The sequence below is a fragment of the Vibrio scophthalmi LMG 19158 genome (assembly GCF_000222585.1).
GTDB lineage: Bacteria > Pseudomonadota > Gammaproteobacteria > Enterobacterales > Vibrionaceae > Vibrio > Vibrio scophthalmi.
Window position 1 is genome coordinate 1 of record NZ_AFWE01000063.1, and the last position, 50,042, is coordinate 50,042.

The 50,042-nt window shown below is 45.7% G+C and carries 41 protein-coding genes and 3 pseudogenes; 26 read left to right on the forward strand and 18 right to left on the reverse strand.

The features are described from left to right. Positions 1-88 precede the first annotated feature (88 nt). Positions 89-1,618 (forward strand): IS66 family transposase, encoded by a 1,530-nt coding sequence (gene tnpC / locus RH88_RS04065; RefSeq protein ID WP_005593619.1) that lies wholly within the window; start codon positions 89-91, stop codon positions 1,616-1,618. 219 nt (positions 1,619-1,837) lie between these two features. Continuing rightward, a pseudogene (locus tag RH88_RS23820) lies at positions 1,838-1,975 on the forward strand (ISAs1 family transposase); the annotation flags it as partial. 92 nt (positions 1,976-2,067) lie between these two features. On the opposite strand, the gene wecA reads toward RH88_RS23820, so the two are convergent. The 4 genes from wecA to RH88_RS04090 all read right to left on the reverse strand — a co-directional run bounded on the left by wecA (position 2,068) and on the right by RH88_RS04090 (position 6,886). After that, the gene (gene wecA, locus RH88_RS04070; protein ID WP_005593620.1) at positions 2,068-3,126 is read right to left on the reverse strand and encodes a UDP-N-acetylglucosamine--undecaprenyl-phosphate N-acetylglucosaminephosphotransferase; all 1,059 of its coding nucleotides are present in this window, start codon (positions 3,124-3,126) and stop codon (positions 2,068-2,070) included. Between the two features lie 1,207 nt (positions 3,127-4,333). Then, entirely contained in the window at positions 4,334-4,801 is a 468-nt protein-coding gene (locus RH88_RS04080; RefSeq protein ID WP_005593622.1) for a hypothetical protein, read from the reverse strand. Positions 4,802-4,838: 37 nt separating this feature from the next. Beyond that, entirely contained in the window at positions 4,839-6,179 is a 1,341-nt protein-coding gene (pssA, locus tag RH88_RS04085; protein ID WP_005593624.1) for a CDP-diacylglycerol--serine O-phosphatidyltransferase, read from the reverse strand. A 251-nt stretch (positions 6,180-6,430) separates the two neighbouring features. Continuing rightward, entirely contained in the window at positions 6,431-6,886 is a 456-nt protein-coding gene (locus RH88_RS04090) for a GNAT family N-acetyltransferase (protein WP_005593626.1), read from the reverse strand. 73 nt (positions 6,887-6,959) lie between these two features. On the opposite strand from RH88_RS04090, the gene murB reads away from it, so the two are divergent. The 7 genes from murB to RH88_RS04125 all read left to right on the forward strand — a co-directional run bounded on the left by murB (position 6,960) and on the right by RH88_RS04125 (position 14,508). Continuing rightward, a complete protein-coding gene (gene murB, locus RH88_RS04095) occupies positions 6,960-8,006 on the forward strand; it encodes a UDP-N-acetylmuramate dehydrogenase (protein WP_040757838.1) in 1,047 nt (348 codons plus the stop codon). Further along, the gene (gene birA, locus RH88_RS04100; protein WP_005593628.1) at positions 8,003-8,959 is read left to right on the forward strand and encodes a bifunctional biotin--[acetyl-CoA-carboxylase] ligase/biotin operon repressor BirA; all 957 of its coding nucleotides are present in this window, start codon (positions 8,003-8,005) and stop codon (positions 8,957-8,959) included. Before murB ends, birA begins: the two co-directional genes overlap by 4 nt. An 85-nt stretch (positions 8,960-9,044) precedes the next feature. Beyond that, positions 9,045-9,407 (forward strand): DUF3135 domain-containing protein, encoded by a 363-nt coding sequence (locus tag RH88_RS04105; protein ID WP_005593629.1) that lies wholly within the window; start codon positions 9,045-9,047, stop codon positions 9,405-9,407. A gap of 92 nt (positions 9,408-9,499) precedes the next feature. Further along, positions 9,500-10,627 (forward strand): LPS O-antigen chain length determinant protein WzzB, encoded by a 1,128-nt coding sequence (locus RH88_RS04110; protein WP_005593630.1) that lies wholly within the window; start codon positions 9,500-9,502, stop codon positions 10,625-10,627. Positions 10,628-10,789: 162 nt separating this feature from the next. Next, a complete protein-coding gene (locus RH88_RS04115) occupies positions 10,790-11,080 on the forward strand; it encodes a co-chaperone GroES (protein WP_005593631.1) in 291 nt (96 codons plus the stop codon). A 53-nt stretch (positions 11,081-11,133) separates the two neighbouring features. Then, the gene (groL, locus tag RH88_RS04120; RefSeq protein WP_005593632.1) at positions 11,134-12,780 is read left to right on the forward strand and encodes a chaperonin GroEL; all 1,647 of its coding nucleotides are present in this window, start codon (positions 11,134-11,136) and stop codon (positions 12,778-12,780) included. Between the two features lie 330 nt (positions 12,781-13,110). After that, the gene (locus RH88_RS04125; RefSeq protein ID WP_241212157.1) at positions 13,111-14,508 is read left to right on the forward strand and encodes a sensor domain-containing diguanylate cyclase; all 1,398 of its coding nucleotides are present in this window, start codon (positions 13,111-13,113) and stop codon (positions 14,506-14,508) included. Positions 14,509-14,580: 72 nt separating this feature from the next. Here the strand turns inward: RH88_RS04125 and glpX are convergent, their stop codons facing one another. Next, positions 14,581-15,588: a class II fructose-bisphosphatase gene (glpX, locus tag RH88_RS04130; RefSeq protein WP_005593634.1), complete on the reverse strand. Its 1,008-nt coding sequence runs from the start codon at positions 15,586-15,588 to the stop codon at positions 14,581-14,583. A 313-nt stretch (positions 15,589-15,901) separates the two neighbouring features. On the opposite strand from glpX, the gene zapB reads away from it, so the two are divergent. Continuing rightward, positions 15,902-16,144 carry a cell division protein ZapB gene (zapB, locus tag RH88_RS04135; protein ID WP_005593637.1) on the forward strand — a complete coding sequence of 81 codons (243 nt, stop codon included), beginning with the start codon at positions 15,902-15,904 and terminating at the stop codon, positions 16,142-16,144. 122 nt (positions 16,145-16,266) lie between these two features. On the opposite strand, the gene metF is transcribed toward zapB, so the two are convergent. The 3 genes from metF to RH88_RS04150 form a co-directional block, all read right to left on the reverse strand. Further along, entirely contained in the window at positions 16,267-17,157 is an 891-nt protein-coding gene (gene metF / locus RH88_RS04140; protein WP_005593638.1) for a methylenetetrahydrofolate reductase, read from the reverse strand. 296 nt (positions 17,158-17,453) lie between these two features. Continuing rightward, positions 17,454-19,865, reverse strand: a complete 2,412-nt coding sequence (locus tag RH88_RS04145) for a bifunctional aspartate kinase/homoserine dehydrogenase II (protein ID WP_005593640.1) — start codon at positions 19,863-19,865, stop codon at positions 17,454-17,456. Then, on the reverse strand, positions 19,866-21,032 hold the full coding sequence (locus RH88_RS04150; RefSeq protein ID WP_005593641.1) for an O-succinylhomoserine (thiol)-lyase: 1,167 nt from the start codon (positions 21,030-21,032) through the stop codon (positions 19,866-19,868). A gap of 241 nt (positions 21,033-21,273) precedes the next feature. Between RH88_RS04150 and metJ the strand changes: the two genes are divergently transcribed. Beyond that, positions 21,274-21,591: a met regulon transcriptional regulator MetJ gene (gene metJ, locus RH88_RS04155; RefSeq protein ID WP_005593642.1), complete on the forward strand. Its 318-nt coding sequence runs from the start codon at positions 21,274-21,276 to the stop codon at positions 21,589-21,591. A gap of 461 nt (positions 21,592-22,052) precedes the next feature. On the opposite strand, the gene RH88_RS04160 is transcribed toward metJ, so the two are convergent. Continuing rightward, positions 22,053-23,327 (reverse strand): malic enzyme-like NAD(P)-binding protein, encoded by a 1,275-nt coding sequence (locus RH88_RS04160; protein ID WP_005593643.1) that lies wholly within the window; start codon positions 23,325-23,327, stop codon positions 22,053-22,055. A gap of 246 nt (positions 23,328-23,573) precedes the next feature. After that, positions 23,574-23,792 (reverse strand): 50S ribosomal protein L31, encoded by a 219-nt coding sequence (gene rpmE / locus RH88_RS04165; protein WP_005593644.1) that lies wholly within the window; start codon positions 23,790-23,792, stop codon positions 23,574-23,576. A 318-nt stretch (positions 23,793-24,110) separates the two neighbouring features. On the opposite strand from rpmE, the gene priA reads away from it, so the two are divergent. From priA to hslU, 6 genes and pseudogenes are all read left to right on the forward strand, one after another. Next, the gene (gene priA / locus RH88_RS04170; protein ID WP_005593645.1) at positions 24,111-26,312 is read left to right on the forward strand and encodes a primosomal protein N'; all 2,202 of its coding nucleotides are present in this window, start codon (positions 24,111-24,113) and stop codon (positions 26,310-26,312) included. A gap of 287 nt (positions 26,313-26,599) precedes the next feature. Next, positions 26,600-27,606, forward strand: a pseudogene (cytR, locus tag RH88_RS04175) (DNA-binding transcriptional regulator CytR). A gap of 225 nt (positions 27,607-27,831) precedes the next feature. Beyond that, a complete protein-coding gene (locus RH88_RS04180) occupies positions 27,832-28,368 on the forward strand; it encodes an SPOR domain-containing protein (protein WP_040757837.1) in 537 nt (178 codons plus the stop codon). Positions 28,369-28,561: 193 nt separating this feature from the next. After that, positions 28,562-29,104, forward strand: coding sequence for a transcription/translation regulatory transformer protein RfaH (gene rfaH / locus RH88_RS04185; RefSeq protein WP_005593647.1), 543 nt, complete (start codon positions 28,562-28,564; stop codon positions 29,102-29,104). 113 nt (positions 29,105-29,217) lie between these two features. Next, entirely contained in the window at positions 29,218-29,763 is a 546-nt protein-coding gene (gene hslV, locus RH88_RS04190) for an ATP-dependent protease subunit HslV (RefSeq protein WP_005593649.1), read from the forward strand. A gap of 38 nt (positions 29,764-29,801) precedes the next feature. Further along, positions 29,802-31,145 carry an HslU--HslV peptidase ATPase subunit gene (hslU, locus tag RH88_RS04195; protein WP_005593653.1) on the forward strand — a complete coding sequence of 448 codons (1,344 nt, stop codon included), beginning with the start codon at positions 29,802-29,804 and terminating at the stop codon, positions 31,143-31,145. A gap of 167 nt (positions 31,146-31,312) precedes the next feature. On the opposite strand, the gene frdD is transcribed toward hslU, so the two are convergent. The 4 genes from frdD to frdA are packed head-to-tail and all read right to left on the reverse strand — an operon-like array spanning position 31,313 to position 34,662. Continuing rightward, positions 31,313-31,690, reverse strand: coding sequence for a fumarate reductase subunit FrdD (gene frdD / locus RH88_RS04200; RefSeq protein WP_005593654.1), 378 nt, complete (start codon positions 31,688-31,690; stop codon positions 31,313-31,315). An 11-nt stretch (positions 31,691-31,701) separates the two neighbouring features. Then, positions 31,702-32,085, reverse strand: coding sequence for a fumarate reductase subunit FrdC (gene frdC / locus RH88_RS04205; RefSeq protein WP_005593655.1), 384 nt, complete (start codon positions 32,083-32,085; stop codon positions 31,702-31,704). A 1-nt stretch (position 32,086) separates the two neighbouring features. Continuing rightward, on the reverse strand, positions 32,087-32,845 hold the full coding sequence (locus RH88_RS04210) for a succinate dehydrogenase/fumarate reductase iron-sulfur subunit (RefSeq protein ID WP_005593656.1): 759 nt from the start codon (positions 32,843-32,845) through the stop codon (positions 32,087-32,089). Beyond that, the gene (gene frdA, locus RH88_RS04215) at positions 32,845-34,662 is read right to left on the reverse strand and encodes a fumarate reductase (quinol) flavoprotein subunit (RefSeq protein WP_005593657.1); all 1,818 of its coding nucleotides are present in this window, start codon (positions 34,660-34,662) and stop codon (positions 32,845-32,847) included. The genes RH88_RS04210 and frdA overlap by 1 nt, the downstream gene beginning before the upstream one ends. Before the next feature lie 483 nt (positions 34,663-35,145). Between frdA and epmA the strand changes: the two genes are divergently transcribed. From epmA to cysE, 5 genes are all read left to right on the forward strand, one after another. Further along, the gene (gene epmA, locus RH88_RS04220) at positions 35,146-36,111 is read left to right on the forward strand and encodes an elongation factor P--(R)-beta-lysine ligase (RefSeq protein ID WP_241212158.1); all 966 of its coding nucleotides are present in this window, start codon (positions 35,146-35,148) and stop codon (positions 36,109-36,111) included. Between the two features lie 165 nt (positions 36,112-36,276). Beyond that, positions 36,277-36,711: a rhodanese-like domain-containing protein gene (locus tag RH88_RS04225; RefSeq protein ID WP_005593663.1), complete on the forward strand. Its 435-nt coding sequence runs from the start codon at positions 36,277-36,279 to the stop codon at positions 36,709-36,711. A gap of 148 nt (positions 36,712-36,859) precedes the next feature. Beyond that, on the forward strand, positions 36,860-37,330 hold the full coding sequence (gene secB / locus RH88_RS04230; RefSeq protein WP_005593665.1) for a protein-export chaperone SecB: 471 nt from the start codon (positions 36,860-36,862) through the stop codon (positions 37,328-37,330). A 160-nt stretch (positions 37,331-37,490) separates the two neighbouring features. Beyond that, on the forward strand, positions 37,491-38,525 hold the full coding sequence (gene gpsA, locus RH88_RS04235) for an NAD(P)H-dependent glycerol-3-phosphate dehydrogenase (RefSeq protein ID WP_005593667.1): 1,035 nt from the start codon (positions 37,491-37,493) through the stop codon (positions 38,523-38,525). A 37-nt stretch (positions 38,526-38,562) separates the two neighbouring features. Beyond that, positions 38,563-39,384 carry a serine O-acetyltransferase gene (gene cysE, locus RH88_RS04240; RefSeq protein WP_005593669.1) on the forward strand — a complete coding sequence of 274 codons (822 nt, stop codon included), beginning with the start codon at positions 38,563-38,565 and terminating at the stop codon, positions 39,382-39,384. A 90-nt stretch (positions 39,385-39,474) separates the two neighbouring features. On the opposite strand, the gene RH88_RS04245 is transcribed toward cysE, so the two are convergent. From RH88_RS04245 to argE, 3 genes are all read right to left on the reverse strand, one after another. Continuing rightward, positions 39,475-40,014, reverse strand: a complete 540-nt coding sequence (locus tag RH88_RS04245; protein ID WP_005593671.1) for a PadR family transcriptional regulator — start codon at positions 40,012-40,014, stop codon at positions 39,475-39,477. A 443-nt stretch (positions 40,015-40,457) separates the two neighbouring features. Then, positions 40,458-43,091, reverse strand: a complete 2,634-nt coding sequence (ppc, locus tag RH88_RS04250; RefSeq protein ID WP_005593672.1) for a phosphoenolpyruvate carboxylase — start codon at positions 43,089-43,091, stop codon at positions 40,458-40,460. A gap of 317 nt (positions 43,092-43,408) precedes the next feature. After that, the gene (gene argE, locus RH88_RS04255; RefSeq protein ID WP_005593673.1) at positions 43,409-44,548 is read right to left on the reverse strand and encodes an acetylornithine deacetylase; all 1,140 of its coding nucleotides are present in this window, start codon (positions 44,546-44,548) and stop codon (positions 43,409-43,411) included. A 151-nt stretch (positions 44,549-44,699) separates the two neighbouring features. On the opposite strand from argE, the gene argC reads away from it, so the two are divergent. The 4 genes and pseudogenes from argC to argH form a co-directional block, all read left to right on the forward strand. Beyond that, a complete protein-coding gene (argC, locus tag RH88_RS04260; RefSeq protein ID WP_005593674.1) occupies positions 44,700-45,701 on the forward strand; it encodes an N-acetyl-gamma-glutamyl-phosphate reductase in 1,002 nt (333 codons plus the stop codon). Positions 45,702-45,719: 18 nt separating this feature from the next. Beyond that, a complete protein-coding gene (gene argB / locus RH88_RS04265; RefSeq protein ID WP_005593675.1) occupies positions 45,720-46,514 on the forward strand; it encodes an acetylglutamate kinase in 795 nt (264 codons plus the stop codon). Positions 46,515-46,568: 54 nt separating this feature from the next. Beyond that, positions 46,569-47,783 carry an argininosuccinate synthase gene (locus tag RH88_RS04270; protein ID WP_005593676.1) on the forward strand — a complete coding sequence of 405 codons (1,215 nt, stop codon included), beginning with the start codon at positions 46,569-46,571 and terminating at the stop codon, positions 47,781-47,783. 131 nt (positions 47,784-47,914) lie between these two features. Then, a pseudogene (gene argH / locus RH88_RS04275) lies at positions 47,915-49,282 on the forward strand (argininosuccinate lyase); the annotation flags it as partial. A gap of 457 nt (positions 49,283-49,739) precedes the next feature. Here the strand turns inward: argH and RH88_RS04280 are convergent. Further along, positions 49,740-49,988, reverse strand: a complete 249-nt coding sequence (locus RH88_RS04280) for a DUF3624 domain-containing protein (protein WP_005593681.1) — start codon at positions 49,986-49,988, stop codon at positions 49,740-49,742. Positions 49,989-50,042 lie beyond the last annotated feature (54 nt).

Consider the following 50,042-nt stretch of genomic DNA (forward strand, 5'->3'; position numbering starts at 1 on the left):
AAGCTAGGATACTGATCACCTCATTGGGCTTGAACGATCCTTTTTCACTGTCAGACTGGATGCAAATGATGAATTAAGAACCCTAACAATGGCTGAACTTCCTGATAATGTAGAACAACTCAAAGCGATGCTACTCAAGCTTCAGGAAGAGAACTGTGAACTGAAAAAAACAGTTGATACCCAAGCAGAAGAAGTGGTTGAGTTAGAGAATAAAATGCAGCTGCTCATTGAACAGCTCAACCTAAGTAAATCAAAGCGCTTCTCCGCCAAAAGTGAAAAAGAACCGAGAGGTACGTTTAACGAAGCAGAGCAGCAAAATGCCTTACCTAAAGCCTCTCCAAAGCATCACAAGAAAGGCCGAAAACCATTACCAGCAGAGCTGGATCGTGAAGTTCATCAGCACACACTCAATGCCCCTTACTGCGAATGCTGCAATGAACCTCTACATCAATGCGGTACTGAAGTCTCGGAAGAGCTAAAAATCATCCCTCAAAAGGTCAGCGTCGTGCGCCATGAGCGCACGAAATACGCCTGCCGTCAGTGTGAAAAGACACAAACCAGCAGCAAAATCGTCACCGCCCCTCGACCTGCCAACATGATCCCGAAAAGCATCGGCCGCCCTGAAGCATTCGCTGCGGTAGTCACGGCCAAATATGTTGACGCCTTGCCGCTGTATCGCCAGGTTGAAATCTTAAAGCGCTCAGATATCGAGTTAAGCCGAGGCACGCTTGCAAACTGGTGTGTTCAACTGGGCAGTAAAGTGACCGTTATCGTTGAAGCAATGAAAGCTCATTTACTGAATGAAAAACTCATCTGCGCGGATGAAACGACCGTTCAAGTGTTGCGAGAGCAAGAACGCTCAGCACAAAGCAAATCTTATATGTGGGTCTATCGTAGCGGCGAGTTCGCCAAACACCCCGTGGTCATTTACGACTATCAACCAAGTCGTGCAGGACAATGTGTTAAAGACTTCCTTGGTGACTACTCGGGTTACCTACTCACCGATGGTTATCAAGCTTATAACGGCCTCGATAATGTCAGCCAAGCGGGGTGCTTAGCACACGTAAGACGAAAATTTACGGATGCACAAAAAGCGCAACCGAAGAAGAAATCAGGCCGTATCGAGAAAGCCATCAGCTTTATCGCGAAGTTGTATGGCATTGAACAGGAAGCTAAAGGCTTGAGCGCTGTTGAGAGGCAACATCTACGACAACGAAAATCGAAACCCATCTTAGATAAGTTCCATGAGTGGTTGCTGGAAAGCCAAGGAAAAGTATTGCCGAAAAGTCAAATCGGCCTAGCCATTAATTATACGATTAACCAATGGCCTAAGTTGCTCACTTATCTAGAAGATGGTGACATAAGCATTGATAACAATGTGACAGAGCGAGATATCCGTCCATTTACAACAGGTCGGAAAAATTGGATGTTCTCAACGTCGGTTGAAGGTGCGACCGCGAGTGCTAACTTGTATAGCTTGGTGATGACGTGTCGTGCAAATAACATCAATCCATATTACTACTTCGTGCACTTATTCAAAGTGCTGCCGATGCGATCGCCACAAGATGATCTGACCGATCTTATGCCGTGGGCGCTGGAAATCGATGAGGCTGAATAAGGCCTCACTGCTTAATTAGACGCTTACGTTGAAAATGGTGAAAAAATGCATCATTCGAACTCAGGTTTTTGAGTGTTTTCCCAATAGTCTTTCGGTAAAAAAAAGATCCTTCATGACTCTCTTTTTGTAACTAAAACAATAATTTAGATGGGTTATTATCTCGGTGCTGAGACGAGATTGAGACAGTTTTACTTTGTGTTGTTCTTTCCCAATAGGTGAGCCTTTTCAAGGAGCAGACACGCATGTTTGAACTTGTTAAAGCAAGAAACAAGCTTTATGGGGGGTATTCAACGCAAACGAATGAAGTGTGCGATGGATGTAGACTACTTAAGCAAGGTTCTTGGAGCCCTTGAATGACAGGGATATTCATGCTATGTCCGTGAGTACCACGCAAGCTCAAACAGCTTCCCATTCATCGCTATTCAATAATAGCGGAAATAAAATAACAACTATTGGCTGCGCCACTTTCGTAATGCAGAAGTGATCTTCCAAATGTTACTCAAGACTGCAAGGTAAACAGTAAAACATCCCATGAAGGCATAAAACATAATATATTCCGGTACGCTTATCATTTCCGCATAAATGCCAATGCCTGCGTACAGTGACGCGATTGTACAAATGGCTATCAACGTTTGAGTTGAGCTTAAGCCTAAACGTTGGAAAATATGGTGCAAATGCTCGCGGTCTGGTTTAAATGGAGAGTCACCACGGCGTACTCGGCGGATCATAATTGCTGCCATGTCCATCAATGGTACCGCGATAAGCCATAGTGCGGTTACTGGTCTTAGTGGGGGATTGGTGCCATTTTGGCTCGAAAGAAGTAAGAACCAAATTACAGTAAAACCGATCAACATACTGCCGGCATCACCCATGAATATTTTTCGTTTGCGGCCAAATGCGCCTAAGTTAAGCAGAATGTAAGGCACGATGACGATGACGAGCACGATACAAAGGTAAGCAATATTAACTTGGCCATCGTAAGCCAACATTATCCCGAGCCCACCAAACGTCACAACCGATAACCCACCTAACAAGCCATCAATACCATCGACCATGTTAAACGCGTTGATGGCGCCTACCACGGCAAAAATGGTCACCACATACCCAAGCCATCCTAGGTTCACATCTCCACCGCCAAATACGTTGCCAATGGTATGCAGTTCAATATTGCCTAACGTCATCATTGCAACTGATAACCCTGCTTGCACAGCAAAGCGAAGCTTAAAACTGATATCAAATTTATCGTCTAGCGCACCCAAAAAGACCAAAATAAGAATGCATCCAGCATATAGGTGAACATTAGGGATTATGTTTTGATTGTTAAATAAAAAATACAGCAGGGATATGCAAATGGAGATACCTCCGACAAGGGGGATCGAACCATTATGGAATTTACGTTCGTTAGGTTTATCGACCAAACCAATTTTTTTCGCCATCTTACGCAGTAAAAATAGGGAGGTTAAAGAAAAAAAGAATAGAAACGCTAAGTCGATAAAGGGGATGAACACAATATTAAGCCTGTAATGACAGTATGTTTATGATGAGCAGCGCATATCTTAGAAGAAAGCTTGCCTTGAATAAAGAGCCATCAGATGTAAAGTAGAAAAATCTCAGAATTATGTAATTGAGTTATCTTATTTATATCTACCTTTTTTATCAATGCCTTGATTTTTCAATAAAGTATTGGGTTTGCTGCCAACCTAAGGATTCAAGCTTTGTTGAGTTTATCGCATAGCGTTGGTCATGTCCTTCTCGATCTTTGACAAACGTGATGAGAGAAGAATGCGGGGCGAATCTGGGCGCACAAACAATAAGGTTGCAATCGCAGCTTGCGGATCGTCATGAATACAAAGGGAAATAGCGTGTTTTGACGCATTGGGGTTAAGCTTTAGAACATCGAACGTGGGGGGCGGCTGCAATAACCAATAGCGTTCTGGGTTAGGAGAGGGCGAAACGTGTAGGGTTCGCGCAACAAAATCACGAGTTGTTCATCAGACAAAAGCGACAAGGCATCACCAGTGCGTAATGTAAACGTGTCGAGTTCAATCAACGATAGCGTCAATGGATGATAATCATAATGAACTTGCTTGAGTAAACGTGACTTTGAACGAGAAATAGGCAGATCCTTTATATTGTATTGAGTCGAGGTTTTAGGTTGTTTTTTCATGGCAGCGATAAAGGCTGAATATTTGTTTAATATCCGTCGCTAAAGCTGAAGTCGAAGCCCCTATCTATTTTCTACTGTCTTCGCCGTCAAAATAGACGGGGTGTTTGCAATAAACAGGCTAATTTTGCGATTTAATGGGAACCGTTGTTTTAGATGCTCTACTCGGGAGCGATTCTTAACTATAGGACCGAGACAAACGCTTGGTTTATACTCTAAGTTGTTCATGGTTCCTTTTTGGCCTATTTTTCATGCCCTAACTAGATAAGCTCTTTTGTGAGTGAGGCGCACTGCGGTGCAAACTGTCTCAAACGCTCCTCAATCGCCACGATGGTATCTCAGGGCAAAACGCCCATCTCTGCAAGTCTCTTATTTTTTTAGGGTTTTCGGGTTGAGTGAAAATTGCCCTAAGGCACTACAAGCTTTGGGCTTTTCGGCTTATGGTGTGGCAATGCATTCGTTATATTGCTCTCTCAATGTGAAACTCAAAAACCTGTGTCAGCCGCGGTTGGATTGTCACCACGCGGTGGTCCGTCACTCGCGAAAAAGCCCTACTGTAAAAACCGCTCAATAGAGCGCACTTTCCGTAAATGACTCAGTTGTTCAGATAGAAGAAGGGAGTGATCAGCATCGAGCCCCAAAAGGAGAACCGGAAAAGCTCGCATCATCTCACCAACCAATTGTTCGACACTGCCGTGATGTTGTAATCGCCACAGCATATATAGCCAAAAGATGCGCAGATTAGGTGCTTGATCCCATGCGTCCAAATAATCCCAATTGTATTGGGTGGCGGCCGCGTCGAGCATAGGCTTGAAGAAAGCGTGAAGTCTGTCCGATTGATATTGCTTTTGCGTGGCTTTCTTGACATGCCAGCGTCCGCTACGCAGATAAATGATCCCCGCAATCTCGGCAAGCACACGGGTATAATGCAGGGCATTGAAGGCATCTTCATTCGTGCCCGCATACTCGTTGATGCTGATCGGCGTATTAAATTGCGCGACCGCGAATAGGGGCAGCAATGCGCTGGCTTATTTGACTAACTTTGTCCTTAAAACCTTACAAAATCTGCTTCAGTACACGATCAACTTTGACTCGAGTGATCTTACGCATTAATTTTTGCACTACTACTGGGTAGTCTTCTAGTTTCTCTAATTGTTTGTAGGTACAAATCAATTGAGTATGTTGAAGAATATTCTCTACTTCATGTTCAAACTTTTCCGTCAGATGATGGAAGTCATCTTGTACCAAAATCGCGTTTTCTAGGTCGAGTTTCCATGCGCGAGGGTTAAGATTGTTACCCGTAAGCAACATGTAACGTTTGTCGACCCAAATACCTTTTAGGTGGAAGCTGTTGGCATCGTGCTTCCATAGATGAATCGATAGCTGACGGCTAGCAATATGTGCTTCATTTGCTTTAGCAAATTGACGTAGGTTACGTTCATACAGGTAGGGTAAGCCACCGATGGTTTTGAACTCTTGTTCCGGTGAAATATAGAAATCGTTCGCTGTTTTATCACCAACGATGATGGTCACTTTAACTCCACGTTTGATGGCTCTGCGAATCTGTTTCGCGATGCTGCGAGGGAAATTAAAGTAAGGCGTACAAATGAAGATTTCATCTTGAGCTAAAGCCAGTAGATTATTAATGCTCTGGTTAAGCTTGTTACGTTTTTTACCCACACCGACCAGCGGGGTTACCGCCACTTGCTCACTTGTTGGAGTTTGGTGTTCAAATTTGTAGGCTGCTTTGGCGAGAGATGCTCGCAGTTGGCGAATGCTGGTTTTAATCTCTTTGGTTTCAGGTTTCGCCGGACAAGCAAGATTGTAAACTGCTGGGTGGGCAATGATCTCTTGTTGTATAAATTGCACCATGCTGTTTGCCAGTTCCGGGTTGGTCATTACATGGTAGCGGTCAAAGCGGTAACGATCTTGGTAGTTAAGATAGATATTATTTAAACTGGCTCCACTGTAGATCACGGTATCGTCAACAATGAAACCTTTAAGGTGAAGTACACCAAATACTTCTTTGCCGCGAACCGGAACACCATAGACGGGCACTTTGTGTTCGTATTGTTCAGAAAAGGCTTGATACATACCCGCATTGGTTTGTGTCGCTGCTGCGCCAATCAAGCCGCGTTGTGCTCGGTGCCAATCGACACAGACATTGATGTCTAAGCCTGGGTTTCTTTGTTTAGCGTGATAAAGCTCGGTCAAGATTTCACGGCCAGCTTCATCGTCTTCAAGATACAATGCGACCAAGTAGATGCGTTTTGTCGCTTGGCGAATTTCCTGAATTAAACGTGTGCGAAAATCTACAGCAGAGTACAACACGTCGAAATCAGCGGGATTTTGCGCAAGAGTAGGTAGATGTTGCAAAGAATACCTGTTAGCGATCATATGGAATGATTAACCTCAAAAATGGCAACAAAAGCGTCAGCCAAAACTAAGCAGAAGACGGATATTAGCAAACCTCAGCCGCCTATTACCAGAAATGGCGCAAATTTCATAAAAAACAACTTAATCAAACCTGTTTAAAAATAGAGAATTCAGAAGCTTGTCACTGGGACCAATTCAAAGGTTGTCATGTAGTGTCATCACCTGTGATTACTTCCAGTGTGGTGAGTTTTTAATTGAGTTCTTTGCTCTATTTAAATGACGTCATTTGGGGATGTGGTTTTGGGGATGCGGTAGTGCATTGGAATCAACGCTTTTCCACTACTAATGTAGCGCGTAAATAACTGACTTAAACCATTGGGTAGCTGTTCCTCTCGCAGAGTTATAAATCCATGTTGTTGATAAAACTCTTCTAAATGTGGGTAAGCGAAGCAGAAGGTTCGGCTATTACAAACAGTTTGCTGGCAGTAGTTCAATAATTGATGGCCAAAACCGTGAGCACGCTGCTCTGGTATTACTAGCATTCCAGTGAGTAGCTGATATTGCTCGATAGGGCGAAAACGTACCACACAAACCAGTTGGTTGTTTTGATAACCGACGATGGTTGCTTCATTCTTTTTAGCTTTGCCAGACGGATAGTGGGCTTTATATAAACGCGAGACTAGTGGCAATTTTATCGGGTCAAGCATTTCGATTCGCAGATCGTGCATTCTCTATCCACTCATATCTATGTAGAATGGTGGCAGTGTAAATGACTTAACTTGCTTGATGCAATCAAATCCCATGCAAATACAAACTAATGCTAGCTTGCGCTCTTACCATACGTTTTCAATTGAGCAGTCTTGTGACGTGCTCGTCGAAGCATCATCGATTGAAGATATTCAACACTGTTATACTAGTCATCAATGGCAAGCGTTGCCTAAGTTGATGTTGGGTAAGGGCAGTAATATGCTATTTACCGAACCCTTTCAAGGCTTGGTGATATTGAATCGATTATTTGGAATAAGAGTAACCGAGAGTACTGAGTGCTGGCATCTGCATGTGGCAGGTGGTGAAGATTGGCCTAACTTCGTCAAGTGGAGTGTTGAGCAAGGTTATTTGGGATTAGAGAACCTTGCATTAATTCCAGGCTGTGTTGGCTCGGCTCCGATTCAAAACATTGGTGCTTATGGCCGGGAGCTTAAAGATGTATGTGAATATGTTGATGTACTTGATTTAGAGAGCTCTGAGGTCAAGCGTTTGAGTGCGCACGAGTGTCTCTTTGGTTATCGTGACTCGATTTTTAAACACGCTTTGTATGGAAAAGCGATTATTGTCGCGGTTGGTTTCAAGTTGGACAAAGATTGGACACCACAAATCGCCTATGGTCCGTTGAGTCAGTTCGAAGTAACCAGCGTTTCAGCGAAAGAAATATTTGAAACGGTTTGTCAGGTTCGAATGGATAAGCTGCCAGATCCAAGTGTCACGGGTAATGCCGGAAGTTTCTTTAAAAATCCGGTGATATCAAAACAACAGTATCAATGCTTGCTAGAAAAGTATCCTGCAATCGTTGCTTATGAAGTAGAAGATGGAATGAAACTCGCGGCGGGGTGGTTAATTGATCGCTGTGATTTAAAAGGTTTTACTCTTGGCGGTGCCCAAGTCCACGCTAATCAGGCACTCGTTCTGGTTAATAAAGGGAATGCCACTGCGCAAGATGTGATTAATTTGGCTGATCATGTACGTCAAACCGTGTGGAATAAATACGGCATCGAGCTTGAGCACGAGGTGCGTTTTATGGGGGCTACACATGAAACAAACTTACAGACATTGCGAGGTGGATTGAAGTGAAGGAGCACGCAGTTAAATTAGCCATTCTTGATATGTTGAGTGATGGGCATTTTCACTCTGGTGAAGAGCTCGGTGATCAGCTTGAGATCTCTCGCGCCGCAGTGAGCAAACATATCAAAGGTATTCAGGCTTGGGGAGTTGATATCTTTAGCGTTCAAGGCAAAGGCTACAAGCTGGCAGATTCAATGCAATTGTTGAATCAACAACAACTGCAAAACAGTGTGGATGTTCCGGTGGAACTGATTCCGGTAATTGGCTCTACGAACCAATATCTGATGGATAGAATTGGTTTACTGCAATCCGGTTCGGTTTGTATTGCGGAGTATCAAAGTCAAGGGCGCGGTCGCAGAGGTCGAGAATGGGTTTCGCCATTTGGTTGTAATCTTTATCTTTCGATGTATTGGCGTTTAGAGGCCGGTATGGCGGGGGCGATGGGGCTCAGTTTAGTGGTTGGTGTTGCCATTGTTGAAGCTTTAGAAAAGATCGGAATTGAAGGGATCAAACTGAAATGGCCCAACGATCTCTATTTTTACGACAAAAAATTAGCGGGAATTTTAGTTGAAATGTCAGGCCAAGCAGGGGCTGCTGCCCATCTTGTTATTGGTATGGGCATGAATCTAAAAATGGCCGCAAGCACACAAGGAATTACTCAACCCTGGTCGTGTTTGTCTGATGTTACAGAGTCGGCTATCGATCGTAATCAACTGGCTACGACGCTGATTAATACTCTTCAAACCGCCTTATCAGAATATGAGATACACGGAATGCAAGGATTTGTAGAGCGCTGGAATCGGCTTGATAATTACCTTGGCCGTGAGGTGCGTTTGATCATGGGAGCGCGAGAGGTGAGCGGTATTTCTTGTGGTATCAATGAGCAAGGTGCGGTACTCATTCGAACTAACAGTGGATTAGAAACCTATATTGGTGGTGAAATTTCGCTAAGAGGAATGTAGTCTCAAATGTGAGACAAGGAATCGTCACAAACCCAGTACTTATGAACTAGGCTCAATATAGTGAGTAAGTTGATGTGAGTGTGTTATGTATTCTTCGGCAAAAAGATCTGTCCAACAACTACCCTCGTTTGACGATTTGGTCAAACTGGTTCAAGAAGATGAAGCGGCTTTTGAACAACTTAAACGAGAAAAGTGCCAAGAGCTGATCGATTCCTCTTCTTTGGATATGCAGCCACGATTGCAAGCGCAGCAGAGCCACATTGATAGGCTAGTAGGGCATTGTAAGAACCCGCATCATGTAAATGTTGTACTGAGTCAAGAATTGCAAAAGCAGGTTGTGAAATTTCAAACAATACTGCAAGGCAATAGCGAGTATGAAGAAGCAAAGAATGCCGCTAATCAAGATATGCTAAATGTGATCTCAATCAGTAGACCCCCCCCGAATTAGAGATGTTCACTTTCCGAAAAGTAGCTTTGTAATTAGGGAAATGTGGTATCCTTTCGCAAATTTTTGAACCTAAATTTGGGAAAGGAATCATAGTGAGTAACACAGCTAAACCGCAACATCCCCAGCATTTAAATTATCCTCCAGTAAGCGCTAACTATCAAAGTGATGAGATTGACTTGCGTGAGCTGTTTAAAGCGTTATGGCAGGGTAAATTGATTATTGTAGTCACGACAATTGTTTTTGCCGTTGGTGCGATATTCTATGCTTTAAATTCGCAGCAGTGGTGGTCTTCAAAAGCAATTATTGCCGCTCCTCAAATTCAAGAATTCTCCGCATACCAAAAGCAAGTGAAACAGTACCAACCGATTTTTGATGTATATCAAGAGGACGGAACGGTTTTGGTGAGCCAGGAGTTAAACTCGCTTATATCGCCAAATTCTTTACTTCAGCAATATATTGATGCATTCAATTCAAACCAAAATAAACGTCAGTTCCTTGAAACTAGTATTGAATTTCAAATGTTTAAAAAGGCGAATTCAGAGGGAGAACAGAATGATAGCAAAGCTGAAGGAGCTCAATATCAAGCATGGTTTAGTAAGATAAGCGCTAAGAAAAAAGACTTATTTTATGATTTAAGCTTTCAATCCACGTCACAGTCAAGTAGTTATGCATTACTAAAACATTATTCAGAGCTGATAGGAGCTAAGACTCGAAAAGACGCTTTGAGTAATCTGCAAGCTATCGTTGAATCAAAGCGTAATGAACTCGCGCAACAGAAACGAATGTTAACTGACCAAGCGTTAAATCGTTTGAGTGTTGAAATTGAACGCACAAAATATGCGTTGGTGATTGCTAAGGCTGCAGGGGTTGATAAACCGGTTCAGACGAACAATAACCAAGAAATTTTCGCTATCGATTTGGGTTCAAAAGCTTTAGCTGCAAAAGTAGAGTCTTTAGAGTCAGTGAAAAATTTGAGTGTAATCGAACCAAGATTACAACAAATTGACGCTAAACTGAAAATGTTAGATGGTCTGGTGGTTGATAGTAATATTAAGTTTGAACCAGTTCGTTTTATTGAGGGCGTACAAGAGCCAATCACGCGAGATAAACCAAAACGAGCTCTGATTGTGGTACTAGGCACTATGCTGGGTGGCATGCTCGGTGTTGCGATTGTTCTGATTCGTTTCGCCTTCCGCCGTGAAGATGAAACAGAAAAATAATCAAAAGGCTCTTCGGAGCCTTTTTTGTTGCCTTCCTCACAAAAATATCTCCTCACTCCCCTTGGGATTGTCACTACTGCCCATATATCGTAATCACGAGGCTTTAATCTTTGTTTTAAAGCAATTATCAAATCACATCGAAATTTTCAGGAGAGACGACCGATGAACATTCGTCCATTACATGATCGAGTTATCGTAGAGCGCCAAGAAGTTGAATCTAAGTCAGCGGGTGGCATTGTGCTTACCGGTTCTGCTGCGGAAAAATCGACTCGCGGTGTTGTTCTAGCTGTTGGCAAAGGCCGCATCCTAGAAAATGGCACTGTTCTACCTTTGGACGTTAAAGTTGGTGATACGGTTATTTTCGCAGAGGGCTACGGCACCAAAACTGAGAAAATCGACGGTAAAGAAGTTCTTATCATGTCTGAAAATGACATCATGGCAATCGTTGAGTAATTTAGCTCTGATTCAAGAACGATAAACAACACAGAATAGAGAAGGAATAAAAGATGGCTGCTAAAGATGTTAAATTTGGTAATGATGCACGCGTAAAAATGCTAGAGGGTGTGAACATCCTAGCTGACGCAGTAAAAGTAACTTTGGGCCCTAAAGGCCGTAACGTAGTTCTCGATAAATCATTTGGCTCACCAGTAATCACTAAAGATGGTGTATCTGTAGCGCGTGAAATTGAATTGGAAGATAAATTCCAAAACATGGGCGCACAAATGGTGAAAGAAGTGGCTTCTAAAGCGAATGACGCGGCAGGCGACGGTACGACTACCGCAACCGTACTTGCACAAGCAATCATCGCTGAAGGCCTAAAAGCTGTTGCTGCGGGCATGAACCCAATGGATCTTAAGCGCGGTATCGATAAAGCGGTTGTCGCAGCAGTCGAGCAGCTTAAAGAGCTTTCTGTTGAATGTAATGACACTAAAGCGATTGCTCAAGTGGGTACAATCTCAGCAAACTCAGACTCAACCGTCGGCAACATCATTGCAGAAGCAATGGAAAAAGTAGGTCGTGATGGCGTTATCACGGTTGAAGAAGGCCAAGCACTGCAAGATGAGCTTGATGTGGTAGAAGGTATGCAGTTTGACCGTGGTTACCTGTCACCTTACTTCATCAACAACCAAGAAGCGGGTTCAGTGGATCTAGAAAGCCCATTCATCCTATTGGTTGATAAGAAAATTTCAAACATTCGCGAACTGCTACCAACACTAGAAGCAGTAGCAAAAGCTTCTCGTCCACTGCTTATTATTGCAGAAGATGTAGAAGGCGAAGCACTAGCGACGCTAGTGGTGAACAACATGCGTGGCATCGTGAAAGTTGCTGCTGTTAAAGCGCCTGGTTTTGGTGACCGTCGTAAAGCCATGCTACAAGATATCGCTATCCTAACTGGCGGCACGGTGATTTCAGAAGAGATCGGTCTAGATCTTGAGAAAGTAACGCTAGAAGACCTAGGTCAAGCGAAGCGCATTGCGATCACTAAAGAAAATACCACCATCATCGATGGTGCAGGTGAAGAAGCGATGATCCAAGGTCGCGTGACGCAAATTCGTCAACAGATTGAAGATGCAACTTCAGACTACGACAAAGAAAAACTGCAAGAGCGCGTAGCGAAATTAGCTGGTGGTGTTGCGGTAATCAAAGTTGGCGCAGCAACTGAAGTTGAAATGAAAGAGAAGAAAGACCGCGTAGAAGATGCACTACACGCAACTCGCGCAGCGGTTGAAGAAGGTGTGGTTGCTGGTGGTGGTGTGGCTCTGATCCGCGCAGCATCAAAAGTAGCTGGCCTTGAAGGTGACAACGAAGAGCAAAATGTCGGTATTCGTGTTGCTCTACGTGCAATGGAAGCTCCAATTCGTCAAATCACTAAGAACGCTGGTGATGAAGAGTCAGTGGTTGCTAACAACGTTCGTGCTGGAGAAGGTAACTACGGTTACAACGCAGCAACGGGTGAGTACGGCGACATGATCGAAATGGGTATCCTAGACCCAACTAAAGTAACTCGTTCAGCGCTTCAGTTCGCAGCATCGGTTGCGGGTCTAATGATCACGACTGAAGCAATGGTGACTGACCTACCACAAAAAGAAAGCGCTGGTATGCCTGATATGGGTGGTATGGGCGGCATGGGTGGTATGGGCGGCATGATGTGATCATCGCTTCTCACTACTTGATAGTGACTTTGATAAAACGGTTGAAGGTGGTCGGAGATACGCATACACTCCACGCCTTCAACTGAAAGTGACTATTTCAGTGCAGATTGATAAAAAAAGCCGAAGCAATTGCTTCGGCTTTTTTTAGTGCTTGTAGCACGTAATTGAGGCTGTATTTGGCCTTAAATAGCAGTAACTCAATTTAAACAATGAGTTATAAAATGATATTCCAGTTCAGTGATACTGAGTGATAAATAAGTGAATGCGTCCGGTGAATTAGGGATTAAACGACAGCTTGTAGGGATCACAACACTATTTTTGCTGATATTTATGTTTCTGGTATTAGATTCAGAAGATGAAGTCAGAGAAAGATACGGTAATGAACAACAACGCGTTGAGCGATTATTGGAAGATACGACCCAAGTAATCAACGCATTAGAGTACAGCATTACGGCGTTATATCCGTTGCAGAACGAACGATATGTTCTACCGCACACCATCCAGTTAAATGGCATCACTTGCAACTTTGGTGGTCAATCTCACCAAGGGCAAGATTATGACTTTATGTTTTCTGGCCCTGCGGAAATGTGCGATACCAACTCAGAGCTGTATGCATTGGCTTATAAGCGCATGTTTGTTGCTCCCTCAATGGCTTATTTCAGTAAAACGATTAGCCATATTTCAGCTATCTACTTTATATCAAAGGATAAATTTATCATCTCGACCCCGAAAGCATTTGCTGAATCGATCGAAGGGGATGCCTTTGATGCTGTTATTAGCACGCGTCCGTATTGGGTTAACACTATGCAGCACTTGCAGGATGATAAAGTGGTGTATACCGGTGATTATCAAGATTATATGACCGGACGACGAGTGATCACGCTTACACGCGCGATATATGTTGATGGCGAATTTAGAGGGGTATTAGCCATCGATAGCTATCTAGATGATTTAGTCGCAGACCGATATTCCAGCTATCGGCTAACGCCCAAGCAAATGGAAAATAATCCCAAAGCGTTCGATTTTACTTGTTCCAATCCCGTCATGGTGAATAATCAAGAAACTGGTCTTTATCTCACCGTCAAAGAATCGAAGCGAACACACTTGAAGTTGCTCTTCCAAGCGGAGCAAAAACAGTTTGTCGGCCTATTTTGGGGATATATGCTGTGTCTTTGCTTAATTTGGTTCCGTGATACTCGCTCAACGCAAACACGTTTACGATCGCTAGCAATGTGCGATCCGATGACCAACATGCTCAATCGCCGTGGTTTTGAGTTCTACCTGAAAGATGTCGAGCTACAAGACTTTATCGCGCTCGCGGTATTTGATATTGATGATTTCAAAGCAATCAATGACAGCTTAGGACACGATGCTGGGGATGAAGTAATCTGTGCTATTGCTGCCTTGCTCAGTACTAGTTTAAGGCAGTCCGATCTTATTGCGCGCTTTGGTGGAGAAGAGTTCGTGATTGCGATTACGGGTGAATCCCACGAGCAGATACAATCGGTGGTTGAGCGGGTCCAGCGTGAAATCAGTACGGCAATTTGTTTGTCTGATAGCAAATATGTTTCCGTCACGGCGACAGGTGGGGCTGTGATTTATGCTCGTGACAGTATCGAAAGCCTTGAGTGGTTGTGGCAAGAGAAAGGGATTCGCCAAGCGGATGCGCTCTTATACCAAGCGAAAGTCGCAGGGAAAAACCGAGTGCTAGTGGGCGTAGGCTGTTAACACGCTTACTGCCGTTATAAATAGAAAAGGATGGCAAAAGCCATCCTTTTTAGTTTCTAATCCGTGTAGTGATTACAGAATAATATCGCGTACTTCAGGATCTTTACGCTCTAGATAGTGCGTTGATTTTATACGACGAATGGTACGGCAACGGCCACGAATCAGCAGTGTTTCCGTGGTTGCGATGTTGCCTTGGCGTGAAATGCCTTCAAGCAAATCGCCTTTGGTGATGCCGGTTGCCGAGAAAATAACATTGTCGCTACGCGCCATATCTTCCATCTTCAGCACGATGCCTGCTTCAACGCCCATCTCTTTACAGCGAGCAAGCTCAGCTGCGCCGTAGATGCGGTTTTCTTCGCTATCACCTTTTACATCATGACGAGCCAGTAAGCGGCCATTCATATCACCATCAAGCGCGCGAATAACCGCCGCAGAAACTACGCCCTCTGGTGCGCCACCAATACAGTACATCACATTCACTTCGCTATCTGGCATACAGGTGAGGATTGACGCTGCTACATCGCCATCTGGCACTGCGAATACGCGTACACCCATCGTTTGCATTTCTGCAATAACAGCATCGTGGCGAGGTTTTGCTAGTGTTGTTACCACAAGGGTATCAAGTGGCTTATTCAGTGCTTTGGCAATATTCTCAAGGTTTTCTTTAAGTGGTTTGTTTAGGTCAATACAACCTTTCGCGCCAGGGCCAACCACCAATTTTTCCATGTACATATCAGGCGCTTTAAGGAAGCTGCCTTTTTCGCCTGCAGCCAGTACCGCTAGTGCGTTTGACTGGCCCATTGCTGTCATGCGAGTACCTTCAATTGGGTCAACCGCGATATCAACCGCATCGCCGCCCACGCCAACTTGCTCACCAATGTACAGCATTGGTGCATCATCAATTTCGCCTTCACCAATCACAATTTCACCGCTGATCTCAGTTTTATTGAGTAGGGTACGCATTACCTCAACAGCTGCGCCGTCGGCTGCGTTTTTATCGCCACGGCCTAGCCATTTGTAGCCAGCTAAAGCTGCCCCTTCAGTGACTCGAGAAAATGCCATTGCTAAATCGCGTTTCATGATGACTCCAATTAGTAAGAAGGAAGGATGATTCAATTTCGGCGCGATTTTATCACAACCAATAGTAAACGTTTGCTTTTTTGCCGTGTAGGGATTGAACTCGATCAATAAAGCACAGTAAAGTGGTATCAGAGCAGGAGAAATTGCGTTGCCGAGCGGTTAACGTTAGGTAAATGTCAATATGTGGTGAAACTTTGAGCGAATGACGCAAAATATCAAATATAGCGCGTGTTTATCCATCCAGTGCTGAGTAGAATGAAGGCAATACGTGAAGCGAGCTTCACCTCAATCGAACAAACAAAGGTAGGCTAAGATGTCTTTTGAAGTACTAGAACAACTAGAAGCAAAAATTCAAACTGCAGTAGATACAATTTCACTTCTTCAAATGGAAGTAGAAGAGCTTAAAGAAGAAAAAGAGCAATTGGCTTCAGAAGCAAGTGAACTACGCGCTAACCGTGAAGAGCTAGAGCAAAAAGCAGCCGCAATGCAACAAGAGCATTCAGCATGGCAAGATCGTATCCGTAACCTACTAGGTAAAATGGACGACGTAGAGTAATTTCGCGATTACTGACTGTGTAAATCATTCTGCGTGAATGGTTACAAAGCGAATTTAAATGAAAAAGGCAGCCTAACTAGGCTGCCTTTTTTACATCTGGGCGATTTATTCACTTAGGCAAATTAAGCTTGTGGACGCACACCCAGCGTATGGCATAACGCGTAAGTCATTTCAGCGCGGTTTAAGGTGTAGAAGTGGAAATCTTTTACGCCTTCACGGCTTAGGATGCGCACCATATCAAGCGCTTGGCTGGCACCAACCAGTTGGCGCGTGGTAGGGTCATCATCCAAACCTTCAAATTGCTTCGCCATCCACCCCGGCACTTTGACGTGGTTTTGCGCTGCAAAGCGCGATGCTTGATTGAAGTTAGAAACAGGCAAGATGCCCGGTACAATCTCCACATCAATACCCGCCGCAACACAGCGATCACGGAAACGCAGGTAGCTCTCTACATCGAAGAAGAACTGAGTAATAGCACGGCTAGCGCCCGCATCGACTTTACGCTTGAGGTTAAGTAGATCAGCTTGGGCACTTTTGGCTTCTGGGTGAACTTCTGGAAACGCAGCGACTGAAATATCAAAGTCGTGACGAGATTTCAGCAGTTCGACCAAGTCTGAGGCATACATATCAGGAGCGCCGCCGCCAGGGGGAATATCACCACGTAGCGCGACGATACTTTCAATGCCATTTGCCCAGTAATCATCCGCGATTTGGACAAGCTCTTGGCGTGAAGCATCAATACAAGTGAGGTGAGGGGCTGCGATTAAGCCTGTTTCCGCTTTGATCTCTTTGATGATTGAGTGAGTACGGTCGCGCTCACCTGAGTTAGCACCATAGGTTACCGAGACAAATTTAGGCTTGAGATTTTTAAGACGGTGTACAGAGTTCCACAAGGTTTCTTCCATTTTTTCACTGCTTGGTGGAAAAAACTCAAAGGACACATTGATGTTGTCAGATAGTTCAGCGACATTCTGATTCAAAGCGTCGATATGACTGGCGTGCGTGTATCCCATCTTGCTCTCCCTGTGGCTACCATTGCCACCCTCTAAATAAAATCCATTTTTGACGTTTAGACGTCTATATGTCCACAGAATGAATTGAATGTAAGTTAATGTCAACAAACTGAGTATGAATTTTTTTCAACTTCACAATTAGACATCTTCAACTTAACAAAGATAACGTGAATTGACGAGTGCTAAGAAATAAAAAGCTGACGACAAAAAGAAGCAGTAAAAGCAGAAGGTTAACAGAGGCGTAGGGCGAGAATAGAAAATGATGGCGCCAGAGAAAGCCTACGACGCCATATTGATTACAGTTGGCTAGACAATAAATTCAAATCCGATTGAATGGCACCAGCCGTTACTTCTCGCCCAGCACCAGGGCCTCGAATCACCAATGGATTGTCTTTGTACCATTTACTTTCTATGGCAAAGATGTTGTCACACGGTAGCAGGTTAGCCAAAGCATGCTCTTTGGCTAGCGCTTCAACGCCAACGGTGGCTTTGCCATTTTTTTCTAAACGCGCGACGTAGCGTAATACCTTATCTTCACGTTGCGCCTTCTCTAACCTTTCGGCTAAGCGCTCGCTAAGCAATTGGCCTTTATCGAGAAAGTCATCCAGTGGCAGTTCGGCGAGCTCCTCTGGCACTAGGCTTTCCACTTTGACCGCTTCAGGCTCTAGAGACAGACCTGACTCACGCGCGAGAATCACCAATTTACGCATCACATCCGAACCATCAAGATCATGGCGCGGGTCAGGCTCAGTCAGGCCTTGTTGCCACGCGAGGTCAACCAATTCAGCAAATGGTACTTGGCCATCGTATTGTTGGAATAGCCAAGAGAGAGTGCCGGAGAAAATCCCAGACAGCGCGACAATTTCATCGCCACTTTCACGTAAATCACGCACAGTGTGGTTGATTGGTAAGCCAGCACCAACCGTTGCATTGTAGAGCCAGTGGCGATTGATCTTAGCAAAGGCATCTTGCACTTGATGGTAGTACTCGCTAGAAGCCGATCCCGCTACCTTGTTAGCAGAGATCAGGTGCATGCCTTGCTCGGCAATCTCAACATAACGCTCGGCCAGTTCTTGGCTTGCAGTGACATCCAGTACTACCGCGTCATCATAACCTTGAATCGCACCAAGTTGAGCTATCCACTCGCCACCTTGATAAGGGATAGACTCGTCATCAAAGCGTTGGTTCGCGCTTGCCGCATCGATACCTTGTGGATTAAACCAGTAGGTTTGGCTATCAATGACCGCGACGAGCTCAAAGCTCATTCCACGGCGTTTTTCTAATTCGGTTTTTTGTTCAGCAAACAGATCCAGCCAACGGCTGCCAATATTGCCTTTACCACATAGAGCGATCGCAACCCGTTTTTGTGCTTGGAACAGTTGTTTATGGATACCTTGAACTAAATCTTCGGTAGAGGTTTTACGCAGTATCGCCACTAAGCTAAGCCCTGAAGCGGATTCGCAAATAAATTCAACCGGCGCATTTTTAAGTTGTTGATAGAAGCCGTAGCAGTGATTGGCATTTTTGGTTACGCCCGCACCGACGGCGGCAACCATCGAAAAGCCTTCTTTGAGTTTGATTTCCGCTTCCGTCGCCACATCTTGCAGATGACGCAATGCACCGCCAGCAATTTCAGCGGTATAAGCTAAAAACAGGCTGTGTTGATCGTCTTGCGCCTCAAATGCCAGTGGTTCGAGCTGAGCACGCTTTAAACTGGCTAAGGTTTCTTTATGCAGGCGACCAAAATCATGACCGGAAGCAAAATTGAGCTGAATCAGCATCACATCATCAAGCGAAGAGACAATCTTTGCTCCGCGACCTGATGCGAGTACACGCTCAATACGGGTTGAACCTGATTCTGGCTGATAGCTGCAACGCAGATGACAATCCATCGCACTTTGTGCGACAGGTTGTAGGGTACGGCTATGCAACACTGGCGCCGCTAAGCGAGCTAATTCACTAGCTTCATCGAGGCGCAGTAATGGTAATAAACAAGCATCGGAGATAAGACGCGGGTCAGCGCTATAAACGCCTGCCACATCACTCCAGATGGTGACGCGTGAAACTTGCGCCAATGCCCCAATCACGGTGGCGGAATAGTCTGAACCATTACGACCAAGCAATACGGTATCACCGTGATGATCTTGCGCCATAAAGCCAGTGATCACGATACGATGATGGGCGTGTTGTGCTAATACTGCTTTAAGTAAAGGGTAAGACGCACCGCGGTCCACTTCCGGTTGTGTGCCCGCTTCCGCGCGTAAAAAAGCGCGTGCATCTTGGGCGCGTGCTGGCAGTTTTTGTTGGTTAAGTAGCGCGGCTAGCAGGCGAGATGACCACACTTCACCATGGCCTAATACTGCCGCTTGCGCTGCATCACTTAGTGGCGCGGTTAACTCGCCTAACGTGCGGATCTCATCATTAAGCTCAGCTAATAATGTCTCCTTTACTTCATCAGTGATCAGCTCATCGATGAGATTGGTTTGAAACTGTTTGAGGTTTTGCAGTGCTTCATGAGCTAAACGACCATCTTTATTGAGCCCTTCTAAAAACTCAATTAGACGGTTGGTGGTTTTGCCCGCCGCAGACACTACCACCAAGTCTTCTGTGGACGAGTACTCTTTTAGAATATCGACCACACGTCGATAGCATTCTGGATCCGCTAAGCTACTGCCACCAAATTTATGCAGTTGGCGCTCTACGCTCATTTAATGATCCTCCAGAATCACGTTAAAGGCTTGCTCTAAATCGTCAATCAGATCTTGTGGGTCTTCTAAGCCTACCGATAAACGCAATAATTGTTGTGATACGCCTGCTTCAGCCAGCGCGGCTTCACCCATCGCGCGGTGAGTCATTGAGGCTGGGTGACAAATCAAACTCTCTACACCGCCAAGAGATTCGGCGAGTGAGAAGAGTTGTAAAGCGCCAACGAAGGTTTTGAGCTGCTCAAAACTGCCTGCAAATTCAAAACTCAGCATCGAACCAAAGCCTGATTGTTGCTTGAGAGCAATTTCGTGACCAGGATGTTCCGGCAAGCTAGGGTGATAAATACGCTCAATCAGCGAGTGCTTTTTCAGATAGTCGAGAATCTGTGTTGCGCCTTCTTCATGGCTGCGCATACGTGCACCGAGTGTACGTATGCCACGTAGAGTCATGTAGCTATCAAAAGGTGTGCCGGTTGCGCCAATACAGTTACCCCACCATGCAAGATCTTCTGCATGTTGCTCGGTTTTGGTGATCACCACGCCGCCGATCACATCGGAGTGGCCATTAATAAATTTGGTAGTGGAGTGGATAACAAAGTCTGCGCCCAGTTCGAGAGGCTTTTGGTACACCGGTGTCAAAAAGGTATTGTCGACGGCAACCAAGGTATCTACTTGATGAGCTTGCTGGCACACTTGAGCAATATCGACCACGCGCACCAATGGGTTCGATGGTGTTTCAATCAGCAATAATTTTGGCTTTTGGGCTAAAGCTTCTGCGAGTGCTTGCGGATCGGACTGGTCGACAAACAGGACTTTAAAGTCGCCCTTTTGCGCGCGAGTATTAAACAGTCGGTAAGTGCCGCCATAACAATCGTGCGGAGCAACAATCAGATCATCAGGGCCAAGAAAGGTTGTCACCCACAAATTCAAAGCGGATGTACCACAGTTGGTTACTACCGCGCCTTTGCCGGATTCAAGCTCGAACAAAGTTTGTTCTAATAAACCGCGATTTGGATTACCAGAACGGGTATAATCGTACTTAGGGACATCACCAAAAGCTGGGAAACCATAATTGGTCGACAGGTAGATCGGTGGAACTACCGCGTGGTGTTGGGTGTCGGACTCAATGCCAGTGCGAACGGCGATAGTGGCTGGTTTGCGGGTGCTCATATGTGTTTCCTTCCGAACAATATTAACTTGTCAGTACGAATAGGTTGATCAGTTGGCAATGCTCTTTTTCCTCGAGTTATTGCTTGATACAACGCATTCACAATCCATTTACTCTACTTTACTTCTCATTTTTTGAGCCGTCAATACATCCAGACGTCTATATGTCTTTGCTTGTAGCCTTAAAAGCCGCTAAAATTACGGATAGCAAAATTTAAATCTAACTACAATGTGAAGGTGCGCAATGGCAGACTGGAATGGCGAATACATAAGTCCATACGCTGAACATGGAAAGAAAAGCGAACAAGTAAAAAAAATTACCGTTTCAATTCCATTAAAAGTATTGAAGGTCTTAACTGATGAGCGTACTCGCCGTCAGATCAATAACCTACGCCATGCTACAAACAGTGAGCTACTTTGCGAGGCATTTTTGCATGCTTACACAGGTCAGCCGCTACCAACGGATGAAGATTTAAGAAAAGATCGTCCAGATGATATTCCAACGGAAGCCAAGCAATTGATGACCGCGATGGGCATCGAGTTTGAAGCTTTTGATGACTAATATTGATCTTGTTGGAGCGAGCACCATTCCAACCAGAAATAAAAAAACCGCAGTTTAACTGCGGTTTTTTGTTTTTAGAGCCAAGCATTCTTCACTCTGTCATTCCTTAGAGCGCGTAGCGCGAGTAGGGAATCTTGTATTTCTGGAGTAAATCAGAGATCCCCAACTCGTTCGTCCCTCACTCTTGAGGATGATAAAAGTCAGGCAATGACGGAAAAGTTAAACAAACAGTAGGACTCCACAAATCAGTAGAGAGGTGGGCCGAATATTCCCAAATCGGTCGTTCCTTTGCGTGTTCATTTTTCACTCCGTCATACCATAGAGCGCGTAGCGCGAGTAGGGAATCTTGCATTTCTGGAGTAAATCAGAGATCCCCACTCGTTCGTTCCTTACTCTTGAGGATGACAAAAGTAAAGTAACGATGAAAAAGTTAAACAAGCAGTCGCTTCACAAATCCTCAACTACGCCATATACCCTTCAGGCATTTCAATACGCGCGACACCCGAATCAACCGCCGCTTGAGCAACCGCTTTAGCCACGCGAGGCAGTAGGCGAGGGTCCATCGGTTTTGGAATGATGTAGCTTGAACTAAATTCCAAAGATTCGACACCCGCCGCTTTCAGTACTTCAACCGGTACAGGTTCTTTCGCGAGTTGGCGAATCGCCTCAACCGCGGCTAATTTCATCTCATCGTTAATTTCACTGGCGCGTACATCTAAGGCACCGCGGAAAATAAATGGGAAACACAGTACGTTATTGACTTGGTTCGGGTAGTCACTACGGCCCGTACCCATGATTAAATCATCACGCACTTGATGAGCCAGTTCCGGTTTAATTTCCGGATCAGGGTTAGAGCAAGCAAAGACGATTGGCTTATCCGCCATCAGTTTTAGCGCTTCAGGCGGAAGTAGATTGGGGCCTGATACGCCAAGGAACAGATCGGCGCCTTCAATCACATCTTCTAACGTGCGTTTATCAGTGTTATTGGCAAACAGCTTTTTATACTCGTTCAAATCATCACGACGAGTGTGGATCACGCCTTTACGATCCAACATGTAGATCTTTTCGCGCATCGCACCACATTTGATCAGTAGCTCCATACACGCAACCGCAGCCGCGCCAGCGCCCAAACAAACGATGGTCGCATCTTCGAGCTTTTTGCCCTGCAGTTCAACGGCGTTCAACATGCCCGCCGCGGTAACAATTGCCGTACCGTGCTGGTCATCATGGAAGACTGGCACATCACAACGTTCAATCAACTGCTTTTCAATTTCAAAACAGTCTGGCGCTTTAATGTCTTCCAAGTTGATGCCACCAAAGGTATCGGCGATGTTTGCTACCGTATCAACAAACTCTTCAATAGTGCGGTGTTTGACTTCAATATCAATCGAATCTAAGCCAGCAAAGCGTTTGAAGAGCAGCGCTTTACCTTCCATAACAGGCTTTGATGCCAAAGGACCAAGATTACCTAAACCAAGAATTGCCGTGCCGTTTGAGATCACCGCGACCATGTTGCCTTTTGCGGTGTACTTATAAACGTTATCTGGATTTTGCGCGATTTCACGCACAGGTTCAGCCACCCCAGGGCTATAGGCTAGGGCAAGATCTAAAGCCGTTTCCGCCGGTTTGGTGAGTTCAACTGCAATTTTACCCGCCGTTGGTAGGGCGTGATAATCCAAAGCTTGTTGGCGGAACTGTTCTTCAGCGGTTAACTCTTGGGATTGGTCATCTGACATAAGGCTAGGCTCTCTATTTTGTATTGATTCTTTTGTAGTAATTGTTAAGCAAAAGTTATTCTAGAGGAAGCAAGTCAAGCTGCATAGCGAGGATTGCGATTGATATTGCTATTGTAGGCCGATTGTTAGCTGATAAGACCAGATCGATCACAAAATGCTAAAGAGAGGGTGTGAAAAGAAGCAAATGAGAGGCAATAAAAAAGGACGCCTAAGCGTCCTTTTTTCAATTTAGTATCAAAGCAGAAATTACTTCTTGCTTGATAGTGCACCGAAGCGCTTGTTGAAGCGATCAACACGGCCGCCTGTATCTACGATACGTTGCTTACCAGTGTAGAATGGGTGACATTTGTCACATACGTCTAGGTGGATAGACTCTTTAGCTAGAGTTGAGTTGAACTCAAAAGAGTTACCGCAAGAACAAGTAGCGCTTACTGCTTTGTATTCTGGGTGGATACCAGCTTTCATGGGAGAACCTCAAATAGGCCGTGTCGCTATCCGAATCTAAGCCGGACACCACACGTGGTTAATAAAAAAATTTCGCTCTACCGCTTAATGAATAAATCACCGAGCCATAGTGCTAAGGCGCAGTATAGTAATGAATCCTCGATTGAGGATCAACTGATTTACCCAAATAAACGCTACTTTTTTCACCAATGACGAGCAGTTTAACATCCATACTCTTATTTGCCCTGAACGGGTGTGCCTTGGGCTTAAAATAGAATCGCTGCGGGTTTTGCTTTAGACTGTTGAGCGTGTACTTCTAACTCATGCTGCTAAATCTATATGCGCCCAACTATTGCTCGAGTGGCCTTGCCCGTTCCACTGGATAAGCAATTCGATTACCTGATCCCTAGCCACCTATTTCCGATTATTGGTGGGCGTGTTGCTGTGCCATTTGGCCGCCAATCCTTAATTGGTATTGTCACTGAGTTAACCAATCAATCCCAGTTTACTCAAAGCCAACTCAAACCGATTAAACAAGTGCTTGATCAGCAGTCCGTTTGGCCTGAATCGCTTTATCAGCTACTTAAATGGTGCAGTCAGTTTTATCAGCATCCACTGGGCGAAACCTTAGCTAATGCTATGCCGTCTGCACTGCGTAAAGGCAAAGCGGCGGATTTCTCGACGCTGGTGGAGTGGCAGTTAACGGAACAGGGCAAGAATCAGTTGATGCAAGGTCTTGGCCGAGCGGTAAAGCAAGAGCAAGCCATGCGTGCTTTGCAATATGGCGCGGTCTCTCATCAGCAACTGCTTGATCAAGATATCAACAGTACGGTACTGAAAAACTTGCTGGAAAAAGGTTGGGTTGAGTCGATTGAGAAAAAACCGACCATTCACGCTTGGCCGCGTGAGATTGAAGCGCAAGTTGATAAACCGAAATTAAACCAAGAGCAGGCGGTCGCGATCGCCACCGTAAATAGTTCAGATGGTTTTGCTTGTTACCTATTAGAAGGGGTGACGGGGTCGGGGAAAACCGAGGTTTATCTCAACCTGATCAAGCCAGTACTCGAAGCGGGTAAACAAGCCTTGGTTTTAGTGCCTGAGATAGGTTTAACACCACAAACCATCAACCGTTTTCGTAAGCGTTTTAATGTGCCCGTTGAAGTTATCCATTCTGGCTTGAATGAAACTGAGCGCCTGAATGCGTGGTTGTCGGCACGTGACAAAGCGGCGGGGATTGTGATTGGTACGCGCTCGGCGCTGCTAACGCCGTTTGCCGATCTCGGCATTATTATTGTCGATGAAGAGCATGACTCTTCTTATAAACAGCAAGATAGCCTACGTTACCATGCGCGCGATGTAGCGGTAATGCGTGCCAACAAAGCGCAGATTCCGATTGTCTTGGGTTCAGCAACGCCGGCATTAGAAACCTTACATAATGCCTTGACGGGTAAGTACCACTATTTGCAATTAACCCAACGTGCTGGCAGTGCGAAACCGACCACCAATAAAGTGTTGGATGTGAAAGGACTGTATTTGGAAAGTGGCTTATCGGCGCCGTTGATTGCAGAGATGCGTAAGCACCTTTCAGCCGGGAATCAGGTGATGTTGTTTCTTAACCGTCGCGGTTTTTCTCCTGCCTTGATGTGTCATGAATGTGGTTGGATTGCAGAATGTAAACGTTGTGATGCTTATTACACCTACCACCAATACAGTAACGAGATCCGCTGTCACCATTGTGGGGCGCAACAACCGATTATTCATCAGTGTCAGGGTTGTGGCTCGACCAATTTGGTGACGGTTGGGGTAGGGACTGAGCAGCTGGAAGGGCAGCTCAGCCAACTGTTTCCAGAATACAAAGCGATTCGTATTGATCGCGACAGCACTCGGCGTAAAGGCAGCTTAGAAAGTGCCTTGACCGCGATTCGTAAAGGTGAGTATCAAATTTTGATTGGTACGCAAATGCTCGCCAAAGGTCACCATTTCCCCGATGTCACTTTGGTCGCATTGCTTGATGTGGATGGTTCACTGTACAGTAGTGACTTTCGTGCATCAGAGCGTTTGGCACAATTGTTTATTCAGGTTGCGGGTCGAGCTGGGCGAGCCAGCAAGCCCGGTGAGGTAATTTTACAAACCCATCACCCTGAGCATACTTTGCTTCAAGCGCTGTTGAATCAAAGCTATGGGCATTTTGCTCAAACCGCATTGCAAGAGCGAAAGATGGCAATGTTACCGCCTTATACCTATTTAACCTTGTTACGCGCTGAAGCCAATAACAGTCAGGTAGTGGAGTCGTTTTTAAGGCAGGTTCGCTATACCTTGGAAGCACATCCTTTATTTGATGAGACTTGCCAAGTACTAGGGCCCACGCCTGCGCCATTGGCCAAGAAAGCGGGTAAGTATCGCTGGCAACTGTTATTGCAGACACAAACGCGGCCATTAATGCAGCGACTATTGATGAGTGCCAAACCGGCTATTGAGTTGTTGCCTGATAGCAAAAAAGTACGTTGGTCGCTAGATATAGAACCGCAAGATTTAAGCTAGCGTTCAGTTTACAATGTCACGTACGTTGAATGAGAACGTAATTTTGTGACGTAAATCTCTATCTCGGGTTGGGTTTTGTTAAATCTCCCGTAACTTTATAGCGTGAAATAAATAAACTAGTAGCTGACGCTTTACGCACCTTAGTGAATAACGAGGTAATCGATTGCGCATCGTCAGTGAGAAATGATAAATAAGTCAAAGAATGAGTTTGAACTCATCGAGATTTTCATACGGTTTAGGTGGCCAAGGCGCTACCGCCAAAGGAACTAACTAAGAGGGTTACATTTATGGCGACAATGAAGGATGTTGCCCAGCTCGCGGGAGTTTCAACAGCGACAGTATCGAGGGCGCTGATGAATCCTGAAAAAGTCTCTTCTGCCACGCGTAAGCGCGTTGAAGACGCTGTGTTAGAAGCTGGCTATTCCCCAAATTCTTTAGCGCGTAATTTACGCCGCAACGAATCGAAAACGATCATCGCGATCATTCCTGATATCTGCGATCCTTATTACACGGAGATCATTCGTGGTATTGAAGATGCAGCCATGGAGCATGGTTATATTGTTCTGTTAGGTGATAGCGGTCAGCAGAAAGACGTGAAAATTCCTTTGTGAATTTAGTCTTTACTAAGCAAGCTGACGGCATGCTGCTGCTTGGTACTGATCTACCGTTTGATGTCAGCAAGCCTGAGCAAAAAAACCTACCGCCAATGGTCATGGCGTGTGAGTTTGCCCCTGAGCTTGAACTACCAACAGTTCACATTGATAACCTGACCTCTGCGTTTGAAGTGGTCAACTATCTTACTCAGCTTGGTCATAAGCGCATCGCACAAATTTCCGGGCCAGAAACGGCGACTCTGTGTCAATTCCGTCAGCAAGGCTATCAACAAGCATTGCGCCGCGCGGGCATTACCATGAACCCGACTTACAGCACATTTGGTGAGTTCACTTTTGAGGCGGGTGCCAAAGCGGTCAGACAATTACTAGCGCTGCCTGAGCCACCGACGGCGATTTTCTGTCATAACGATGCGATGGCGATTGGTGCGATCCAAGAAGCAAAACGTCTTGGTTTACGAGTGCCACAAGATTTATCGGTAGTGGGTTTTGATGACATTCAGTTCGCTCAATATTGCGATCCACCGCTGACCACCATCTCACAGCCTCGTTATGAGATTGGCCGTCAAGCCATGCTGATGATGCTAGAGTTGCTGCGTGGCCATGATGTCCGTGCGGGTTCACGTCTATTAGAAACGCAATTAGTGGTACGTAAGAGTGCGGCGCCACCAAGAGCTCTCTAATACTGATAATCTCTTGCTTGATTCATTATTTGCTTGAGCTAGAAACGACGCCAATGTGAGCGTCGTTTTTTATTGCTTATGTTGCTTCTTTCGGGCTTGAGTCAGGCCAATGTTATCTTGTGTCAGAATTTTATTGTTTACTCCACACTAACCAAGGCAATGCATTGTTATCCCATAGCAATCTAGATAACATATCAACAGAGATAATTGATTTGATGTACTACTGTGGCAAATAGAGATTATGTGAAGCGCGGGGCGAGTAAAAAGCCTGCGAAAAAGAAAGCAGCACCCAAGCGCAAACCATGGCGCAGTGGGCTTTTGGCATTGCTCGTTGTAGGTATCTTTGGCTTTGGTTTGTATTCTTTAAGCCAAGATCCAGAGCCGCCAGCACCGGTAGTACAAGCGCCGGTGAAAGCGAAACCTAAGCCAGAAAAAGCCTTGCCGCCGCCACCTGAAGAGCAGTGGGATTACGTTGATAGCTTGCCAAGCCGTGAAGTGGAAGTTAAGGCCAAAGAGCAGGTGATTTCTGATATCCCTTACATCATGCAATGTGGCGCTTACAAAACCGCAGCGCAAGCGGATGCTCGTAAATTGGATATCGCTTTCCAAGGCATTAAAAGTAAGATTCGCAAGAAAGAAGGCAGCTCTTGGTACCGTGTAGTACTTGGCCCCTACAAGCTTAAGCGTGATGCCGAGCGAGATAAGCACAAATTGCAACGTGCCAAAATTGAGCCATGCGCAATTTGGAAAGATACCGAGTAGTTAACTCTAGTTATGCTCAAATACTTTGTGTGTTAAGCCAGTCGTATCGTGCGGCTGGTTTTTTTATGGCAGGCCATTTAGAAATGCATGCTGTGAAAAATCAGGTCGCTATTTTTATGATAAAATTATCGAATGGTAGTTAAGAGGTTGGTGATTATTAAATGAAAAACACCAGCTCAGTAGGTCTGAATTAATGTCGAATGTTGAGAAAGTTACATCATCGGTAAAGAGTGATGAGAAAAGTTGGTACCTTGTAAGGTGCAAATCAAAGCAAGAGTTACGTGCCAAGCTAAATTTGACTAATCAATCCATTACAGCATATTACCCGACAGTCGATGTGTTAAAAGAGGTTCGTGGAAAAAGACAGCTAAAAGAAGAAGCGTTGTTCCCTGGGTATATTTTTGTACATTTAGACATCACCTCTATCCTAGCATCAAAAGTCAATAACACGTTTGGCGTGTATGGTTTTGTTAAGTTCTCTGGTAGCCCTCAACTGGTACCTAATGAGCTAATTAAGGCATTTGAAACGATAGAAAAACAAACTATCGATTTAACGCTGAAAAGTGGTGACGAGGTGATGATTACAGGTGGTAATTATGAACATATGACAGCAATATTTTTAGCCGAAGAAAGCGAGCAACGGAGTATATTGTTGATTGAGCTACTCAATCAGAAAGTTCAATTGAGTGTTGATAACATTTACATTGCTCCTAGAGTAAAGCCAATAAAAAAATAGCGTTCATACATGCTAGTTCCCTCATAGTTCTAAAGCTTTAATACTCTTGAATTCCCATGTTCTTGTCCGCATATATTGAAAATAACCAATTTTAAATACAAGAGGCCCTACACGTGACTACCATCGTTTCAGTACGTCGAAATAACAAAGTTGTCATCGCGGGTGACGGACAAGTATCGCTAGGCAATACCGTAATGAAAGGCAATGCGCGCAAAGTTCGCCGCCTATATAACGGTAAAGTATTGGCAGGTTTTGCTGGCGGCACGGCAGATGCGTTTACGCTGTTTGAGCGCTTTGAAAGCAAGCTGCAAATGCACCAAGGCCACCTAACCAAAGCGGCGGTAGAGCTGGCGAAAGATTGGCGCAGCGATCGCGCGCTACGTAAGCTTGAAGCGCTGCTGGTGGTTGCTGATGAAACCGCATCCTTGATTATCACCGGTAATGGTGATGTGGTTCAGCCTGAGCACGATCTGATTGCGATTGGCTCTGGCGGTAACTTTGCTCAAGCGGCGGCGATTGCCCTATTAGAAAATACCGATTTAAGTGCGCGTGAAATCGCTGAAAAAGCATTAACGATTGCGGGCGACATCTGTGTCTTCACCAACCACCATCACACTATCGACGAACTAGAAATCCCAGCAGAAAAAATGGCTGAATAATAAAAAGATAGTGAATTAAGAATTTAAGGAATCTGATTATGTCTGAGATGACCCCACGTGAGATTGTTCATGAACTGAACCGCCATATCATTGGCCAAGATAACGCTAAACGCTCAGTGGCGATTGCACTGCGTAATCGCTGGCGTCGCATGCAGCTTGAAGAGAGCTTGCGCGTAGAAGTATCACCAAAGAATATTTTGATGATTGGCCCAACCGGTGTTGGTAAAACCGAAATCGCTCGTCGTTTAGCAAAGCTTGCCAATGCACCCTTTATCAAAGTGGAAGCGACTAAATTCACCGAAGTGGGTTATGTCGGTAAAGAAGTCGAAACCATTATCCGTGATCTGACCGATGCGGCAATCAAGATGACGCATCAGCAAGAGATGGAAAAAGTAAAATTCCGCGCTGAAGAGCAAGCGGAAGAACGCATTCTTGATGCTCTGCTGCCGCCAGCGCGTGACGCTTGGGGCCAAAACGAGCAGCCACAACAAGATGAAGAGCGTCAGTCGAATACTCGTCAAATCTTCCGCAAGAAACTACGTGAAGGTCAGTTAGACGATAAAGAGATTGAGATTGATGTTGCTGCGCCGCAAATGGGCGTTGAGATCATGGCGCCTCCGGGCATGGAAGAGATGACTAACCAGCTGCAAAGCATGTTCTCGAATCTTGCTGGCGACACCAAGAAAAAGCGCAAGATGAAAATCAAAGAAGCAATGAAAGCTTTGGTTGAAGAAGAAGCAGCGAAATTGGTTAACGCAGAAGATCTGAAAGAGCAGGCGATCTTCAACGTTGAAAACAACGGTATCGTCTTCATTGATGAGATCGACAAAATCTGTAAGCGTGGTGAAAGCTCAGGCCCTGATGTGTCTCGTGAAGGTGTTCAGCGTGATCTATTGCCATTGATTGAAGGCAGCACAGTTTCTACTAAGCACGGCATGGTCAAAACCGATCATATCCTATTTATTGCATCGGGCGCATTCCAAGTGGCGAAACCATCGGATTTGATCCCTGAATTGCAAGGTCGTCTACCAATCCGTGTTGAGCTTGAAGCGCTTTCAAGCAATGACTTCAAACGCATTCTTACCGAGCCAAAAGCGTCGCTGACAGAGCAATACATCGCTTTGCTAAAAACCGAAGATGTGAATATTAACTTCACTGAAGATGGTATCACGCAAATCGCAGAAGCGGCATGGACGGTGAATGAAACCACCGAGAACATTGGTGCGCGTCGCCTGCATACGGTGATGGAGCGTCTAATGGATGAGATTTCATTTGAAGCGACAGAGAAGCCAGGCAGCAGCATGACGATTGATGCTGAGTACGTACAAAAACGCCTTGGTGAATTTGTCGAAGATGAAGATCTAAGCCGTTTTATCCTTTAATCGAAAATTGCGTAATAGAAAAAGTCGGCTTCGGTCGGCTTTTTTATTGTCTGTCGTTTGAGGTGGGGGATTTGCAACTGATAAAAAAAGAGGCAGATGCTAGGCATCTACCTCTTGGCTTATGTTTCTAATCGGCACTGTCGCATGACAGTGTTATGGAGAAGAGATTAGATCATAAATACGAAAATTACTGCCAACGCAGAGATCAAACCTGCGAATGCGTAACAGGCGATCTTACCTGCTACACCGGTGTGGAATTTAAGATCGTGCATACCGTGGTGTACACGGTGCATTGCATGCCACATTGGTAGAGCAAGGCTGCCGATAATAAATAGCGCGCCGATGATGCTGGTGGCGAACTCAGAGACACGCTCGTAGCTCAACGCTTCTGCATCAATAATACCAAGTGGTGCAAGAATACCGAGTACCAACACAGTGATAGGCGTAATCATGGCAAACCATGTACCGCCAGCGCCAAATAGGCTCCACCAGATAGGCTCATCAGAGCGGCGTGGTGAATGATCAACTTTGAAATTTGGGGTCATAACATCGCTCCTTAAACAACGATCAGAACAACAAGAGAAATAAACGCAACCGCTGCCCATTGAGCAAGGACGATCAATTTCTTGTCGACTGGTTTGCCTTTGATGCGAATTGGCATCACTTGCGGCATCATGCTGAAGAAGGTTTGCGCGTGCAATAGGCTACCCGCTAGTGCCACGATGTTGATCGCCACTACCAATGGGTTCGCCATGAAGTCTAACCAAGTTTGCCAAGCTTCTGGCCCTTTTACTAGTGAGCCCAAACCAATGGTTAGGAACACAGTAAATAGAATCAAAGGTAGTACCGTTGCTTCACGCATCATGTAGAAGCGGTAGAACGGGCTGCTTTGCCACCACGTACGTTTCATTTCACGAACGTAAGGTTTACGATTACTCATCCTAAGCCTCCTCTTTCACTGGTTTACCATCAGGCTTTAGCATTGCAATCACAAAGTCCATTGATGATTCAATTTTACCTTGGTTTACTGCTGCTGCTGGATCCACGTTCTTCGGACATACTTCAGAGCAGTAACCGACAAAAGTACAACCCCAAGCGCCATTCTTCCCATTGATCAGCGCCATACGCTCAGATTTACCGTTATCACGGCTATCCAAGTTGTAACGGTGTGCCATAGTCAGTGCTGCGGGACCAATAAACTCAGGGTTTAGACCAAACTGAGGACACGCTGCGTAACACAAACCACAGTTGATACAGCCAGCAAATTGCTTGTATTTTGCCATTTGCTCTGGCGTTTGCAGGTTAGTGCCGTCTTCAGGTTTACGGTCGTTACCGATAATGTAAGGTTTGATGGCTTCAAGGCGCTCGATGAACGGCGTCATATCAACAATCAAATCTTTTTCGATAGGGAAGTTCGCTAGTGGTTCGATCTTCACGCCATCTGGGTAATCACGTAGGAAGCATTTACACGCCAGTTTTGGTACGCCATTAACCATGATGCCGCAAGAGCCACAGATCGCCATACGACAAGACCAGCGGTAAGAGAGGTCTTTGTCTAGGTGGTCTTTGATGTAGCCTAGTGCATCAAGCACAGACATGGTGTCATCAAAGGGTACTTCAAACGTTTGTAAGCGAGGCTCTTCATCATGCGCTGGGTCATAACGTAGAACGTCTACTTTTTGAATACGATGTGCTGACATTATGCTTGCTCCTCTGCTTTCTTCTCTTCAGCTTGGGCTGCTTCTTCCGCTGCCGCTTTTTCTGCTGCTTCACCGTATAGACGTGCTTTTGGCTGAGATTTAGTAATGGTTACATTGCTGTACTCAATGCTCGGCGCTGCGTCTGGTTGGTAGAAAGCTAAGGTATGCTTAAGGAAGTTAACATCGTCACGCTCTGTGCAGTTGTCATCAAGACGTTGGTGCGCACCGCGAGACTCTTTACGTAGGATTGCTGAGTGAACCATCGCTTCTGCCACTTCAAGGCCGTAACCGATCTCGATTGCGTATAGCAGGTCAGTGTTGAATACCTTGCCTTTGTCTTTGATGCTGATGTTTTTGTAGCGTGCTTTAAGCTCAGTGATCTTCTCAATCGTCGCTTGCATCAAATCTTCTTGGCGGTAGATACCACAACCCGCTTCCATGGAGTGACCCATTTCAGTGCGGATATCGGCCCAGTTTTCGTCGCCGTCTTGCTCAAGCAGTGCTGCAATACGCGCTTCAACCGCTTTTACTTGCTCGGCAATAGACTCGTCATTCCAGCCTTTAAATTCTGCCGCGCGAGCAACCGCCTGTTCACCCGCTACGCGGCCAAATACCACAAACTCAGCCAGTGAGTTAGAACCTAGGCGGTTTGCACCGTGTAGGCCAACAGAAGCACATTCGCCCACAGCGAATAGACCTTTAATACGCGTTTCACATTGACCGTTAGTCTCAATACCACCCATGGTGTAGTGCACGGTAGGACGAATTGGGATCGGCTCTTTGGCTGGATCAACGTTAACGTAAGCTTTTGCTAGCTCACAGATAAACGGTAGACGCTCTTGTAAGTACTCTTCACCTAGGTGGCGAAGATCAAGGTGTACCACATCACCCAGTGGGTGTTTGATGGTGTTGCCTTTTTGATGTTCGTGCCAGAAGGCTTGAGAAACTTTGTCACGTGGACCCAGTTCCATGTATTTGTTTTTCGGTTGGCCAACCGGAGTTTCCGGGCCCATGCCGTAATCTTGTAGGTAACGGTAGCCGTTCTTATTGACGATGATACCGCCTTCACCACGACAACCTTCGGTCATCAGGATACCCGTACCAGGCAGACCTGTTGGGTGGTATTGAACGAATTCCATATCACGTAGAGGTACGCCGTGACGGTAAGCCATTGCCATGCCGTCGCCAGTTACGATACCGCCGTTGGTGTTACAGTGGTAAACACGACCTGCACCACCGGTAGCAAGTACCACCGATTTCGCTTTAATCGTAACAAGCTCGCCTTCCGCCATGTGGATAGCGATCAGACCTTGCACTTCACCTTCGTCAACCAATAGGTCAACCACAAAGTACTCATCAAAACGTTTGATGTTTTGGTACTTCATTGAAGTCTGGAAAAGGGTGTGAAGCATGTGGAAGCCAGTTTTGTCGGCAGCGAACCAAGTACGCTCAACCTTCATACCACCGAAACGACGAACGTTTACTTCGCCATTTTCTTTACGGCTCCATGGGCAGCCCCACTGTTCCATTTGAATCATTTCGCGAGTTGAATTCGCCACGAAGTATTCAACGACATCCTGTTCACATAGCCAGTCACCACCACCAACGGTATCGTTGAAGTGATTATCTAGGCTATCTTCTTCCTTGATAACTGCTGCTGAGCCACCTTCAGCGGCAACCGTATGGGAGCGCATTGGGTAAACTTTAGAAATTAGAGCAACTTCTAAGTCAGGGTTAGCTTCAGCCGCTGCAATAGCAGTACGAAGACCAGCGCCGCCAGCGCCGATGACTGCGATATCTGTGATGATAGTTTGCACAGTTATCCTCCAGTGTGTAAGTGCGGTCAATCCCGCTTGTTATAGTAAGAGAGTGTGTGCAGATGCTTGTTTCAGATAGTGTTATCCATACCGAAATAGACGTGCTACACATAACTCAAAAGTGTTATTGCCAGTGTAAGAGAGGGCATAGTTGTAAAAATTGATGTATTCCGGATTTTGTTCCGGTAATGCAAAAGAGAGCATAGAAAATGCCGGATATGTGAGAGTAGTCACGACATGGCATTTTTACCGACAAGCCTTGATGTAAATGGTGTTACGGCGGTGTTGAAATTTATTTGTGGCACGTTAGTTGAGGTGTTATTTAACGGCCAAATCTACACCAATTGATTCGGGTTGTTTTTATCGCCAAGGTATAGAATGGCTGAATGAATCGTGCTGCAAGCCGCAAGAAGGCTTGCACCCTTGATGAAAAGTGCTATGTTCGCCTCTTCGCAAGATGAGCAGAAAAGAGAAGGCAGAAAAATGAATTGGCAACCAACCGCATCCATCGAGTTACTCAAACAGCGCGCTGAGTTACTCAGCCAGATCCGCCATTTTTTTGCTAAGCGTAATGTGCTGGAAGTAGATACACCGGCAATGAGTCACGCCACGGTGACCGACGTACATCTACAAACCTTTCAAACCCAATTTGTTGGCCCGGGCTATGCTGATGGCAGCAAGCTTTATTTGATGACCAGTCCTGAATTTCACATGAAGCGCCTTTTAGCGGCGGGCAGTGGTTGCATTTATCAAATTAATAAAGCGTTTCGTAACGAAGAGAATGGTCGTTATCACAATCCCGAGTTCACCATGTTGGAATGGTATCGCGTTGGGTTTGATCATCACCAATTAATGGATGAGATGGATGACTTGCTGCAGTTAGTTATTCGATGTGGTGCCGCACAACGTATGACTTATCAACAAGCCTTCATTAACGTATTGGGTGTTTGTCCTTTAGAAGGTTCGATGGCCGAGCTGAAAGTCGCTGCTGCTAAGCTAGGTCTGAGTGATATTGCCGAACCAGAACAAGATCGCGACACGCTGTTGCAATTGCTGTTCAGTGTTGGTGTGGAAGTGAAGATTGGCCAAGACGTGCCTGCCTTTGTCTATGATTTTCCGGCTTCACAAGCGGCTCTTGCTAAGATCAACCAAAACGACGAGCGTGTTGCCGATCGTTTTGAGGTCTATTTCAAAGGGATTGAGTTGGCGAATGGCTTCCATGAACTTGATAATCCAGCCGAGCAGTTAGCTCGCTTTGAGCAAGACAATGCCAAGCGCCTAGAGATGGGCTTAACCGCACAACCGATTGATTATCATTTGATTGAGGCGCTAAAAGCCGGCCTACCAGAGTGCGCTGGCGTGGCGCTGGGTATTGATCGTTTGATTATGTTAGCGCTCGGCCAAGATCATATCGATCAAGTCACTGCGTTTCCATTTCCGATTGCGTAAGTGCTCAGGTAAAGAATTGTCACAAGTAATCCCGCAAAGCGTGGTCACGATCGCTGATTCTTTCTGTTCTGGACTCGCCTAGAACAACCAAGCCCGTTATACTCCCAATCTGATTTAAAACTAGGGCTGATAGTCGGCCCTACTATCTATACAAGAGCACAGGATATGCAAGAGTACATCGCGTTTTTCCAAGAAAATATGATCATGTCTGTGGTTTGGGTTGGCCTACTTGTTGCCCTAATCATGAATATCGTTAAAACCTCAACGGCGGCTTACAAAGAGATCAGTGTTGCTGAGACCACTCAGCTGATCAACCGTGAGAATGGTGTGGTGATTGATATTCGCGCGAAAGACGAATTCAAAAAAGGTCATATTACCGAAGCACTTCACATTTTACCTTCGGATATCAAAGCTGGTAACTTCGGTAGCCTTGAAAATAGCAAATCAGACCCAATTATCGTGGTATGTAAAACCGGTCAAACTGCACAAGAGAGTGCAAATCTTCTAGCAAAAGCGGGCTTTGAAAAAGTATACGTGCTGAAGAGCGGTTTGATTGCTTGGAGTGAAGCTAACCTACCGCTAGTACGCGGCAAGAAGTAATCACGGCGAGCGGCGCTGGTGAATTAATCAGCGTTTGGCGAAGAGAGATGTGAAGATTGCCACGAATTTGATGGCAAGGTTAGTGTTAGTCGCATCTCTCGGTTAGTCTCAAGCAAACTTTGATATTTAAGGCATAAAGGATTCAATAATGGCTGAAGCAGCACCAACACAAGAAGCACAGAACTTCGCAATTCAACGTATTTTCCTAAAAGACGTTTCTTTTGAAGCGCCTAACTCACCAGATATGTTCCAAAAAGAATGGAACCCAGAAGTGAAGTTAGATCTAGACACGCAAAGCCGTGAGCTAGGTGCTGGTGTTTACGAAGTGATTCTACGTCTTACCGTAACGGTGAAAAACGCAGAAGAGACCGCGTTCCTATGTGAAGTTCAGCAAGGCGGTATTTTCTCGGCTGAAAACATGGAAGCAGGTCAATTGGCACACTGCCTAGGCGCATTCTGTCCAAACGTGCTATTCCCATACGCACGTGAAACGATTTCAAGCCTAGTGGTTAAAGGTACATTCCCTCAACTAAACCTTGCACCAGTGAACTTTGATGCATTGTTTATGAATTACCTACAGCAGCAAGCTCAGCAAGGCGAAGCTCAAGCTGATGCTTAATTAGCGCCTTCTATCGCGTTAAGATTATCTAAAATGCACAAGGCATCGTATATGCGTTGTGCATTTTTCGTTTATAGCCGAGTGGTTGATACCAAAGTGGTTTAACACGCGTTAAACTATTTGGGTATAGCAACTTGTTTATCAGTCAACAGGCGGAACAATGACAAATTCAAACATCAACAATGCCTATGGCAAAGAGATCGCAATGACCGTTTTGGGCGCAGGCTCTTACGGCACTTCTCTGGCGATTTCTCTGGCTCGTAATGGTGCCAACGTGGTGATTTGGGGGCATGAGCGTGAGCATATGGCTAAGTTGCAAGCTGAGCGTGCAAACCATGAATTTTTACCAGGGGTTGATTTCCCTGAGTCACTGATCGTTGAGTCAGATTTAGAGAAAGCCGTTTCTGCCACGCGTGATTTGTTGGTGGTAGTACCAAGCCATGTATTTGGTATCGTACTCAATAGTGTGAAACCTTTCTTACGCAGTGATTCACGTATTTGCTGGGCAACCAAAGGGCTTGAGCCTGAAACTGGCCGTCTGCTGAAAGATGTCGCCCATGATGCGTTGGGTGAGGGATACTCACTGGCGGTATTGTCAGGCCCGACGTTTGCCAAAGAACTGGCAATGGGTCTACCGACGGCAATTTCAGTGGCGTCTCCTGACGCGCAATTTGTTGCCGATTTGCAAGAGAAGATCCACTGTAGCAAGACATTCCGTGTTTATGCCAATAGTGACTTTACCGGCATGCAATTGGGCGGTGCGGTGAAAAACGTGATTGCGATTGGCGCGGGCATGTCGGATGGTATCGGTTTTGGTGCCAATGCTCGTACCGCATTGATCACTCGTGGTTTGGCGGAAATGTGCCGTCTTGGCGCAGCGCTAGGCGCGCAAAAAGAAACCTTTATGGGTATGGCAGGTTTGGGCGATCTTGTCTTAACTTGTACTGATAACCAATCACGTAACCGTCGCTTTGGCCTTGCGCTTGGTGAAGGCAAAGATGTCGATACTGCTCAGGCTGAAATTGGCCAAGTGGTGGAAGGTTATCGCAATACCAAAGAAGTATGGATGTTGGCGCAACGTATGGGCGTAGAAATGCCAATCGTTGACCAAATCTATCAAGTATTGTATCAAGATAAAGATGCACGAGAAGCAGCAAAGGATTTGTTAGCGCGTGACAAAAAAGCAGAAGCATAATTCAGCGGCAGCGAGATGCTGCCCAGAAGGTTACAACATGAAGCATTGCGAAAAAAAACAGGTATGGCAAACCATTGTTCAAGAAGCAAGGCAGCAATCTGAACAAGAGCCAATGCTGGCCAGTTTCTACCATGCTACGATTATTAAGCACGATAGTCTGTGCGCCGCACTGAGCTATATTTTAGCTAATAAGCTCAATACCGCGTCGATGCCAGCAATGGCAGTACGTGAAGTAGTGGAAGAAGCCTTTGCTTCTGATCCGAGTATTATTGAAGCCGCGGCGTGTGATATTTGCGCTACGGTCAACCGTGACCCGGCAGTTGCAATGTATTCTATCCCATTACTCTACCTTAAAGGCTACCACGCGCTACAAGGCTACCGAGTGGCAAACTGGCTGTGGAAACAAGGGCGCATAGCTTTAGCGACGTACCTACAAAACCAAATCTCAGTCGCTTGCCAAGTGGATATCCACCCAGCCGCAACGATTGGCCGTGGCATCATGCTCGATCATGCGACAGGGATTGTGATTGGTGAAACGGCGGTGGTGGAGAATGATGTTTCCATTCTTCAAGATGTGACTCTTGGTGGTACTGGTAAAGAGTGTGGCGATCGTCACCCTAAGATCCGTCAAGGCGTGATGATTGGCGCGGGCGCGAAAGTATTGGGTAATATCGAAGTGGGCGTAGGGGCGAAGATCGCTTCTTGTTCGGTGGTATTGCAACCTGTGCCTCCCCATACCACGGCAGCAGGGGTTCCGGCTAAGATTGTTGGTCGACCAAAGTCAGATATGCCATCTTTGGATATGGATCAGCAGTTTAACGGTAAGTCGCAAAATTTTGTCGATGGAGACGGTATCTAATATCTTTCTTCATACAGACAAATCAGTAAACGAAGAAGGGTTGGCCAATGCCAACCCTTTTTTATTGAATACCATTAATTGGTAAGCAAATTACGCGATAGTCTCTAATTCAGCGAGTACTTCATCGGCCCAAACGATCCATGCTTGGCGAAGCAATAGGTTGCGACGCAAGGTTAATCGTTCAAGACGTTGTGATTTATCCAGTGTAGCAATGTTTGAGTAGTACGCGTTTTCAATTTCTTGATAATGCGTGACCAGCTTGCGAGATTCATCAACTAATTCAGCTAACTGCGCTTTGAACGGCGCAGAAGGTTGCACTGAACAAGCCATTAATTTTGCTGAGAACTCATCACGCACGGTTGGGTGTGCGGTTGGTTGGTCAAACCATTCGCCTAGCGCAACACGGCCAGCGTCGGTAATCGAATAAACCTTACGGTCTGGTTTTCCCTCTTGTGGTTCCAATACGCACGTCACAAGCTGGTGTTGGGCCATTTTGTTCAGTTCGCGGTAAACCTGCTGGTGGCTTGCTTTCCAGAAGTAGCCGATCGTCGCAGAAAATTCTTTAGTGATGTCGTATCCAGTAGCATCGCGAGTGCTAAGAACGGTGAGGATTACGTGTGGTAATGACATGTCTTTAATCCAAATGGTCAATAAACTTTAAATCAACTGCCAACATCTTGGTGTGCTTCTTGAGGCACGTGTATTATGTTGATGAGAGCAGCGCCAACATTTCGTTGGCCATGTCACCTTAAAAGCCGTTTTTCACCTAGTTCGATAATTGCTTATCGAGACTGCGATATGTAATTTTTTTGTGCATCGCAGAGGAGCGATATTATATCTAAATAATAAGCATAAAGTGGAATAGATGAGTGGGAACATCTAAAAAACTGACAAAACGCTCAATAAAATACCGAATTAGAGCATTGTTCTGAGGTGGTGGTTTCTTTTGTCTCTATTTTGATATTTTATTTCACCACTCTTGGTTTGAGTGTGATGTGTGTCGAGGTGTTGTTTGATTGGCTTGTTGAATGAAATAGAGCCACCTATTTGGTGGCTCTATTGGTTTGGTCATTTTAACCAGTATTACGCATACCCGCGGCAATGCCGGCAATGGTGACCATCAAGGCTTCTTCTAGCTCTGGTGATGGCTGATCGCTCTGACGAGTTCGGTACAGCAACTCGGCTTGCAGCATATTGAGTGGCTCAACATAGATATTACGCAAGCGAATTGATTCTTGACCCCATGGATCGCTCTGCATCAAGTTCTCGTTGTTCTCTACATTCAGCACCGTTTTGATGTCTTGCTGTAATTGAGAGCGCAGACGATCACCAAGTGGCAGTAATGCCTCGTCAGCCAAGCGTTCATCGTAGTAACGTGAAATGCCAATATTACATTTCGAGTAAACCATCTCTAGCATACCTAAGCGAGTAGAGAAGAATGGCCATTCGCGACACATCTCTTCCAATAGCGCTTGGTGGCCTTTATCAATTGAGTATTGAATCGCTTCACCTGCGCCTAACCATGCAGGCAATACCAGACGGTTTTGGCTCCATGAGAAGATCCATGGAATGGCACGTAAACTCTCAACTCCGCCATTCGGATTACGTTTCGCAGGGCGCGAACCCAATGGCAATTTACCCAGTTCCAATTCAGGCGTTGCTTGACGGAAGTAAGGTACGAAGTCTGCTTCACCACGAACGACGTTACGATAAGCTTCACAGCTTACTTCAGAGAGCACGTTCATTAGATCGCGCCACTCTTGTTTTGGCTCTGGTGGTGGCAGAAGATTCGCTTCCAAAATAGCACTCGCGTACATGTTGAAGCTGTTGACTGCGACTTCAGGAAGGCCAAGCTTAAAGCGGATCATTTCACCTTGCTCTGTTACGCGTAGGCCACCTTTCAAGCTTTTTGGTGGCTGAGACAGTAGCGCTGCATGTGCTGGTGCACCGCCACGGCCAATCGTACCGCCACGGCCATGGAACAAGGTCAGTTCAACACCTTCTTCTTCGGTGACTTTAACCAAAGACTCCATCGCATGGTATTGCGCCCAACCTGCGGCCATCACACCAGCATCTTTGGCTGAGTCAGAGTAACCGATCATCACCATTTGATGATTCTGGATAAAGCCACGGTAAAGGTCGATACCCATTAGTTGCTTAATCACCGCTTCTGCGTTGTTCAAATCTTCAAGAGTTTCAAACAAAGGACAGACGTCCATGCGATAAGGACAGCCAGATTCTTGTAGCAATAAGTGCACTGCCAGTACATCTGATGCTGTACGTGCCATTGAGATGACATAAGCGCCAAAAGCATCGCGCGGTTGAGCGGCGATAATTTTACAAGTATCGAGTACTTCTTTCACTGCTTCAGATGGCTGCCAATCACGTGGTAGCAATGGGCGTTTTGAGCTCAACTCTTGGGTTAAGAAAGCAACTTTATCTTGCTCACTCCAATGGTCGTAATCACCAATGCCAAGGTAGCGGGTCAATTCGGATAACACATCGGAATGTCGTGTACTTTCTTGGCGAATATCGAGGCGAACTAAATGAACACCAAACGCTTTAACACGGCGTAGGGTATCAAGTAGTGAACCATCAGCAATCACGCCCATGCCGCATTCATGCAGTGATTTATAACAAGCCAGCAGTGGCTGCCAGAGTTGTTCAGCACTTTGCAGTGGAGCTTTAACGGCAAGCTTTTGGCCGTTAATTTTTGCATCTAAGATATCTTTGGTATCGTTGAGCAACTGACGTAAATCTTTTAGTACCGCGCGGTATGGTTCGTGCTCGTCATCACCCGCTAACTCACGTACATCGTCGTTGCAGCGAGTCATGGATAGTTCGCTAACTAACTCATTAATATCGTTAAGATAAAGATCAGCCGCTTTCCAGCGTGACAGCAGCATTACTTCACGGGTGATGGTGTGCGTCACAAACGGGTTGCCATCGCGGTCACCGCCCATCCAAGATGAGAAGTGCACAGGACGCGCATCAATCGGTAAGCCTTCACCAAGATGTGATTTTAGGCGTTCGTCCATTTCACGTAGGAAATCAGGTACCGCTTCCCACAGTGAATTTTCTACTACCGCATAACCCCATTTCGCTTCGTCAAGTGGGGTTGGGCGTTGTTGGCGAATCACATCTGAATGCCAGCTTTGTGCGATCAACTGCTCAAGGCGACGCTCTGTTTTATGGCGCTCTTTAGCCGACAGATCACTTAATTCGAGTTTAGACAGACATTCGTTGATCTTGACCAACTTGTTGATCATGGTGCGGCGGGTAATTTCAGTTGGGTGCGCAGTCAGCACGAGTTCGATATTTAGATCGCGTACCGCTTGGGCCGTATCTAATTTGCTGATGTCATTTTGGCTGAGTTTTGAGAACAGAGTATTGAGCGCATCCGGCTCACAAACGTGTTCATCACAATGGCGTGAAATCGTATGGTACTGTTCCGCCATGTTGGTTAGATTTAAGAACTGGTTAAATGCGCGAGCAACAGGTGTTAGCTGCTCATTAGGCAGGCTTTTAATTTCTTCAATCAAGCCATCACGGTCTGCTTGGTTGCCTGCACGAGCGGATTTGGAAAGTTTACGAATCGTCTCTACTTTCTCAAGAATTGCCTCTCCATGAGCGTCCTTGATCGTATTGCCGAGCAAGTGGCCTAACATGCTCACATTGCTTCGAAGTGCAGAGTATTTCTCGTTCATTATCGTCCTGCCTTGTAAAAAAATTACATCCATTGTTCCCTGTTAGATAGACAATCTAGCTAAAAATATCGTGTCGAGTCAATTGCCACAGCATAAGTTTGCGAAAATTGTGCAATAGAATGAGAAGAAAGGATTGAACACAATTTGGTCTAAATTACTGAAAACTTATTACAAATAGTCATTATCCGACAACTATTTGTACGAGTGCTAATTGGCTGACTACACCAGTTTACGAATTATTAACCAGTGGCAATATACCTCTTTCGTCGCTCGAGAAAAGCGGGGAGATCCCGCCTTTGATATTGAGTTAGGTTATTTTAGTCAAAGCAATATTGATGGATCGCCTTACTCAAAATATTGATGGTCGGGTCAATAAACTCGAAAGCAAGAAACTCATCCGGCTGGTGAGCCTGTTCGATTGAGCCAGGCCCGAGTACTAGTGTTGGGCAAAGTTGGCTTAAAAATGGGGCTTCAGTGCAGTAGTTAACAGTTTGCGATGGGGTTTGGCATAGCTGTTCCATACCGGCAACGAAAGGATGGCTGTGCTCGCATTCAAATCCCGGCACGGCATCATGTAAAGGTGTCACCTCAATTCGATTTGGCCATTTGGCTTGTACTTCTTTTAGCGCGCCGCGCAACATGTTGTCGAGGCCATCTAAACTGATCCCCGGTAGTGGGCGCACATCATAATGCAGTTCGCAGCAGCCACAGATACGGTTGGCACTGTCGCCACCATGGATATGACCAAGGTTGAGCGTTGGGCTTGGGATAGCAAAGCCTGGGTGGTGATATTCCTTGATGAGCCTGTCGCGCAGTTGCATTAGGGCAAATAGCACTTCATGCATAATTTCAATCGCGTTGACCCCCAGCGCAGGATCAGACGAGTGGCCTGATTTACCGGTTACGCGCACCGCATTGGCAACATGCCCTTTGTGGCCGCGAATCGGCACTAAACTGGTCGGCTCGCCAATAATGCAGTAATCCGGTTTGAAAGGGGCGTTATCGGTAAAGTGCTTCGCGCCGAGCATGGAGGTTTCTTCATCACAAGTTGCCAAGATATAGACGGGCTTGGTTTGCTTGCTCCAATCGATTTTCTTGACTGCTTCGATAATAAAGGCGAAGAACCCTTTCATATCCGCGGTGCCTAGACCATAAAAACGATTATTAGCTTCGGTCAGTGCATGAGGTTCAAAATTCCAGCGGCCCTCATCAAAAGGTACGGTATCGCTGTGGCCTGCCAGCAGTAGACCGCCTTCGCCTTGACCTTTCTTAGCGATTAGGTTGAATTTCCCCGCTGCCGCTTCGACCATTTCAACCTCAAAGCCAACATCTTTAAGCCATGTCGCCAATTTTTCGATAACGAGCTGGTTGCCTTCATCCCAACTCGGATCCGAAGAGCTGATAGAGGAGGTTGAAATTAGGCCACTGTAGACCTCTTTAAAACTCGGTAATTGCATTTTATCTTCGTTTCCCTGTTGACAGAATCACACTAAGAAGGTAAAAACATATTAAATCATTTTTAATGAATAAAAAATCATTAATGAGCGTTTGAAATAGTTTTTTAGTCACCTTGTGGGTGACCAATATTAAAGAAATGGATGTCTTGAAATGCTGAAAACGACCATCATAGGTGCAACAGGTTATACCGGAGCTGAACTGGCACTGATGGTGTATAAACACCCAGAGCTTACGCTAGCAGGTTTATATGTCTCCGCCAATAGTGCCGATGCAGGAAAACCTATCTCATCACTCCATGGCAAACTGGCGGGTTTGGTTGACGATAAAGTTCAGCCATTAACCGATGTTGCTGAAGTGGCTAAAAACGCGGATGTGATTTTTTTGGCCACCGCACATGAAGTGAGCCATGATCTTGCCCCTGAATTGCTTAAGCATGGTTGTCAGGTATTTGATTTATCCGGTGCATTTCGTGTTAAGAAACAAGGCTTTTACCCAGAATTCTACGGCTTTGAACATCAACATGAATCCTTGCTCGATGGCGCAGCGTATGGCCTTGCAGAATGGGCGGCCGATGAGGTCAAACAGAGCCAACTGATTGCAGTTCCGGGTTGTTACCCAACGGCTTCACAATTGGCGATCAAGCCACTTGTCGATGCCGGTCTTATCGATACCAATCAATGGCCAGTAATCAATGCCACCAGTGGTGCAACGGGTGCTGGTCGTAAAGCGACGCTTAACAACAGTTTTTGCGAAGTGAGCTTGCAAGCTTACGGCGTATTCTCTCACCGTCACCAACCGGAAATTTCATCACACCTTGGTTGTGATGTGATTTTCACGCCGCATCTGGGCAATTTCAAGCGTGGTATTTTTGCCACCATTACCATGAAGCTAAAAGCGGGTGTCAGTGATGAACAAGTGGCACAAGTTTACCAAGCGGCTTATCAAGACAAGTTAGCCGTTCGTTTGGTTGAGGGCGTGCCTAAGTTGCAAAACGTTCAGTTTACTCCTTTTTGTGATATCGGCTGGAAAGTGCAAGGTGAACACATTATCACTTGCGCAGCGATTGATAACTTACTCAAAGGTGCATCGAGTCAAGCGATGCAGTGTTTGAACATCCATTACGGATACCCTGAGTTAACCGCGCTGATTTAATCAGTGCAAGGAATGGTTATGACAGATAACAAGCAAACTCCATTAGTGATTAAACTCGGCGGCGCAGCCTTGTCGTGCAGCAAAACGCTTAGCCAACTGTTTAGTGCAATTGCTCACTACCAAGCTCAAGCTCAGCGCCCAATCGTGATTGTTCACGGTGGTGGTTACTTAGTTGATGAGTTGATGGCGAAGCTGCAACTGAAAACAGTTAAGAAGCAGGGTTTACGCGTCACGCCTTACGATCAAATCCCACTGATTGCGGGAGCATTGGCAGGCACGGCGAATAAACAGCTACAAGGGCAAGCGATCAAAGATGGTTTGCAAGCCGTCGGTCTGTGTTTGGCGGATGGCGGTTTGTGCCAAGTCGTTGAACTCGACCCTGAGTTGTGTGCGGTGGGTAAAGCTTCACCGGGTGACTCTGCGGTACTGCAAGCGATTCTTGCTGCTGGCGCATTGCCGATTATTAGCTCTATTGGTTTGACCCAAGATGGCCAGTTGATGAACGTCAATGCAGACCAAGCGGCAGTGGCCGTAGCGGGGGCACTAGATGCTGAGTTGGTGTTGCTCTCCGATGTGAGTGGCGTGTTAGATGGAAAAGGGCATTTGCTATCAAGTTTGGATGAGCAAACGGCCAACAAACTGATTGAAGGCCAAGTGATTACCGATGGCATGATCGTCAAAGTGAAAGCGGCGCTTGAAGCAGCTAATGATCTTGGACGACCTATCGAAGTTGCCACTTGGCGTTATCCAGAAAAATTAGCCGAGCTTTTTGCTGGCAAAAGTATCGGCACACAATTTTTGCCGCAGTCATAAATAACAAGGATTAATGCTTAAGCACAGGATGCTGCTTAGGCTTGGAGAGTTAACATGAGTAAAGTAAACGTAAATAAAGTAGTGGTTGCCTATTCTGGTGGTCTGGATACCTCAGTGATCATCCCATGGCTAAAAGAGAACTATGACTGTGAAGTGGTCGCTTTTGTGGCTGATGTTGGTCAAGGCTTCTATGAGCTTGAGGGGATTGAAGAGAAGGCGATCGCGTCAGGCGCTTCAGAATGTTACGTGGTTGACCTAAAAGAAGAGATGGTTGCTGACTACATCTTCCCAACCCTGAAAACCGGTGCTTGCTACGAAGGTAAATACCTATTGGGTACGTCAATGGCACGTCCAATCATTGCCAAAGCACAGGTTGAAATTGCCCGTAAAGTTGGCGCAGACGCTTTGTGCCACGGTTGTACCGGTAAAGGTAACGACCAAATCCGTTTTGAAGGCGCCTTTGCCGCTCTTGCTCCGGATCTAGCGGTCATTGCTCCTTGGCGTGAGTGGGATCTGGTGAGCCGTGAAGAGTGTCTTGATTACCTTGAAGCGCGTAACATCCCTTGTTCTGCTTCAATCACTAAAATCTATTCACGTGATGCCAACGCATGGCACCTTTCAACGGAAGGTGGTGTACTAGAAGATACATGGAACGCAACCAATGCTGATTGTTGGGCTTGGACAACCGATCCTGAGCAAGCGCCAAACGAAGCGGAATATGTATCACTGAAGATTGAAAAAGGTGAAGTGGTTGCGGTTGATGGTGAAGCGATGACGCCATACAACGCGCTAGTTTACCTAAACGATAAAGGTGCAAAACACGGTGTTGGTCGTATTGATATCGTTGAAAACCGTCTAGTGGGCATGAAGTCTCGTGGCTGTTATGAAACTCCGGGTGGCACTATCATCATGGAAGCTCTGCGCGCGGTTGAGCAGCTCGTACTGGATAAAACCTCGTTTGAGTTCCGTGAAGAATTGGGTGTAAAAGCATCACATCTTGTATACGATGGTCGTTGGTTCACGCCACTTTGTAAGTCGATTCTCGTCGCAGCAGAAGAGCTAGCGCAGGATGTTAACGGTGAAGTTGTGGTGAAACTTTATAAAGGTCAAGCGGTTGTTACGCAAAAACGTTCAGACAACAGCCTGTACAACGAAGAGTTTGCAACCTTTGGCGCTGATGAAGTTTACGACCAAAGCCATGCTGGCGGCTTTATCCGTCTGTACTCACTATCAAGCAGAATCAGAGCGCTAAACGCCGCGAAAAAATAGTGAGAGGTTACCAATCTGACGAGTAAATGTGTTATCCGTCAGATTGTCATAAGCTCGGCGGAGTCCGAGCAGCCAAATTTGGATCTAGCCATCTTTTTGGTTAGATCCTTTGATTATTCAGGAGAGATGCAATGGCACTATGGGGCGGTAGATTTACCCAAGCAGCAGATACCCGTTTTAAAGATTTTAATGATTCCCTTCGTTTCGATTACCGCTTAGCGGTGCAAGATATTGTCGGCTCTATTGCATGGTCAAAAGCATTAGTGACGGTTAATGTCCTTTCCCAACAAGAGCAACAGCAGTTAGAGCTTGCTCTAACCGAACTAAAAGCCAGTGTTGAAGAGAATCCAAAACAAATTTTAGCCTCGGATGCAGAAGATATTCACTCATGGGTTGAGCAGCAACTGATTGCCAAAGTGGGTGATTTGGGTAAAAAACTGCATACCGGCCGTTCACGTAACGATCAGGTCGCGACCGATTTGAAATTGTGGTGTCGTGAACAAGCAGAAGTATTGCTTAGTGCACTAGAGCAGCTGCAACAGCAAATGGTTAAGGTAGCGCAGGCGCACCAAAGCACCGTATTACCGGGCTATACCCATCTACAACGCGCCCAGCCAGTGACGTTTGCGCATTGGTGTTTAGCGTATGTAGAGATGTTTGAGCGTGACCATTCACGCCTTAAAGATGCGGCTGAACGTTTAAATACTTGCCCACTGGGTTCAGGTGCACTTGCCGGTACGGCTTACCCAATGGATCGTGAGCAGATTGCACATAACCTTGGTTTTAGTCGCGCGACACGTAACTCGCTAGATTCCGTTTCTGATCGCGACCATGTATTAGAACTGATGTCGGTGGCGTCGATTTCAATGTTGCACCTTTCTCGTTTGGCTGAAGATATGATCTTCTACAACTCAGGTGAAGCGAATTTCATTGAATTAGCTGACACGGTGACATCGGGTTCATCGTTGATGCCGCAAAAGAAAAACCCAGACGCGCTAGAATTGATTCGCGGCAAAACGGGTCGTGTGTATGGTTCGCTGGCAGGCATGATGATGACAGTTAAAGCCTTGCCATTGGCCTATAACAAAGACATGCAAGAAGACAAGGAAGGGCTATTTGATGCGCTTGATACTTGGTTTGATTGTACCGTGATGGCGGCACTGTGTTTTGACGGTATTAAAGTTAACTCAGAGCGCACATTGGAAGCGGCACAACAAGGCTATGCCAACGCAACAGAACTGGCCGATTACCTGGTTGCCAAAGGCATTCCATTCCGTGAAGCGCACCATATTGTTGGCGTTGCAGTGGTAGGGGCGATTGAAAAAGGCAGTGCATTGGAGGAGTTATCTTTGGCTGAGCTAAAAGCATTCTCTCCAGTGATCGAAGAAGATGTCTATGCCATTCTGACCATTGAGTCTTGTTTAGCGAAGCGTAATGCGCTCGGCGGCGTCGCTCCAGAGCAGGTCGCTTTTGCCGTAGAGCAAGCGCAGGCGCGTTTAAAGTAATACCATTCGCCTGAATGACTACTGACAAGGTACTAATGGCTTGCGTAAGTTTTTGATTTTATTTTGATTGAAAGAAAGATCAAAAAAGATCGAGAAAAAATTGAACCATCAGGAAAAAGCCCGGTCTATATGAATACCACTGCTTTTTCTTAGATGAATCTAAGAGAGCCCCGAAGTCTAGTATTGATTTCGGGGCTTTTTTCTTTCCCCCCTGCCTAATTGAAGCCACAACGTCGTTAACCTGCATTCGAAAACCTCATCACCCTTATTACTCTCGCATATTCGATCTATGCTCAGAGGCTTTTCTCACTTGATTGCCTAGCTGTGATTCCAATTAGTTTGGGGGGAATTTTTGAGTATTAAATAGAAGCTGCTGCCTAATTGAAGCCACAGCGTCGTTAACCTGCTAACCCTTAGCTCAATTGACAATTTAATGCCTTGTCATCACAGACTATTTTCTTTTGTTCGATCGCAAAGGAATCACGACCCAGCGCATCCAAAAATGCAGTATCAGTAAGCCACTAAAGCTCGCAATCGCGGCTAGCAAGGCGATAGATTCGATGCTTTTCGGCGTATCTCTAAATGCTAGCCACCAGATTGCGCTAGTGATGATCGATAGCCCTGTTAATTGATAAACACAGCGCATGCAGCGGCCAATTTTTTTCCAAAACCAGTTTTGTTGGCAGTATGAGCAAGCCATAGAGGTTGAGCGCCTACGAAATCAAAAGGGGAGGGCGCTATTGTAGTCCTAACT

Coding starts and splice junctions, on each gene's coding strand:
- RH88_RS04115 (WP_005593631.1), top strand. CDS start 10,790: ATGAACATTCGTCCATTACATGATCGAGTTATCGTAGAGCGCCAAGAA.
- murB (WP_040757838.1), top strand. CDS start 6,960: ATGCAAATACAAACTAATGCTAGCTTGCGCTCTTACCATACGTTTTCA.
- RH88_RS04225 (WP_005593663.1), top strand. CDS start 36,277: ATGCAAGAGTACATCGCGTTTTTCCAAGAAAATATGATCATGTCTGTG.
- argB (WP_005593675.1), top strand. CDS start 45,720: ATGACAGATAACAAGCAAACTCCATTAGTGATTAAACTCGGCGGCGCA.
- gpsA (WP_005593667.1), top strand. CDS start 37,491: ATGACAAATTCAAACATCAACAATGCCTATGGCAAAGAGATCGCAATG.
- frdC (WP_005593655.1), bottom strand. CDS start 32,085: ATGAGTAATCGTAAACCTTACGTTCGTGAAATGAAACGTACGTGGTGG.
- RH88_RS04210 (WP_005593656.1), bottom strand. CDS start 32,845: ATGTCAGCACATCGTATTCAAAAAGTAGACGTTCTACGTTATGACCCA.
- RH88_RS04125 (WP_241212157.1), top strand. CDS start 13,111: ATGTTTCTGGTATTAGATTCAGAAGATGAAGTCAGAGAAAGATACGGT.
- hslU (WP_005593653.1), top strand. CDS start 29,802: ATGTCTGAGATGACCCCACGTGAGATTGTTCATGAACTGAACCGCCAT.
- rfaH (WP_005593647.1), top strand. CDS start 28,562: ATGTCGAATGTTGAGAAAGTTACATCATCGGTAAAGAGTGATGAGAAA.
- RH88_RS04090 (WP_005593626.1), bottom strand. CDS start 6,886: ATGCACGATCTGCGAATCGAAATGCTTGACCCGATAAAATTGCCACTA.
- frdD (WP_005593654.1), bottom strand. CDS start 31,690: ATGACCCCAAATTTCAAAGTTGATCATTCACCACGCCGCTCTGATGAG.
- RH88_RS04280 (WP_005593681.1), bottom strand. CDS start 49,988: ATGGCTTGCTCATACTGCCAACAAAACTGGTTTTGGAAAAAAATTGGC.
- rpmE (WP_005593644.1), bottom strand. CDS start 23,792: ATGAAAGCTGGTATCCACCCAGAATACAAAGCAGTAAGCGCTACTTGT.
- epmA (WP_241212158.1), top strand. CDS start 35,146: ATGAATTGGCAACCAACCGCATCCATCGAGTTACTCAAACAGCGCGCT.
- argE (WP_005593673.1), bottom strand. CDS start 44,548: ATGCAATTACCGAGTTTTAAAGAGGTCTACAGTGGCCTAATTTCAACC.
- secB (WP_005593665.1), top strand. CDS start 36,860: ATGGCTGAAGCAGCACCAACACAAGAAGCACAGAACTTCGCAATTCAA.
- tnpC (WP_005593619.1), top strand. CDS start 89: ATGGCTGAACTTCCTGATAATGTAGAACAACTCAAAGCGATGCTACTC.
- zapB (WP_005593637.1), top strand. CDS start 15,902: ATGTCTTTTGAAGTACTAGAACAACTAGAAGCAAAAATTCAAACTGCA.
- RH88_RS04145 (WP_005593640.1), bottom strand. CDS start 19,865: ATGAGCGTAGAGCGCCAACTGCATAAATTTGGTGGCAGTAGCTTAGCG.
- RH88_RS04270 (WP_005593676.1), top strand. CDS start 46,569: ATGAGTAAAGTAAACGTAAATAAAGTAGTGGTTGCCTATTCTGGTGGT.
- groL (WP_005593632.1), top strand. CDS start 11,134: ATGGCTGCTAAAGATGTTAAATTTGGTAATGATGCACGCGTAAAAATG.
- ppc (WP_005593672.1), bottom strand. CDS start 43,091: ATGAACGAGAAATACTCTGCACTTCGAAGCAATGTGAGCATGTTAGGC.
- RH88_RS04160 (WP_005593643.1), bottom strand. CDS start 23,327: ATGTCAGATGACCAATCCCAAGAGTTAACCGCTGAAGAACAGTTCCGC.
- RH88_RS04245 (WP_005593671.1), bottom strand. CDS start 40,014: ATGTCATTACCACACGTAATCCTCACCGTTCTTAGCACTCGCGATGCT.
- RH88_RS04105 (WP_005593629.1), top strand. CDS start 9,045: ATGTATTCTTCGGCAAAAAGATCTGTCCAACAACTACCCTCGTTTGAC.
- argC (WP_005593674.1), top strand. CDS start 44,700: ATGCTGAAAACGACCATCATAGGTGCAACAGGTTATACCGGAGCTGAA.
- RH88_RS04150 (WP_005593641.1), bottom strand. CDS start 21,032: ATGAGCACCCGCAAACCAGCCACTATCGCCGTTCGCACTGGCATTGAG.
- metJ (WP_005593642.1), top strand. CDS start 21,274: ATGGCAGACTGGAATGGCGAATACATAAGTCCATACGCTGAACATGGA.
- metF (WP_005593638.1), bottom strand. CDS start 17,157: ATGGGATACACGCACGCCAGTCATATCGACGCTTTGAATCAGAATGTC.
- glpX (WP_005593634.1), bottom strand. CDS start 15,588: ATGAAACGCGATTTAGCAATGGCATTTTCTCGAGTCACTGAAGGGGCA.
- pssA (WP_005593624.1), bottom strand. CDS start 6,179: ATGATCGCTAACAGGTATTCTTTGCAACATCTACCTACTCTTGCGCAA.
- priA (WP_005593645.1), top strand. CDS start 24,111: ATGCGCCCAACTATTGCTCGAGTGGCCTTGCCCGTTCCACTGGATAAG.
- cysE (WP_005593669.1), top strand. CDS start 38,563: ATGAAGCATTGCGAAAAAAAACAGGTATGGCAAACCATTGTTCAAGAA.